Genomic DNA, 57671 nt, shown 5'->3' on the forward strand with positions numbered 1-57671 from the left:
ACTCCGCCACCGCCGGCGTCGGCGGCCCGATCGTCCTCCAGGACCAGCACCTGCTGGAGAAGCTCGCGCGCTTCAACCGCGAGCGCATCCCGGAGCGCATCGTGCACGCCCGCGGCTCCGGCGCCTACGGCCACTTCGAGGTGACCGACGACGTCACCGCCTTCACCCGGGCCGACTTCCTCAGCACCGTGGGCAAGCGCACCGAGTTGTTCATCCGCTTCTCGACCGTGGCCGACAGCCTCGGTGGCGCGGACGCCGTGCGGGACCCGCGCGGTTTCGCGGTGAAGTTCTACACCGAGGAGGGCAACTACGACCTCGTCGGGAACAACACCCCGGTCTTCTTCATCAAGGACCCGATCAAGTTCCCCGACTTCATCCACACCCAGAAGCGCGACCCGTTCACCGGCAAGCAGGAGCCGGACAACGTCTGGGACTTCTGGGCCCACTCCCCCGAGGCCACCCACCAGGTCACCTGGCTCATGGGCGACCGCGGCATCCCGGCCTCCTACCGGCACATGAACGGCTACGGCTCGCACACCTACCAGTGGACCAACGAGGCGGGCGAGGCCTTCTTCGTCAAGTACCACTTCAAGACCAACCAGGGCATCCGCTGCCTGTCCGCCGAACAGGCCCAGGGCGTGGTGGGCAAGGACGGCAACAGCCACCAGACCGATCTGCTCCAGTCCATCGAGCGGGGCGTGTACCCCTCGTGGACCCTGTACGTGCAGATCATGCCGGCGGCGGAGGCGGCCGACTACCGCTTCAACCCCTTCGACCTGACCAAGGTGTGGCCGCACCGCGACTACCCGCTCCAGCGGGTCGGCCGGTTGGTCCTGGACCGCAACCCCGACAACATCTTCGCCGAGGTCGAGCAGGCCGCCTTCTCGCCGAACAACTTCGTGCCCGGCATCGGCCCGTCCCCGGACAGGATGCTCCAGGGCCGGCTCTTCGCCTACGCCGACGCGCACCGCTACCGCCTGGGCGTCAACCACACCCAGCTCCCGGTCAACGCGCCCAGGGCGACGTCCGCCGACAACTACGGCCGGGACGGCTTCATGGCGCGCAACGCCTACGACCGGCGCGCCAAGAACTACGAGCCCAACTCCTACGACGGCCCCGTCCAGACCGACCGGCCGCTCTCCGCGCCGCTGGCCGTCACCGGCCACGTCGGCACCCACGCGGCCCCGGCGCACCCCAAGGACGACGACTTCTTCCAGGCCGGCGAGCTCTACCGCCTGATGTCGAAGGACGAGAAGAAGCGCCTGGTGGAGAACATCGCCGGCGGACTCTCCCAGGTCAGCCGGGACGACGTGATCGAGAAGAACCTGGCGCACTTCCACGCCGCCGACCCGGACTACGGCACGCGCGTCGAGGCGCGGGTCCGCGAACTGCGCGAGGACTGACGGGAGGTCAGCAGCCTTGCGCATCCGTACCGGTCGTCCCGCTGAGGGGTGGCCGACCGGTACGGAAGGCAGCGCGGCGCTCCGCGGCACACCGGGGAGCGGCCAGTGCGGTGGCAGGTCCGTCCGCCAAGGAGACGGGCCCGCTCCCCCGCCGCGGAGCCCGTCTGCCGCCCGCTGAAGCACCACCCGCCGCCCCTGCCCACCGACTCCGTCCGGCGGTGCGATGTCCCGTCGCGCCCAGCTCTCGCACGGTCGGACGGAAACCACCGCCGGGGCCCGGAACGTCGTGAGGTCACCGACTCCGGGCCCTGCGGCGTGCCCGTGCGCCCCCTGTCCCTCGCCGCCTCTCGGCGCATTCCCGCCACGGGCAGGGGAATTTGGGGAGACCATGGACGGCAAGCAGAGCCGACCGACCGCCTCTGCCCGACCTGCCTGGAGCCGACATGGCCGACAGCGTGCCGGTGCGGTGCCCCACGTGCCGCCGCGAGAACGCCTTCACCCCGCCGACCTTCCCCTGCGCCTGCGGTGCCCCGCTGACCCTGCCGGTGCTGCGCGACGGCTCGCCGGTCGAGATACTGCACCGCACCTGGGACGCGTCCTGGGTGGACGTCCGCTGCGAGGTCTGCGGACGGCAGGACGCCTGGCCCGCGCCGGAGACCGGCTGCGCCTGCGGCACGGTGGTGCGAGTGCCGATCGTCCCGGTGCCCGCCCCGCCGTCGGCCGCTCCCGACCCGGCCCCGGCCCCCGCGGACGTCCCCGTCTCCGCCGCACCGCCCCGTCCGTCGCCCTCGCCCCTCCCGGCCGACGGGCCGCCGCCGCAGCGGCCCGCGTTCCGCCCGGTGACCATCCGGACCGCCCGGGACTGCGTCACCGCGGCCGCCCAGTACCTGAAGTGGCTGGGCTTCGCCGATGTGGCCCGGGCCCAGGAGCGGACCGCCTCCGGGGTGGACCTGCGCGGCACCGGCGTGGTCGCCCAGGTCGACCCGACGACCCGGGCCACCGGCCTCCGCGAGGTCGAGTGCGTCTGGCTCAACGGCCTGGCCGACTCCGCGGTCGCGGTCTTCTTCTCGCTGGCCGGCTACGCCCGCGACGCCCGGTCGCGCGCCGACGATCTGCACGTCCCGCTGTTCGTCATGGACCTCACCGGCACCCCGCAGCCGGTCAACGACGCGGCCGACGAGCTGATCACCCAGGGCGCCCGGCCGCCCGGTTGAGCCCGCCGCCCGGTCGGACGGCCCGGCGGCGGGGAAACCCGTTCGCCCGGCGCGCCCCGAGAGGCGACACTGTCCGCATGATCATCCGTGTCCCGGACCCCGCCGACCTGCCCGCCCTGCGCGCCCTGGAGCGCGCCGCCGGAGAGCCGTTCCGCGCGCTCGGCATGGCGCAGATCGCCGACGACGAGCCGCCACCTGCGGCGCTGCTGGAGGAGTACCAGCGCGCCGGCCGGGCGCTGGCCGCCTACGACACCGAGCAGGCGGGCGAGCCGCCCCGCGGCTACCTCCTGTGGGACCCGGTCGACGGCTGCGCCCATGTCGAGCAGGTCTCGGTGCACCCGGAGCGGGCCCGGCGCGGGGTCGGCCGGGCGCTGATCGACCGGGCCGAGTCGGACAGCGGCCTGCCCGCACTGACCCTGACCACCTTCGCCGAGGTGCCGTGGAACGCCCCGTACTACGCCCGGCTCGGCTTCCGCCGACTGGCCGCCGAGGAGATGACGCCGGGGCTGCGGGCGATCCGCGCCCACGAGGCGGAGCTGGGCCTGGACCGCTGGCCCCGGGTCTGCATGCGCCGCGAGGCGGGGGCCCGGTCCTGAGATGACATGCCGTCAACTTCACATGCCTGTACGGGCGATGAGGTGCCGATGAGGGATGCGAACGCGCTCCGCGCCTTCTGCCTGGGGTTCAACGGCGCGACCGAGGAGAACCCCTTCCCGCGGCATCCGGAGGTCTCGACGTTCAAGGTCGGCGGCAAGATCTTCGCGCTCTCGACGCTGGACGCGGTGCCGCTGACCGTCAGCCTCAAGTGCGACCCCGAGCTGGCCCAGCGGCTGCGCGCGGCACACCCCGAGGTGGTGCCCGGCTACCACCTCAACAAGCGGCACTGGAACACCGTTTCGCTGGCCGGCGACCTCCCCGACCGGCTGGTGCGGGAGATGATCGAGGACTCCTACGACCTGATCGTGGCCTCGCTCCCGCGTGCCCAGCGGCTCCTCCTGGACTGGCCCGGTCGTTGAACTCCCGTCTGCCGGGCGGACGATGGGAGTGCGACGAGAGGGCCTGGCCCGGCGAGCGGCGCTGAGGGCTCGGGGCCACAACGGGCGGATGCCCCGCGCTCGCGCACCCGGAGGGCGCGACCGCGGGGCATCACACCGGCCGGACGGTCAGGCCCGGGGCGGCAGGACGGCGCGGATGCCGCCCTGTGCGGTGGTCGGGGCGACGGTGTCGTAGCCGCCGTTGACCGCGCCGTTGCCGGCGTACTCGACGGTGTAGCCGCCGCGCAGCACGTCGGCGCCGGAGCGCGGGTGCTCGGCGTCACAGGAGGCCTGGCCGGCGGTGTCCGTCTTCGCCACGCACAGCACCTTGCCGGTGGTGTCCTTGAAGGTGAGGGTGGCGTTCCAGATGGCGTCCTGCGCACCGGCGAAGCGGGCCCGCACCAGGGTGGCGTGCAGCCCGATGACCTTCAGCGGCTTGGTGGAGAGCGTGGCCTTGCCGGCGGTCAGCCGGGTCGCCATCTCGGGTACCGTGGCGGCCGGTTCGCACAGGCCGCGGGACCAGTCGAAGAGGCCGCCGGGGGCGCAGGTCGCGTGCCCCTCCTGGGTCGCCACCCGGTGGGTGACCGGGTCGCAGCGGTAGAAGCGGGCGGCGCTGTCGGCGTCGATCACGGTCGGCGCCACGGTCGCCGCGTCCTCGCCGCTCGCGCAGCCGGCGGTGAGCACCTCGCGGACGGGGCCGCCCGGGCTGCCGGGCTGGATGACGTCGGCGTAGGCGGGGGCGGCGAAGCTCCCCAGGGCGGCGGCCACCGTGGCAGCGGTGGCAGCCCAACGTGCGAAACGGGTCATGAATGTCCCCTCTTGACGGGAATCCCGCGGGATTTCCGTCCTGCTAACGGCCTTGAAATGTGGCCGGGTTGACGGCCTTTCACCCGTCCCGTAAACCGGGAACGGGCCAGGTCAGGACCCTATCGGCCGGGTCGGCCCGACCGGACGGCGGCCCTCTGGCCGGACCGGCCCCGACGGGCCGCACGGCCCCTGCGCCAACTGCCCTGCCCCGCACGGCCGATCACCCCTCAGACCGTGCCGAGGCTCCCCTCCCGGTCCGCGTCGGCGGCCTCCCGCTGCCGGTACGGCGACGGCCGGCCGCGGCCCGGCGCCGTCCCCAGCTTCGACGCGAGCCGCTCGCGGAGTTCGACCTTGCGGACCTTGCCGCTGACGGTCATCGGGAAGGTGTCGGTGATCTCCAGGTAGCGCGGGACCTTGTAGTGCGCCAGCCGGGAGCGGCAGTAGCGGGCCAGTTCGTCGCGGGTGAGGGTGTCCGCGGGGTCCCGGAGGACGACGCAGGCGGCGATCTCCTCGCCGTACTTCTCGTCCGGGACGCCGACGACCTGGACGTCGGCGATCTTGGGGTGGGAGTAGAGGAACTCCTCGATCTCCCGCGGGTAGACGTTCTCCCCGCCCCTGATGATCATGTCCTTGATGCGGCCGACGATCCGGACGTAGCCGTCCTCGTTCATCACCGCCAGGTCCCCGGTGTGCATCCAGCGGGCCGCGTCGATGACCTCGGAGGTGCGCTCCGGGTCCTCCCAGTAGCCGAGCATCACGCTGTAGCCACGGGTGCACAGTTCGCCCGGGGTGCCGCGGCGCACGGTCACCCCGCTCTGCGGATCGACGACCTTGACCTCGATGTGCGGCAGCACCCGGCCGACGGTCCCGGTGCGGTGCGCCAGGTCGTCGTCCCGCCGGGTCTGGGTGGAGACCGGCGAGGTCTCGGTCATGCCGTAGCAGATGGACACCTCGGCCATGTGCATCTCGGCGACCACCCGCTTCATCACCTCCTCCGGGCAGGGCGAGCCGGCCATGATGCCGGTACGCAGCGAGGCGAGGTCGTAGTCGGCGAAGTCCGGGAGGCTCAACTCGGCGATGAACATGGTGGGGACGCCGTACAGCGCGGTGCAGCGCTCGTCCTGGACGGCCCGGAGGGTGGTGGCCGGGTCGAAGGCGGGCGCCGGGATGACGATGCAGGCGCCGTGCGAGGTGATGCCGAGGTTGCCCATGACCATGCCGAAGCAGTGGTAGAAGGGCACCGGCAGGCAGACCCGGTCGTGCTCGGTGTAGCCGACGGTCTCGCCCACCGCGTATCCGTTGTTGAGGATGTTGTGGTGGGAGAGGGTGGCGCCCTTGGGGAAGCCGGTGGTGCCGGAGGTGTACTGGATGTTGACCGGGTCGTCGGCGGTCAGCGTCTTCTCGCAGGCGGCCAGGCGGGTGTGCGGCACGGCCGCGCCGGCGGCCAGCAGCCCGCCCCAGGTCGGGTCGCCGACGTAGACGACGTCGCGCAGCGCCGGGCACTCGGACCGCACCTGCTCGATCATCCGCCGGTAGTCGCTGGTCTTGTGGGCGACGGCGGAGACCAGCACGGCCACCCCGGCCTGCTTCAGTACGTACGCCAACTCGTGGACGCGGTAGGCGGGGTTGACGTTGACCAGGATCGCGCCGATCCGGGCGGTGGCGTACTGGATGAGGACCCACTCGGCGCAGTTGGGCGCCCAGATGCCGACCCGGTCGCCCTTGCGGACGCCCTTGGCGAGCAGCCCCAGCGCCACCTCGTCGACCGCGCGGCCCAGTTCGGTGTAGGTCCAGCGGCGGCCGGTGGCCACGTCGACCAGTGCCTCGCGGTCGCCGAACAGGGCGATGGTGCGGGCCAGATCGGCGCCGATGGTGCGGCCGAGCAGCGGCCGGTCCGCGGCCCCGCTCGCGTACGACAGCTCCATGTGCGGCTCAGTGGTCAACGGTGGTTCTCCTCCCAGTACTCGGCAGCACCGCCGCCCCGCTGGCCGGGGCGGCGGTCGGTGCCGGAGACGGTCTTCGGCAGGTCGACGCGCCCCGGCCGCCGGATGCGTGGGTGGGGCCGGGGCGGCACGGAGTGCGTGGTGATCAGCTTGGCGGGCGCCGGGGCCGGCGACCAGCCGTCGGTCGGCACCGCGTGCGCGCCACCCCCAGCATGACGCCCCGCGTGCGACCACGCCCCGCCGCTCGCCCGCGCTTGCGTGCCGCGAAGGGGGATTCGATCTCCGCCCGGTGTCGGTGGTCCGAGGGGCCGGGCGGGCTCTTGCGTCCAGGCGGTGGCGCCACTGTCAGCGGTGGCGGTCGGTCCGCCCCCGGTGTACTCGGCATCGACCGCCGCCCCGACGGGGCCCGGCCACCGGCCTCCCCCGACTGCCCACCCAGGTACGCGGTCAGTGCCCGCGACACCTGGTGTGCCTCCGTGCGCCGCCGGGTTGGAGCGCCGCACCCTCGGATGCGTGCGCCCCCAAGCGCGCGGCGCGCCCTGTGCGCCTGCGGTCAGTTGACCTCGCGGTCCAGGCCGGACCAGTACGGCTGCCGGAGCTTGAACTTCTGGATCTTCCCGGTGGCGGTGCGCGGGATGGCGTCGCGGAACTCGACGGACGTCGGGGCCTTGTAGCCGGCCAGGTGCCGCTTGCAGTGGGCGATGATGTCGGCCTCCTGCGCCGTGGCCCCCTCGGCGAGCACCACCAGGGCCTTGATCGTCTCGCCCCACTTCTCGTGCGGTACGCCGATGACCGCGACCTCGGCGACCGCCGGGTGGCCGAAGATCGCGTCCTCCACCTCGATCGACGAGACATTCTCGCCGCCGGTGATGATCACGTCCTTCTTCCGGTCCGAGATCGTCAGATGGCCGTCGGCGGGGTCCAGCGTGCCGCCGTCACCGGTGTGGAACCAGCCGTCCTCCAGCGCCGCGGCCGTCTCCTCCGGCTTCTCCCAGTAGCCGTCGAGGACGGTGTTGGAGCGGGCCAGGACCTCGCCGGAGGCCGCGACCTTCAGCTTGACGCCGAGCGCGGGCACTCCCGCACGGGAGAGTTTGCGGGCCCGCTCCTCGGCGGGCCGGTCCACGTCCTCGGGCCGGGTGCGGTTGAACGTCAGCAGCGGGGAGGTCTCGGTGAGGCCGTAGAGCTGGGTGAACTCCCAGCCCAGTTCCTCCTCCACGCGCCAGATGGTGCGGGTCGGGGGCGGGGCGCCCGCGCAGACGATCCGCACCCGGTCGCGGCCCGGCACCTCGCCCTGCCAGGCAGCCGCCGCGTCCAGCACCATGTTCCACACCGCGGGCGCACCGCACATCAGCGTCACACCGTGCTCCTCGACGCGCCGGAGGATCTCGGCGCCGTCGACCTTGCGCAGGGCGACCTGCTTCACTCCCAGCCCGGCCATCACATACGGCATGCCCCAGCCGTTGCAGTGGAACATCGGCAGCGTGTGCAGGTACACATCGCGTTCCCAGGCCCGGGTGTGCAGGCCGAAGGTCATGCCGTTGACCCAAATGTTGCGGTGGGTCAGCTGCACGCCCTTGGGGCGGGCGGTGGTGCCCGAGGTGTAGTTGATCGTCGCGGTGGCGTCCTCGTCCGGCCGGGACCAGGGCCGCGGCTCGACGCCGAACCGCATCAGCGCGGTCTCGGTCTCCTCGCCGAGGACGAAGCGGTGGCGCACCTTGATGTCGCCCAGCGCCTCGTCCAGTTCCGGGTCGACGAGCAGGACCGAGGCGCCGCTCTGCGCCACCACGTACGCGACCTCCTCGGGCCTGAGGCGGAAGTTCACCGGGACGCAGATCCGGCCGCTCATCGGCACCGCGAACAGCAGCTCCAGCAGCCGCGCGGAGTTGTGACCGGCCACCGCCACCCGCTCCCCCTCCCCCACGCCCAGCGCGTCCAGTCCGGCCTGCCAGGCCCGGACCCGTTCGGCGAAGCGCCCGTAGGTCGCATCGGGCACCGGCGGGGCGGGCTGCCGCGGTTCGTCGACCACCCCCGGGCTGTCGCGGAACGCCAGCTCGGCCCGGTCGAGGAAGTCCGCGATCGTCATCGGTGTCCGCATGCTCTCTCCTGTGCTCGGGGAATCGGGAACTGCTCGGGAATCGGGTAGGGCCGCAGCCGACGCGGCGCGGGCGCCGGCCGGCTGACCGGGAGTGTGGCAGCCGGGGCCGGCGGCACGCCCCCGCCCCGCGGCCTGCGGGGACAACGGTCAAGCGATCAGCCGCACTTGACGGGAAGTGCACCCCGTCGCGGGCACGGGCCGGCCCGGTCGCCTCCGCCGGATCCGTCCTCCCGCAACCGTCGATCCTCCTTCCCGACGCATTGCCGCGGCGCCGCAGCCATCGTGTAATCAGTGGCGCAGGTCTCACCACCCCCTAATGGGGGGAAGCGGAGGTAACGGCGTGCGGCGCGAGTCGGGGACGGGGGAATCCGTTGACGTGGCGACGGCACTGGCGCGACTGCGGCGGGCCAGCGGGGTACCGGTGGCGTTCGGCGGGCTGCTGGCCGGCTCCGGCCGCTACCGCATCGACGAACTGTCCGGCACGGCCACCCCGGCGCTGCGCGGGCTGGACGTCCTCCGCGGCAACGGACTGGGCGGGAAGGCGGCCGCGCTGACCCGGCCGTGCGCGGTGAGCGACTACCCCCTCTCGCCGGCGATCAGCCACGAGTACGACGGGGCGGTGGCCGCGGAGGGACTGCGGTCGGTGCTCGCGGTGCCGGTGGTGGTGCGGCGCCGGGTGCGCGGGGTGCTCTACGGGGCGCTGCGGCGGCCGGTGCGGCTCGGCGACCGGGCGCTGTCCGCCGCGCTGGCGGCGGCGCGGGAGCTGGAGCAGGCGCTGCTGCTCCAGGACGAGGCGGCCCGGCTGCTGACGGTGGCCCGGCGGCCGGCCGCCGGCCCGGCCGCGTGGGAGGAGGTCCGGGAGGCCCACGGCGAACTCCGGGCGCTGGCGCAGCGGGTGGCCGATCCGCTGCTGCGGCGGGAGCTGCTGGTGGCCTGCGGGCGGCTGGCGGCGGCGGGGCGGGCGGACGCGGTGCCGCCGGCCGCGGCCGGTGGGCGCCGGGCGGCCGGACCGGTCCTGGCGCCCCGGGAGCTGGACGTACTGGCGCAGATCGCGACCGGCGCGACGAATGCGCAGGCGGCGGAACACCTGGGGCTGCGCCCGGAGACCGTGAAGGGCTATCTCCGGTCGGTCATGCGGAAGTTGGGGGTGCACAGCCGGATGCAGGCGGTGATCGAGGCGCGGCGGACGGGGATGCTGCCGTAGGCACGGGCGCGGGCGGCGCGCCGTCGCCGACCGCGGCGGGCCGGGATGCCGCCGCAGCCAAGAGCGGCCGGCGAGTCTCCCTCGACCCCGGCCGCCTGCGCGGAAATTCCCTTGCCGCCCAGACGGCGGCGCGGACATCATCTGCGCATGATCGACACCCATGCCCTCGCCGAGAAGCCGGTCCTCGAAGGCGAACGCATCCGACTGGTGCCGCTGGCCGACCGGCACGCGGCCGCCTTCCACGCCACCTTCCAGGACCCGGAGACCCGACGGCTGACGGGGACCCACCGCGACTGGACCCTGCCGGAGCTCCAGGAGTGGGTCACCGCCTGCGGCACCCGCACCGACCGGCTGGACCTGGCCGTCGAGGACCGGGCGACCGGCGACTACCTGGGCGATCTGACCCTCAGCCAGATCGACCCGGACAACGCCCACGGCAGCTTCCGGATCGCCCTGGTCCCCGCCGCCACCGGCCGCGGCCTGGGCCCGGAGGCGATCCGGCTGCTGCTCGGCCACGCCTTCGACAAGGTGGGCCTGCACCGCGTCGAGTTGGAGGTGTTCGCCTTCAACGAGCGGGCCCGGCGCAGCTACGAGAAGTGCGGTTTCGTCATGGAGGGCCGGATGCGCGAGGCCCTGCGCTGGGACGGGGCCTGGCACGACGTCCTGATGATGGCCGCCCTACGGCCGGCGGCCGCGACGGCTCAGTAGTCCTCCCCCGTGAACGGCAGCCGCTCGGTGACCAGCGCGGCGTCCAGGGTGCGGACCGCGCCCGGGGTGTGCTCGGTGACCAGCCCGGCCTGGACGAACCGGCGTACCGGCACCCCGCCGAGGTAGCAGGACGCCAACTCCCGTACGTCCAGGGAGACATCGGGTTCGTCGCCGGTCGGCGTCCAGGAGGCGGTGGCGCCCGGCCCGTCGACGGTCAGCCGGAAACGGCCGTCGTTGGCGGGGAGGGCGGTGTCCCGGACGGCGAGGACGAGATCCAGCGGGGCGGCCCAGGAACGGGCCGTGAGGGCGTCCCCGACGTCCACCAGCCGCAGCCACAGACAGGGTTCCTGACGGGTGACCCGGACCTGGTCGCGGTCGGCGGCGAAAAGCAGCAGGGGGTCGTCGGCGGGCCGGGCCCAGGCGCGGACACCAGCCGTCAGGTCGATCCCGGCGAGATAGGACCACAGCGCGGCGGCGGCCGGGGCGGACTCGGCCGCCATTTCCTCCACGGCGACCGCGCCGGGCCCGTCGTCGCCGGAGCCGCGGGTGCGGTAGAGGGCGTAGCCGCCGGGCGGGGTGCCGGCGGCGCCCAGCACCACCACCCGCAGCGGGCCGTAGTCGTCATCGTCGTCGTCGGGGCTTTCCAGGTCGAGCACATGCCGGCGCCACCAGGCCGCGTCCCGGCTGAACCGGCCGGCGCTGAGGGCCAGTTGCGCCTCGTAGAGGGGGCCGAGCACGGCCGGCGCCTCGGCCCGGTCGAGCAGCCGCAGCGGGCGGGGGTCGGGGTCGATGCGCAGCGCCAGCGGCCGGGTGGCGTCGATGTCGACGCGGTACGCCTCGGTGGCGGCGCCGAAGCCGTACCGGCCGTAGATCGCGCTCTCCGAGGCCCAGAGGCAGGCCAGCGGCAGCCCTTCGGCGGCGCACCGCCGCCAGGTCTCCTCGATCATCGCGGTGAGCGCGCCGCGCCGCCGGTGGGTGGGCGCCACCACGACGAAGTCCAGTGCCGCGCAGGGGAGCTGGGCGCCGGGGACGGCGAGCCGCAGGTGGTGGACGGCGGCCATCCCGGCCAGTGTGCCGCCGTCGTAGGTGCCGATCCTGGTCGTGTCGCGGAGCACCGCGCGCTGGAAGGCGTGCTCCTTGTCGTCCAGCTTGCGGTGGAAGGCGAGCGCGGCGAGCTCGACCGCCCGGTCGAGGTCCGCCTCGTCGATGTCGCGGAGGGTCAGTTCCGTACCGTGGTCCATGGTCACGCGGGGACGCTAACCGGGCGGGCCCGTCGCCTTCATCCCGTTTTCCCTAGGGACGGCGGGTTTCAGCCCCGTGGCGTACGGCGTTGCGCCGTCCCGTCGCCGTCTCCCACCAGCTGCTCGCCGCGTTCGGTACGCCGGTAGACCACCCGCCGTCCCACCCGCACCCCGACGACCAGCCCGGCGTCCCGCAGGACGGCCAGGTGGCCGCCGACGGTACCGAGGGACTGCCGGAGCCGGGCGGCGAGTTCGGTGCTGGTGGCGGGCTGCCGGAGGGCGCGCAGGAGGGTGGCGCGGCCGGTGCCCAGGAGGCGTTCCAGGGCGCGGTCCGGGTCGTCGGCGGTGGCCGTGGCGGCGGCGCCGCGGGCCGGGTAGACCTGGGCATAGCGGCCGGCGGGCCCCTCGCAGAGCCAGGTGCCGGTGGCCAGGCTCACCGGGACAAGCAGCAGTCCGGTGTCGCCGATGACGCGGTCGGGGCCGGGGTGGCGGCCGAAGCGGATGGCGTCCGGGCCCTCCCAGGTGCTGTGCCGGCTCATCTGCTCCAGGGCGCCGGGCCAGCCCCGTACGGCGAGCAGTCCGGCCCGGTGCGCGATATCGCGTTCGAGGAGGGCGCGGCGGCGGGGCCACTCGGCGGCGATGTGCGCGCTCCACAGGGCGTGCAGCAGGTCGGCGGTGCGGGCGGCCCAGTCGTGTCCGGTGAGCCAGGCCAGGTCGTGGTGGTGCCGGTGGCCGGTGGCGTAGCGGGGGTGCGGGTGGGCGCGGGAGGTTTCCAGTTCGGCGCGGAAGACGGCGTCGGGGACGGCGCGGACGGCGGCCAACTCGGCGGCCAGGGTGGTGCGCAGGCCGTCCGGCGGCGGGATCGCCACGGAGCAGGGCAGCCAGGTCGTCGAGCCGAGCAGGCCGAGCAGACCGCGGGCGAACGGGTCGGCGGCCAGGGCGGCGGTGAAGGCCGGGAGGTGGCGGGCGCGCCAGGCGGCGTACCAGGGGGCGGGGTGCGGCCGGGCCAACGCCAGTGCGGTGCCGAGGGTTTCGGCGAGCGGCGACAGCGCGAAACGGGAGCGGGACAGGGCCAGCGGGCTCAGCCGCAGGGTGACCATCGGCCACCGCCTCCCTCCGGGCGTTCGGCCATGGGCCCGCCCCTCGCGTCCCGGGGCGTTCGCCCCGCCGCGTTCCGACCCTTCGTCCCGACCTTTCGCCCCCGGCCGAAAGCATAGGATTCGGCGGCCGCCCGCGCAGACTCCGGCCATGGACTCCCCCTCCGCGTCCCCCTCCGCCTCCCCGCCCGCGTCCGAACCCGTCGCCACCCCCGCATCGCCCCTGTCCCGCCCCGCCTTCCGCTGGTTCCTGACCGGGCATGCGGTGTCGTTGCTGGGCAGCGCGATGGCCCCGGTGGCGCTGGCGTTCGCGGTGCTGGACGGTTCGGGCGGCCGACCCGGCGACCTCGGTGCCGTGCTCGCCGCCCGGATGCTGCCGCTGCTGGCGTTCCTGCTGGTGGGCGGGGCCACCGCAGACCGGTTCCGGCGGCGGACGGTGCTGGCGGCCGCGCACCTGGGCTCGGCGGCCGCCCAAGCAGCCGTCGCCTCACTGCTGTTGACCGGGCACTACGCGCTGCCGTCGGTCGTCGGGCTGGAGGTGCTGGGCGGGATCTGCGCGGCGTTCACCGCCCCGGCGCTGCGCGGACTGCTCCCGGAACTGGTCGACACCGCGGCGCTGCGGCCGGCCAACGCCCTGCTGAGCACGGTGCGGAACGTCGCCAAGGTGGCGGGGCCGAGCGCGTCGGGGCTGCTGGTGGCGGTCGCCGGCAGCGGACCTGCGCTCGCCCTCGACGCGGTGAGTTACGCGGTCGCCGCCGGGTGCCTGCTGCGCCTGCCGTCCACCGGGCGCGGTCCGGCGCGGCGTCCGGGGTCCGTCCGCACCCAACTCCGCGCCGGTTGGCGGGAGTTCCGGCGGATCCGCTGGCTGGGGCCGCCCACCCTGGCGTTCTTCGTGATCAATCTGGTGCAGACCGGGACCTGGCAGATCCTGGGTCCGACACTGACCGAACGGACCGCCGGCCGGGCGGTCTGGGGGCTGGTGCTCAGCGCCCGGGGCATCGGACTGCTGCTGAGCGGCGCGGTGCTGTACCGGCTGGCGGTCGGCCGGCTGCTGGCACTGGGGCAGGCGGCCGCCGCGCTGGGGTCGGTGCCGCTGCTGGTGCTCGGATGGCGACTGGACGCGCCCTGGCTGGTGGCCGCCGGCTTCGCCGCCGGGCTCGGCGTCTGCGTCACCGGCATCGCCTGGGACACCGCGCTCCAGGAGCACGTCCCGGCGCACGCGTTGTCCCGGGTCGCGGCCTACGGCGATCTGCTGTCGTACGCCGCGATCCCGGTGGGGCAGCTGTGCGTGGGGCCGCTGGCCCGGGCGTACGGCGGCTTCCGGGTGGCCGCGGTGGCCGGTGCGGTGGCCGCGCTCGCCGCGCTGCTGCCGCTGACGTCCCCGGCGGTGCGGCGCCTCCGGCACACCCGCCCGGCCGGGGACGCCTGACGGCGACGCAGCGCAGCAAGGAGGACGGCCGATCCCGCCCCCTCGACGACAGGCCCGCGGTGCCCGGCCCTCGACGGACCGGGCACCGCGGGCGCGGGCCCCCTCACACCCGCTCGGCCCGGCTCACCTCACAGCCACTCGCCGAACCGGCGGATGTACCACCGCTTCACTCCCTGGGTCAGCAGGCAGTACGCGGCGAGCGTCGCGACCAGCCACGGGAAGTAGGCCAGCGGCAGCGGCTGCATGCCCACCGCCCCGGCCAGCGGCGAGAACGGCAGCCACAGGCCGACGCCCATCACCAGCACCGTCATCAGCAGCACCGGCCAGGTGGCGCGGGACTGCACGAACGGGATGCGGCGGGTGCGGAGCATGTGGACGACCAGGGTCTGGGTCAGCAGCCCCTCGACGAACCAGCCGGACTGGAACAGCGCCTGATGGACCTCGCTGTTGGCGCCGAAGGTGTACCACATCAGCGCGAAGGTGGTGATGTCGAAGATCGAGCTGGTCGGACCGAGGACGAGCATGAAGCGGCCGATGCCCTTGGCGTCCCACTTGCGCGGGGTGCGCAGGTAGTCGGCGTCCATCCGGTCCCAGGGCGTGGCCAGTTGGGAGATGTCGTACAGGAGGTTCTGCACCAGCAGCTGGAGCGCCAGCATCGGCTGGAACGGGATGAACGCGGACGCGACGAGGACCGAGAAGACGTTCCCGAAGTTCGAGGAGGCGGTCAGCTTCAGGTACTTGATGGTGTTGCCGAAGGTCAGCCGGCCGCGCAGCACGCCCTGGCCGAGGACGGTGAGGTCCTTCTCCAGCAGGATGATGTCGGCGGACTCCTTGGCGATGTCGACGGCGGTGTCGACGGAGATGCCGACGTCGGCGTCGCGCAGCGCGGCGGCGTCGTTGATGCCGTCGCCGAGGAAGCCGACGGTGTGCCCGTCGGCCTGGAGGACGCGCACGATGCGGGCCTTCTGGACCGGGTTGACCTTGGCGAACAGGGTTGCCGTACGGGCCCGGTGGAGCAGTTCGAGGTCGTCGAGGGTGTCGATCTCGGCGCCGGTGACGGGGGTGCCGGGGTCGATGCCGACCTGCTCGCAGACCCGGGCGGCGACCAGTTCGCTGTCGCCGGTGACGACCTTGACCACGACGCCGTTGTCGGCGAGGCCCGCCAGCGCCTGGGCCGCGTCCCCCTTCGGCGGGTCGAGGAAGGCGAGGAAGCCGATCAGGGTCAGCTCGGCCTCGTCGGCGACGGTGTAGCTCTCCCGGTCGGCGGGCAGGGTGGCCGTCGCCACCGCGAGCACCCGCAGGCCCTGCCGGCTGTGGTCCTCGGCGGTGCGCAGCACCGACTGCCGCAGCGTGCCGGTGAGTTCGGCGTGCTCGCCGGCGTGGACGACCCGGACGCAGCGGTCCAGGACCTCCTCCACCGCGCCCTTGGTGATCAGCAGGTGCTCGTCGGCGGGGCCGTCGAGGTCGTTGCGGCGCAGCACGACCGACATCCGGCGGCGCGCGAAGTCGAAGGGGATCTCGTCGATCAGCGTGAAGCGGGCGTCGACGACAACCTCCTCGGCCTCGTGCATCCGGTCGATGACGGCCTGGTCCATCAGGTTGCGCAGTCCGGTCTGGAAGTGGCTGTTGAGGTAGGCGTGTTCGAGGACCTCGGTGTCGGGCCGGCCGCGTACGTCGAGGTAGCGGTCCAGGACGATCCGGTCCTCGGTGAGGGTGCCGGTCTTGTCGGTGCACAGCACGTCCATGGCGCCGAGGTTCTGGATGGCGTTGAGCTGCTTGACGACGACCTTGCGGCGGGAGAGGGCGACCGCCCCGCGCGCCAGGTTGGTGGTGACGACCATCGGCAGCATCTCGGGGGTGAGGCCGACCGCGACGGCCACCGCGAAGGTGAAGGCCTCCGCCCAGTCGCCCTTGGTGAGCCCGTTGATGAGGAACACCACCGGGACCATCACCATCATGAAGCGGATCAGCAGGAAGCTGACCTTCTTGACGCCGGTGTCGAAGCTGGTCTCGGGGCGCTCGCCGACCAGCGAGCCGGCCATCGAGCCGAGGTAGGTGTCCTCGCCGGTGGCGACGACCACGCCGGTGGCGCTGCCGGAGGTGACGGAGGTGCCGGTCAGGACGAGGTTGCCGGCCTCGACCGGGTCGCCGGCGGCGTCCTGGCCGCGGTCGGTGGCCAGCCGGGTGTCGGCCTTGGCGACCGGCAGCGACTCGCCGGACAGCGCGGCCTGGCTGACCATCAGGTCCTTGGCGGCGAGCAGTCGCAGATCGGCCGGGACGAGGTCGCCGGCGGCCAGCTTGACCACGTCGCCGGCGACCACGTCGGCCATCGGGATCTCGACGGTGGCGGGCGCCCGGCCGCGGCCCGCCCGGCGCTGCACCGCGGTGGTCGTGGTGACCAGGGCGCGCAGCGCGGCGGCCGCGGTGCCGGAGCGGAACTCCTGCCAGAACCGCAGCCCGGCGCTGATCAGCACCATCGCGCCGAGGATGACGATCTTCGGGTCGAACGGCTCGGTGGCGGAGACCTGGAGCCACTGGCCGTACATCACAGCCACCAGCACCGCCAGGACCAGGATGAACGGGTTCCAGAACGCCTTGGCGAGCTGGACGTACCAGCGCGGCGGGCGCTCCTGGGCGATGGCGTTGGCGCCGTCGCGCTCCCGTCGGGCCACCGCCTCGCGCTGGGTGAGGCCGGCGGAGGTGCTGCCGAGGTCGTTCAGGACCTCCTCGGCGGGGCGGGCGCTGTACTCGGCCAGCCGGGCGGCGGCCTGGCGGGTGCGCGCCTCCAGCTCGGCGGCGCGGCGCTCCCGGCGGGGGCGGCGGCCCGGCGGCGCAAGGCTCTCCGGAGTGGGCGGGGTGGTCATCGTGCTCATGACTGGACCTCCTGACGCGCACGCAGGCAGGGCCCCGGCCGGCCGCCGCCGGAAGCCCCGGAAAACCTCGGAAGACGTCCGAGGAGAATCCGGGAGGCAGCCGGAACGAAACGCACGGAAAACCGGGAGAGAACTCCGGACGGCGGGCCAAAACGCAGAACTGTGCCCGGGAGGCGATAAGTCCCACGTCCGGCACGACATCCGGTGGATTCGTCCGCGGAATGTTTTCCGGCAGGCCGAAAGAGCCAGTGCGCACGAGCGCTGAGAATTACGGGAAATTACCGGTGCGAGATATTCACCAGTGGATTCATCGGTGGACCGGACCGCAGGAGACGACCGTGGGGGATCGTCGCGGGTATGCGGACGGGCCGGGCCCGACGGGCAGCGGAAAGCGCCCGGGATTCACCGGTGAGTGCACACAGCGGAGTGGGGAGAAGAGCCCCGGATTCACGCGGAGAACGGCGTGATCAGTTCAGGGCAGCGCTGCGGCAAGGACTTCCTTCGGGACTCATCCCGATCACCTCCTTGCTTGCGCGGACATCGCCGGGCGCCCTGCGGAAGGGCGCCTTCGCGGCCCTATCCTGCCATACATCCACCGGCACCCCTCGCCGCGACGGTAATTTATTGCCGTGAAGCGGTGTGAGGTGCGTCGCATTGTTCTTTCATGATCCGCTCCGCGCGCCGCATTGTGCGCCGGTGATCCGCTCGCCATAAGCGGCCCGGCCCGGCGATTACCGACGGGTATTCCACCGTCCGATTCGGCGGGGCGCGACGGGTGTGGGGCGGCGGCGGTGCGCCCGGTGGGCCCACCCACGGGGCCGGCGGCGTCGGGTCCGCCGGCCCCGTGGGTCTCGCGGCCGCCCGCCGAGGCGTCCAACAGGAGCCCCGCAGCACCGCGTTGGGACGCAGCGCCCGTCAGGCGACCTCGCCGATCCGGCCCACCGGCCGCGGCGGGTCGTGGTGGATCGGGGTGTGCGCGCCGGTCAGCGGGGCGCCGGTGCCGCCGCGGCGGTTGGCGACGATCTCGGCGGCGATGGACAGCGCAGTCTCCTCCGGGGTGCGGGCGCCCAGGTCCAGCCCTATGGGCGAGCGCAGCCGGTTGAGCTCGATCTCGGTGAGGCCGACATCGCGCAGCCGCTGCTGGCGGTCGAGGTGGGTGCGGCGGGAGCCCATCGCGCCGACGTAGGCGACGGGGAGCCGGAGCGCCCGTTCCAGCAGCGGGATGTCGAACTTGGCGTCGTGGGTGAGGACGCAGAGCACCGCGCGGGCGTCGAGTTCCTGGGAGTCGAGGTAGCGATGGGGCCAGTCGACGACGATCTCGTCCGCGTCCGGGAAGCGGGCCCGGGTGGCGAAGACCGGCCGGGCGTCGCAGACCGTGACGTGGTAGCCGAGGAACTTGCCGACCCGCACCAGCGCCGCCGCGAAGTCGATCGCCCCGAAGACCAGCATCCGGGGCGCCGGGACGGAGGACTCGACGAGCAGCACGACCGGCTGCCCGCACCGCGCGCCCTCGGCGCCGATCTCCAGCGTGCCGGTCCGCCCGGCGTCCAGCAGGGCCCGGGCCTCCTCGGCCGCGGTGCGGTCCAGGCCGGGGTGCCCGCCGAGGCCGCCGGTGCGGCTGCCGTCGGGACGGACCAGGAGGGCGCGGCCCAGCAGTTCGTCCGGGCCCTCGATGATCCGCGCGAGGGCCGCCGCCTCGCCGGAGGCGGCGGCGGTCAGCGCGGCGGCCAGCGGTGCGGCGGTCTCGTCCGACAGGCCGTCCGCACGGGCCTCGTCGGCGGCAGCGGGGGTGCTCGCCCGTACCGGGGTGACGAAGATGTCGATGACACCACCGCAGGTCAGGCCCACGGCGAAGGCGTCCTCGTCGCTGTAGCCGAAGCGCTCCAGGATCGGCCGGCCGGTCCGCAGGGCCTCCTGGCACAGCTCGTAGACCGCCCCCTCCACGCATCCGCCGGAGACCGACCCGATCGCCGCGCCGTCGCTGTCGACGGCGAGCGCGGCGCCGGGCTGGCGGGGGGCGCTGCCGGTGGTGGCCACGACGGTGGCCACGGCGAAGGTACGTCCCTGCTCCATCCACCGGTTCAGCTCTTCGGCGAGGTCCAGCATGTCGGTCTCCTTACGGACGGGAGTGCGTCGGGCGCTACTTGACGCCCAGCCACTGTTCGATGGGATGGAGCGAAAAATAGACAAGGAAGATTCCACTGAGCACCCACATAAAGGCACCGACCTCGCGCCACTTGCCCTGGGCCGCCTTGATGGCGGTGTGGGCGAGGACGCCGGCGCCGACGCCGGTGGTGATCTGGTAGGTGAACGGCATCAGGGCCACAGTAAGGAAAACCGGGACCGAACTCGCCCGGTCGCTCCAGTCCACGTGTCCCGCGACACTCATCATCATCGACCCGATGACCACCAGCGCGGCAGCGGCCACTTGGGCGGGCACGAGGTGGGTGAGCGGGGTGAAGAAGAGGCAGGCCGCGAAGAGCAGTCCGGTCACGACGGACGACAGGCCGGTCCGGGCGCCCTCGCCGACACCGCTGGCCGACTCGATGAAGACGGTCTGGCCGGAGCCGCCGGTCAGTCCGCCGAGGGCACCGCCCGCGCCGTCCACGAACAGCGCCTTGGACAGGCCCGGCATCCGGCCGTCGGCGTCGGCGAGTTTCGCCTCCGTGCCGACGCCGATGATGGTGGCCATCGCGTCGAAGAACCCGGCCAGCACCAGGGTGAAGACGATCATGGTGACGCTCAGGACGCCGATGGAGCCCCAGCCGCCGAACTCGACGTGCCCGAAGAGCCCGAAGTCGGGCAGGGCGAGGGCGCTGCCGCTCAGGGTCGGGGGCGTGCCGCCCCAGTCCGCGGCGGTCAGCCCGCCGAGCTTGGTGGCGCCGATGGCGAGCGCGGAGCCGACGACGATGCCGATGAGGATCGCGCCGGGCACCCGGCGGGCCTGGAGCATGAAGATCAGCAGCAGGGTGAGGCAGAAGAACAGCACCGGCCAGCCGACCAGATGGCCCGACAGATCGCTGCCGAGGGTGACCGGGCCGCCGGCGCCCTTGCCCACGAAGCCGGCCTTCACCAGCCCCAGCAGGGCGACGAACAGGCCGATGCCCATGGTGATCGCGTGCTTGAGGGCGAGCGGGATGGCGTTCATGACGCGCTCGCGCAGGCCGGTGACGACCAGCAGGCAGATGACGGCGCCGTAGACCACGCACATGCCCATCGCCTGCGGCCAGGTCATGTGCGGCACCACCTGGGTGGTCAGCACCGCGGAGACGTTGAGGCCGGCGGCGAGGGCGAGGGGGACCCTGCCGACGAAGCCCATCAGCAGGGTGCCGAGCGCCGCGCCCAGCGCGGTGGCGGTGACCAGGGCGCCGTGGTCGAGGGCGGCGTGGTGGACGTCCCGTACCGACCCCAGGATCACCGGGTTGAGCAGCAGGATGTAACACATCGCCATGAAGGTGGTCAGGCCGCCGCGGGTCTCGCGCGCGAGGGTCGATCCCCGTTCGGATATGTGGAAGTACCGGTCGAGCCAGGACCGGCCGGCGGGCTGGCGCGAGCCGTCGCCCGCGTCGTCCGCCGTGGTTCCGGGCGTGCTGGACTGCTGGGTCATGAGGCCTTGACTCCCAAGGTTCACAGGGGCACTCGCCGGGGCGGCGAGCGGTGGGTTGGAACGTCGGCTGCACGACCCGGGGGACGGCCCGAGGCGAACGCGGCGCTGTCCGCGCGGAGTTGGCGCGGATCAGTGCTGAGGAGGGTGCGGGTATGGCGCCGGGCGGTGCGCACCGGAGGACGGAGGGGACTCCCTCGCCGTGCGCACCGCCCGGAAGACCGTCGTCCGGGGAGACCTCCTGGAGACCTCCCCGGGCGCTTCACCGTTACATGCCCGTCAGGTGCTCGGGCCGTACCGGGGTCTTGTTGAGCTCCAGCCCGGTCGCGTCCCGGATCGCCGCGAGGACGGCCGGGGTGGACGACAGGGTGGGGGCCTCGCCGATGCCGCGCAGCCCGTAGGGGGCGTGCTCGTCGGCGAGTTCGAGGACGTCGACCGGGATGGTCGGGGTGTCGAGGATGGTGGGGATCAGGTAGTCGGTGAAGGAGGGGTTGCGGACCTTGGCGGTCCCGGGGTCGACGACGATCTCCTCCATCACCGCCATGCCCAGCCCCTGGGTGGTGCCGCCCTGGATCTGGCCGACGACCGAGAGCGGGTTGAGCGCCTTGCCGACGTCCTGGGCGCAGGCCAGCTCGATGACCTTGACCAGGCCCAGTTCGGTGTCCACCTCGACGACCGCGCGGTGCGCGGCGAAGGAGTACTGGACGTGGCCGAAGCCCTGGCCGGTGCGCAGGTCGAAGGGCTCGGTGGGCCGGTGCCGGAACTCCAGCTCCAGGTCGATCGCCGCGTCCTGAAGGACGTCGACGAGATCGGCCAGCACCTCGCCGCCGTCGGTGGTGACCTTGCCGCCCTCCAGGAGCAGTTCGGCGGTGGCCCACGCCGGGTGGTGGGTGCCGAGCCTGGCGCGGCCGAGCGCGAGGACCTTTTCGCGCACCGCCTCGCAGGTGTTCTTCACCGCGCCGCCGGTCATGTACGTCTGCCGGGAGGCGGAGGTGGAGCCGGCCGAGCCGACCTGGGTGTCGGCGGGATGGATGGTGACCCGGTCCACGCCGAGTTCGGTGCGGGCGATCTGGGCGTGGACGGTGACGCCGCCCTGCCCGACCTCCGCCATCGCGGTGTGCACGGTGGCCACCGCCTCGCCGGCGACGACCTCCAGGCGCACTCGGGCGGTGGAGTAGTCGTCGAAGCCCTCGGAGAAGCCGACGTTCTTGATGCCGACGGCGTAGCCGACGCCGCGGACCACGCCCTCGCCGTGGGTGGTGTTGGACAGTCCGCCGGGCAGCGCCCGCACGTCGGCGCCCTCGCCGGCCGCCAGCCACTGCTGCTCGGGCGGCATCGGCAACGCCTTGACCCGGCGCAGCAGTTCGGCGACCGGGGCGGGCGAGTCGACCTCCTGCCCGGTGGGCAGGAGGCTGCCCTGTTCCATGGCGTTGAGTTGGCGGAACGCGACCGGGTCCATACCGAGCCGCTGGGCGAGCTTGTCCATCTGCGCCTCGTAGGCGAAGCACGCCTGGACCGCGCCGAAGCCGCGCATCGCGCCGCAGGGCGGGTTGTTGGAGTAGAGCGCGAGCGCCTCGATGTCCACGTCGTCGACGACGTACGGGCCGACCGAGAGGGACGCGGCATTGCCGACGACGGCCGGGGAGGAGGACGCGTAGGCGCCGCCGTCCAGCACGATCCGGCACTTGAGGTGGGTGAGCTTGCCGTCCTTGGTGGCGCCGTGCTCGTACCAGAGCTTGGCCGGGTGCCGGTGGACGTGCCCGAAGAACGACTCGAAGCGGTTGTAGACGATCTTGACGGGTCTGCCGGTGCGCAGTGCCAGCAGGCAGCCGTGGATCTGCATCGACAGGTCCTCGCGGCCGCCGAAGGCGCCGCCGACGCCGGAGAGCGTCATCCGGATCTTCTCCGGCGGCAGTCCGAGGACCGGGGCGATCTGCCACAGGTCGGAGTGGAGCCACTGGGTGGCGACGTAGAGGTCGACGCCGCCGTCCTCGGCGGGCACCGCGAGTCCCGACTCCGGGCCGAGGAACGCCTGGTCCTGCATGCCGAAGACGTACTCGCCGGTGACGATGACGTCGGCCTTCTTCGCGGCCGCCGCGGCGTCGCCGCGGACGATCGGCTGGCGGTGGACGACGTTGGGGTGCGGGGCGTGCGCCATGTGGTGGTCGGTGCGGTCCTCGTGGACCAGCGGGGCGTCCGCGGCGAGCGCGCTGGCCTCGTCGGTGACCAGCGGCAGCGGCCGGTACTCGATCTTGATCTTGGCGGCGGCGCGGCGCGCGGTCTCCGGGTGGTCGGCGGCGACCAGCGCCACCGGTTCGCCGTGGTGGCGCACCTTGCCGTGCGCGAGGACCGGGGTGTCCCGGATCTCCAGGCCGTAGGTCTTCACGTCGGCGGGCAGGTCGTCGTGGGTGAGGACGGCGTGCACGCCGGGGGTGGCCAGCGCCTCGGCGGTGTCGATCGAGACGATCTCGGCGTGCGCCTCGGTGGAGCGGAGCGTGTGGCCCCACAGCATGTCCTCGTGCCACATGTCGGAGGCGTAGGCGAACTCGCCGGTCACCTTCAGGGTGCCGTCGGGGCGGAGCGTGGAGGCGCCGATGCCGGCGTCGGTGGTGCCGCCCTGGGTGAGGTGGGTGGGTGTGCGGGTCGCACCGGACATGGTCAGGCCCCCTGTCCGGCGGTCCGGTCGGCGCCGCGGGCGGCCGCCAGCCGGACCGCGTCGAGGATCTTCTCGTAGCCCGTGCAGCGGCACAGGTTGCCCGACAGCGCCTCGCGGATGTCGGCGTCCGTCGGGGAGGCGTTGCGTTCGAGCAGTTCGTCGGCGGCGACCAGCAGGCCCGGGGTGCAGAAGCCGCACTGGACGGCGCCGGCGTCGATGAACGCCCGCTGGATCGGGGCGAGTTCGGAGTGTTCGCCGGCCCCGGGGCCGGCGGGGCGGGCCTGCCACTGCCGGGCCGCTTCGACGCTCGTCCCGCAGGCGCCGGAGGTGCAGCCGCCGGCGCGCTGCCTGGCGTGCTCGGCCAGGCCCTCGACGGTCACCACCTCGCGGCCCTCGGCCTGGCCGGCCGCGACCAGGCAGGAGCAGACCGGCACCCCGTCCAGGCGGACCGTGCAGGAGCCGCACTCGCCCTGTTCGCAGGCGTTCTTGGAGCCGGGCAGGCCGAGCCGTTCGCGGAGCACGTACAGCAGGCTCTCGCCCTCCCAGACGTCGTCGGCCTGCTGCGGGCGGCCGTTGACGGTGAAGTTCACGCGCACTGTGCGCCTCCCTTGGTGCCGTGGGGGTTGCCGCGGTAGGACTCCCAGGTCCAGCCGAGGGTGCGGCGCGCCATCACGCCCACGGCGTGCCGGCGGTACTTGGCGCTGCCGCGTACGTCGTCGATCGGGTTGCAGGCGCCGGAGGCGAGCTGCGCGAACTGCCGGGCGACGGACGGCGGGAGGGAGTTGCCGGACTCCCAGAAGCCGCCCTCCTCCAGCGCCGCGGCGAGGAACTCCTCGGCCTCCTTGGCCCGTACGGGGGTGGGTGCGGCCGAGCCGATGCCGGTGCGGACCGTGCGGGTCTCGGGGTGCAGCGCGATGCCGAAGGCGCACACCGCGATGACCATGGCGTTGCGGGTGCCGACCTTGGAGAACTGCTGCGGGCCATCGGCCTTGGGCAGGTGGACCGCGCGGATCAACTCGTCCGGTTCCAGGGCGTTCCGCTTGACGCCGACGTAGAACGCGTCGATCGGAATCATGCGCACCCCGCGCGCGGCCGACTCGACCTCGACCTCGCAGCCGGCGGCGAGCAGCGCGGGGTGTGCGTCACCGGCCGGGGAGGCGGTGCCGAGGTTGCCGCCGACGCCGCCGCGGTTGCGGATCTGCGGGGAGGCCACGGTGTGCGAGGCCAGGGCCAGGCCCGGCAGTTCGGCCCGGAGCCGCTCCATGATCGTGGTGTAGGGGACGGAGGCGCCCAGGCGTACGGTCCTCTCTCCGACCTCCCACTCGCCCAGGTCGCCGATGCGGTTCAGGTCGAGCAGGTACTCCGGGCGGCGGTGGTCGAAGTTGATCTCGACCATCACGTCCGTGCCGCCCGCGATGGGCACAGCGGCAGGGTGCGCGGCCTTGGCGGCGAGCGCTTCCTCCCAGCTGGCGGGGCGAAGGAAGTCCATGGTTGGCCTCTTCTACGAAATCGGTCGTCCGCTGCTCATGGTCAAGACCTTCGGGCCGCCTCGCCAGTGAGCCGTTGCTGTCCTGTTTCCAGTGGTCCGGGCTTAGTGAACGCGCCCGGCACCCACCTGGTGCAGTCACCGAAACCATGAAGCGGTTGGCTGGCCAGGCCGCCCGTCTTGTAGATTCGAACGAAAGACGAGGGTTCCCCACCTCGCGGCATTCCACCGGCAACACGAGACAGCACAGAACGGCGGGCGAGGTCATGCGGCTCCGCGCACTCCTGGACACACACTCTCTGGGCCTGAAGCTCCTCGGAGGCGAGGAGGAGCTGGACCGTACCGTCCGCGGCGTGATGACCACCGACCTGCGGGACCCCAGCCGGTATCTCTCCGGCGGCGAGCTGGTGCTCACCGGCGTGGCCTGGCGCCGGGAGCCGGCGGACTGCGAGCGGTTCGTGCGCATCCTGATCGCCTCGGGGGTCACCGGACTCGCGGCCGGCACTGCGGAGTGGGGCGCCGTCCCGGAGGACCTCGTCGAGGCGTGCGCCCGGCACCGGCTGCCGCTGTTCTCGGTCGACGAGACGGTGTCGTTCGCCACGATCACCGAGCATGTCGTCCGGCAGGTGTCCAGCGAGCGGGCCGGCGATCTGGCCGCCGTGGTGGACCGGCACCGGCGCCTGATGACGTCCGGGCCCGCCGGCGGCGGCCCCGAGGTGGTGCTGGACCTGCTCGGCTCCGATCTGGACCTGCGGGCCTGGGTGCTCTCCCCCACCGGCCGCCAGATCGCCGGCTCCACGCTGGCCGACGCCGGTCCCGAGCTGCCCGCGGAGCTGGGCGCCCGGCTGGCCGGCGAGCATCTGGCGGCCGCCCGCAGCGGACGCCCCGGCCCGCACCGGATCACCGTCCAGGGCGGTGTACAGCGCCTGGACGAGGGGCACGGCGCGGGCGAGGGCCCGGGCGCCACGTACTCGCTCTTCCCGATCCGCCAGGAGGGCCGCGACCTGCGGCAGACGGTGCTGAGCGACTGGCTGCTGGCCGTCGAGGCGGACGCCGGCGACTGGTCCGACGAGCGCCTGGACCTGCTGCACGGCGTCACCCAGCTGATCGCCGTCGAGCGGGACCGCCGGGACGCGGACCGCACGGTCCGCCGGCGTCTGGCCCAGGAGGTCCTGGAGCTGGTCCAGGCCGGTGCGGCGCCGTCCGAGATCGCCGCCCGGCTGCGGGTGGCCGCCCCGGTCCTGCTGCCCGGCATGGGCACCGCCCCGCACTGGCAGATCGTGGTGGCCCGGGTCGAGTGGGCCGGCGGCGACGTGCCCGGCGGTCCGGTGGCGCAGAGCCTGCTGGAGGAGGTGCTGGTCGACCCCGGCACCTTCGGCCCCGAGCCGGCGGACCGGATCGCGGTGGCGCACCTCGGCGACGAGGCGGTGGCGCTGGTGCCGCTGCCGGCCGTCCCGGACGACGCCGCCGACACCTCCACGGACGGCCTGCGCGCCGAGCAGCTGCTGCGCGCCATCGAGGAGCCGCTCACCTGCGGGCTGGCCGACGACGGCCGGCTGACCGTCGGCGTCAGCGCCGCGGTGCACTCGGCCGAGGGGCTGCGCGGCGCCCTGGAGGAGGCCCGGCACGCCCGCCGGGTCGCCGCCGCCCGCCCGGGCCGGGTCTGCGCCGCCGGCCACGAGGAGCTGGCCTCGCACGTCCTGCTGCTGCCGTTCGTCCCCGACGACGTCCGCCGGGCCTTCACCGCCCGGCTCCTGGACCCGCTGCGCGACTACGACCGCCGCCACCGCGCCGAGCTGATCCCCACCCTGGAGGCGTTCCTCGACTGCGACGGCTCCTGGACGCGCTGCGCCACCCGCCTGCACCTGCACGTCAACACCCTGCGCTACCGCGTGGGCCGGATCGAGCAGCTGACCGGGCGCGACCTCTCGCGCCTGGAGGACAAGCTGGACTTCTTCCTGGCGCTGCGGATGAGCTGACGGGTCGCCAGGCGGCCGCCCGGGGCGGCCCGGCGCGGACGCCCGGCGGGCCCGGCGCGCCGCCCGGCCCGGACGGTGCGCGACCGCCGCCGCCCCTGCTCCATCCGTGGTACCACGCAGGGGCGAGATCGCATCAAGCCCGTTGACACAACGGGCAGTTGGCCCACCGCACAGGCCGTTCGGCCCACCGTTTCCCGGCCATCGCGACCGCCCATTCGATTGTGAAAACTTTCACCCGTCCCCTTGGCCCGGCCGCGGAATTCGTGCTGAGATGCGCGCACAGCATCCTGCATTCCCGTTCAATGGCGCTCGGGGAGGGCACTGTGGCGGACACCGCCATGTCCGGATCGGCAGATCCGGCGGATTCCAAGAGGCCCACGGATCAGATGGCGGTCCCGGCACCACGCCCGGGCTCCGCACCGGCGGCGGTCGGCACCGGGGCGGACGACCCCCTCGCCCGCGCCGTGTGGCGACTGCGCTCCCGCGGCTGCTGGCTCGACGCCGCCGCCCTCCTGGAGCCGCACGCGGCCCGGCAGCCGTCCGCCGCCCTGCACCGCGCCGCGCTCCTGGTGGAGCGCTGCATGTTCACCGCCGCCGGCTGGGCCGAGGCCGAGGACGCGCTGCGCACCGCGGAGGCGCTGGCCGGCGACGACGGCGAACGCGGCGCGGCGGCCTGCGAACGCGGCCAACTCGCCTACACCGCAACGGTCCTGGGCGTCCGCGACCGCGCCGACGAGGCACGGTCCGCACTGGGCCGGGCCGCCGCGCTGCTCGCCCCGGGCACGCCCGGCCGCCCGCTGCTGGACTTCCGGCGCGGTCTGCTGGCCGAGCGCCTCGCCGACAGCCCGGACGCCGCCCGCGCCGCCTACCGCCGCGCGCACGCCGGCGCCACCACCCACGACGACCCCTTACTGCTCTCCTTCACCTGGCGCCACCTGGCCGGACTGGCGCTGCGCGACGGGGAGTTGGCGGAGGCCCGGCACGGTTTCACGGAGTCCCTGCGGATCCGCGAGGAGCTGGGTTTCCTCGTCGGCACCGCACCGGCGCTGGCGGCGCTGGCCGAGGCCGCCCCCGAGGACGAGGCGGCCCGGCTGCGCACGGAGGCCGCCCGGCTCTTCCGCCTCATGGGCGGCGTGCCCACCTGGCTCGCCGCCCAGCTCCCGCTGGAGGAGCCGGCGGGGAACGGGGAGCCGGCGGGGTGATCCCGGCCGGCCGCGCCCGCGCAGGGGGCGCCGTCCGGCCGTCAACCACTCGACATCAGCCATGCCACCCCCCGCGCCGAATGGCCGGAACCATGCCCCACCGGTCACGGTTCGGCCGGGCCGTGGTGGCTGCCGCCGCCGCAGAACCCGCCGAACGGTCGGTAGCGCAGGACCCCACGCGCCCCGAGAATGGCCGCAAGTGGCACTGCGACACCGCGTCGCGGCCTGGATGCTGGTCCGGGACCAGCTTCCTTCGGCAGAGCCTTTCAGGAGGCCCACTGTGGCAGGAGTCATCCCCACCAGCACTGGAAGCGACTGGGGCAAGGCGCATTTCGAGTCGATCTACAACTGCCCTGATCCACACCGGTACTTCGCAACACTGCACCCTTTGGAGTACCAGATCCCGCACCACGGCCAGATGGTGTTCCGCGCGCTGGCCGACGCCCTCCGGCAGCGCCGCGGCACCCCCGCACCGCTCCGCGTCGTCGACCTCTGCTGCTCGTACGGCGTCAACGCGGCCCTGCTCAACCACCAGGTGAGCCTCGACGACCTCTACCACCACTACAGCGCGTCCGGCACCCAGGCCCTGGAGGGCGAGGAGCTGGCCCGCGCGGACCTGGCGTACTACGCCGCCCGCCGGCGGCCCGACGCGGCCCATGTGACCGGCCTGGACGCGGCGGACCGCGCGGTCGCCTACGGCGTGGCCGCCGGCCTGCTCGACCAGGGCTTCGCGGAGAACCTCGAAATCGACGCCCCCAGCGCCCAGCTGCGCCAGGCGCTGTCCGGCACCGACCTGATCACCGTCACCGGCGGCGTGGGCTACATCACCGCCCGCACCTTCTCCCGGCTCTTCGACTCCTTCAACGAACCCCCATGGGTCGCCGCCATGGTGCTCCGCACGGTGTCGTACCGCCCGATCTCCGCGCTGCTCGCCCGGGCCGGGCTGGTGACCGAGCGGCTCACCACGCGGACGTTCCGGCAGCGGCGGTTCGCCGACGACGCCGAGCGCCAGGGTGCGTTCGAGGCGCTGGCGGCCCGCGGACTGTCCGTCGGCGGCAAGGAGGCCCACGGCTTCTACCACGCCGAGCTGTACGTCTCCCGGCCCGCGGCCGACGTCGCGGCGCTGCCGCTGGCGGAGCTGCTGCCCGCCTTCTGACGCGGGACCGCCTCCGGACGGCCGCCCCGTCCCTCGCCTCAGTGCGGGCGCCGGGCCACCGACAGGTGCGCCCGGGCGATCCGCTCCGCGACCGCATGCTCCTGCGCGATCAACGCGTCGAGCAGGGCGGTGTGCTCGGAGGCGTCGGCCAGCAGCTCGGCCGTGCGGAGGCGGGCGCCGCCGCCCGCCGACCACTGCGCGCGGCGCAGCAGCTCACCGGCGACCTCGGTGAGCCGGCGATTCCCGGTCAGCGAGATCAGCGCCTCATGGAAGGCGTGGTCGGCGTCGGCGTACCCGACCCGGTCGCCCCGGGCGGCGGCGGCCACGCTGTCGTCGGCCAGCGGACGCAGCTCCTCCCAGCGCTCCGGCGGCACGGCCCGGGCCAGCCGCAGGAGCGCGGGCACCTCCAGCATGGTGCGGACCTCGGCGAGTTCGGCGAGGTCGCGGGGGCTGCGCTCGCGGACCCGGAAGCCGCGGTTGGGCGCCACCTCGACGGCGCCCTCCCCGGCGAGCTGCTGCATGGCCTCACGGACCGGCGTCGCGGAGACGCCGTACCGCTCGGCGAGGGCCGGTGCGGAGTAGACCTCGCCGGGACGCAGCTCGCCGACGGTGAGCGCCCGGCGCAGGGCGTCCAGGACCTGGCCGCGGACCGAGTGCCGGCGCGGCCGCTGCCGGGGCAGGCGCGGGCCGCCGTCGCCGCCCCGGGCGCCGTGCGCCGCGGCGGGGGCGGCCTGCGCGGGCAGCCACACCCGGGCGTCCGGCTGCGGTTCCGCTGCGCCCTGCTCCATGACGTTCCTCCTGCTGACGACTGTTGCGGCCTGGCCGACCCCGTCCGACCGGGCCGGGCGGCGGGTCTGACGACAGGTCCAGGGCTTGTCGCCACCCTCCCGTCGTCTACCCGAAGGGCGGCCGGGCAACAGACGGAAAGGTGCTCACGGCCCTAAGGGCTGACCCGTCGGGGATTACGGGACAGCCCTCAGCACCTTAAGCGGCCCTGGCACCTGTTCACACGTCCGCGGGCACGGGTAGAGATCTCCGATAAGGTAAGCCTTACCTGCTAACGCTCGCGATTCGGTGGTCCCCCGCATGCCTTCTGCCGTTGCCGCCGCGCCCGCCGCCGCCTTCGCCGGCCATCCCGCCCAGGACGCCTACGCCCGGCTCGCCGAGGTGTTCCCGGACCTCCGGGTGACGCTCTGGGAGGCCGCCCCGCCCGACGGCGACGACTGGCTGGCGGCGTCCGCGCTGGCCGCCGGCGGGCCGGCGCTGGACGCCTTCCTCGCCGACGAGGCCGCCCGCATCGCCGCCGAACACGGGCGCCCCGCCCGCCCCGACGTCGTCGCGAGCTTCGCCCTGCACCGCTACGCCTGGCCGGTCTGCCTGCTGATCACCGTCCCGTGGTTCCTGCACCGACGGGTGCCGCAGCTGCCGGTGCAGGACGTCCGCTTCCATCGCGGACTGGGCCGACTGGCCGTGCGCACCCCCTCGTTCGGGTGCCTTCCGGACGACCCGGCGGCGGCCCTGCCCGGCGCCCGGGTGGTGCCGGACGAGGAGGCCCTGCGCGCCGAGGTCCGCGCGGCGGTCGCCGACCATCTGCGGCCCGTCCTGGACGGCTTCCGCACCCGGATGCGGCGCGGGCCGCGGGCGCTGTGGGGCATGGTGTCCGACGAGATCGTCGAGGGGCTGTGGTACGTCGGGCATCTGCTGGGCGAGGAGCCGCGCGCGGTGGCCGAGTTGGCGCGGCTGCTGCCGGGCGCCACCGCGCCGTACGCGAGCGGCGCCGGGTTCCGCGAGCTGACCGGTCCGGACGGGGGCGCCCTGCCCACCCGGGACCGGGCCAGCTGCTGCATGTACTACACCCTGCGTCCCGAGGACACCTGCGTCACCTGCCCGCGCACCTGCGACGCGGAGCGCATCAGCCGCCTCACCGCAACCTCCTGACCCGCCCACCCCCACAAGGGGCGACCCACTTCGCACACAACTCCCACTACGAACAAGGGAGTTCGATTTCCCCTTCGCTCAACTCCCCACTTCCGGCACCCCTTGGCGTTCACTTGCTCCGAATTCCCTTACGGACAGGGACAGTTCCGCCAGGATGACGCGCGCTCGCGAATCCGCGAAAGCGCCGCAACCTGAGCAAGGGGTCCCGGAATGACAATGACCGACATAGCGCTGAATTGGCTGGTTCCGGCGCTTCTGCTGCTCGCCGGGATCACGGCCACCGCGGTTCTCCTGCTGCGCGGCAAACGCGCGGGCCGGCGGACCGGCGCCGCGGACTCCTGGGAACGCAGCCAGGAGCGCCGGCGCCGCAAGGAGACCGTCTTCGCCTCCGCCTCCTACGTGTTGCTGTTCTGCTGTGCCGCGGTCGCCGCGGCGCTCTCCTTCCACGGCCTGGTCGGCTTCGGCGTCCAGAACCTGGGGCTGTCCGGCGGCTGGGAGTACCTGGTGCCGTTCGGGCTCGACGGCGCGGCGATGTTCTGCTCCGTCCTGGCGGTGCGGGAGGCCAGCCACGGCGACGCGGCGCTCGGCTCCCGGATGCTGGTGTGGACGTTCGCCGGCGCCGCCGCGTGGTTCAACTGGGTCCACGCACCGCGCGGCCTGGACCACGCCGGCGCCCCGCAGTTCTTCGCCGGGATGTCGCTGTCGGCGGCGGTCCTCTTCGACCGGGCGCTGAAGCAGACCCGCCGGGCGGCGCTGCGCGAGCAGGGCCTGGTGCCCCGTCCGCTGCCGCAGATCCGGATCGTGCGCTGGCTGCGGGCGCCCCGCGAGACCTTCGCGGCCTGGTCGTTGATGCTGCTGGAGGGCGTGCGGACGCTGGACGAGGCGGTCGAGGAGGTCCGCGAGGACAAGCGGGAGCGGGCCCACAACCGGCTCCGCCGGCGCGAGCAGGGCAAGTTGGACCGGGCCCGCATCAAGGCCCTCAACCGGCAGCACCGCCCCTGGGGCCGGCTCCGCGGCGAGCGTCAGGTCACCGTCGCGATGGCCGCGCCGACGGCCGCCGCGGCACCCTCGGCGGAGCCCCTCCCGCCCGCCGGCCCGGACGCCTCCGGGCCGGCCGATCCGGCGCCGCTGCCCCCGGGCGAGACGGCCCAGCGGCCCCGGCGGGCCCTCAAGGCCGTGACCGGTACCGAGTCCGACGCCACGGCCCCCGGACGCCGTGGCGCTGTCGACCTCACCGCCGAGGACGACGCCCAGACGATCCCCCGGCTGGACTCCCTGGAGGAGAAACTCGCCGAGATCGAGCGGAAGTTCGGCTGACCGGCGGCGGACCGCGCCGAGCCGTATCCCGGCCAGGCCATAGGCCAGACCCTAGGCCGGTCCGCCCCCCAGCTCGAACCACACGCACTTGCCGACGCCCTCGGGTCGGACGCCCCAGGCGTCCGCCAGGGCGCGGACCAGCGTCAGTCCCCGCCCGGAGGTCCCACCGGCCGACGGGGCGCGCGGCTCGGGCCGCCGGGCGGCGAAGTCCCGTACCTCCACACGCAGTCGGTCGGTGACCCGCGCCGTCACCACCGCGCCGCCCTCGGTGTGCAGCAGGGCATTGGTGATCAGTTCACTGACGAGCAGCACCGCGACCTCCGGGTCCGCTGGCGCGCTGCCGTCCGGCGGCGCCCAGCGGCCGAGTAACTCCCGCAGCTCTCTGCGGACTTCACCGACGGCCTTCAGATCGGCCTGCCGTACCTTCCGTTCCAGCACCCCCGGCGCCCGCATCGCGACCGCCCCATGACCGCTCCCCCCATTCGCTCGCTGTCTGTTCCGTTCCTCGCACCGAACAGGCTGACGCATGCTCCCCCCGCCCCCAACGAACCCAGCGTTCTGCCTCGAACAGCCTCACGGTCAGCATTCCCACCGGGCCCGCCCCCATGCTTCCGCTTGCCGCCGGCCCGCCGGCGCGCCCGGCCCCGCTGAACGGTCTCCGCGGCCCATAGCGGATCTACGTTCCGCGCCCGCCCGGCGCACGCCGGGCTCGCGGGCCCGACGCCCGAGGGCGTGCGCCCCCGGTGCGCCCGGCGGGCCTCACACCCGCGGGATGTTCCGCAGGTTGGACCGGGCCATCTGGAGCATCCGCCCCACCCCGCCGTCCAGCACGATCTTCCCGGCCGAGAGCGCGAAGCCGGACACCATCTCGGCGCTGATCTTCGGCGGGATGGACAGCGCATGGGGGTCGGTGACCACGTCGACCAGCGCCGGCCCCTTGTGCCGGAACGCGTCCCGCAGCGCCCCGCGCAGGTCCTTGGGCTTCTCCACCCGCACGCCGTGCACCCCGGCCGCCCGGGCGAGCGCCGCGAAGTCGGGGTTCTTGTTGGTGGTGCCGTACGAGGGCAGCCCCGACACCAGCATCTCCAACTCCACCATCCCCAAGGAGGAGTTGTTGAAGAGCACCACCTTCACCGGCAGGTCGTACTGGACCAGCGTCAGGAAGTCGCCCATCAGCATCGCGAAGCCGCCGTCCCCCGACATCGAGACGACCTGCCGGCCGCGGTCGAGGAACTGGGCACCGATCGCCTGCGGCAGCGCGTTGGCCATCGAGCCGTGGCTGAACGAACCGATCACCCGCCGGCGCCCGTTGGGCGTGAGGTAGCGGGCCGCCCAGACATTGCACATCCCGGTGTCGACGGAGAAGACCGCGTCGTCCGCGGCCTCCTCGTCAAGCACCGAGGCGACGTACTCCGGGTGGATCGGGATGTGCTTGTCCACCTTGCGGGTGTACGCCTTGACCACCCCCTCCAGCGCGTCCGCGTGCTTCTTCAGCATCCGGTCCAGGAACCGGCGGTCGCTCTTGGCCCGCACCTGGGGGATCAGACAGCGCAGCGTCTCCCGGACGTCGCCCCAGACGGCGAGGTCCAACTTGCAGCGTCGGCCCAGGTGTTCGGGCCGCACGTCCACCTGGACGATGCGGACGTCGTCGGGGAGGAAGGCGTTGTACGGGAAGTCCGTGCCGAGCAGGATCAGCAGATCGCACTCGTGGGTGGCCTCGTAGGCCGCGCCGTACCCCAGCAGCCCGCTCATGCCGACGTCGTAGGGGTTGTCGTACTGGATCCACTCCTTGCCGCGCAGCGCGTGGCCCACCGGCGCCTTCACCCGCTCCGCGAACTCCATCACCTCGGCGTGCGCCCCGGCGGTGCCGCTGCCGCAGAACAGCGTGACCCGGTCCGCCTCGTCGACCATCCGGGCCAGCTTCTCGATCTCCTCGTCCCCGGGGCGGACCGAGGGCCGGGAGGTGACCAGGGCGTGCTGGTAGGCGCGCTCGGGCGCCGGTTCCGCGGCGATGTCACCGGGCAGCGAGACCACCGCGACGCCGCTCTGCCCCACCGCGTGCTGGATCGCGGTCTGCAGCACCCGCGGCATCTGCTTGGTGCTGGAGATCAGCTCGCTGTAGTGGCTGCACTCGGCGAACAGCCGGTCCGGGTGCGTCTCTTGGAAGTAGGTGGTACCGATCTCGCTGGAGGGGATGTGCGAGGCCAGCGCCAGCACCGGGGCCATGGAGCGGTGCGCGTCGAACAGCCCGTTGATCAGGTGCAGGTTCCCGGGCCCGCAGGACCCGGCGCAGGCCGCCAGCTTCCCGGTGAGCTGCGCCTCCGCCCCCGCGGCGAAGGCGGCGCTCTCCTCGTGCCGGACCTGGATCCAGTCGATGGCGGAATTGCGCCGGATGGCGTCCACCACCGGGTTGAGGCTGTCCCCGACGACCCCGTAGAGCCGCCGCACGCCCGCCCGCACCAGGATGTCGATGAACTGCTCCGCTACGGTCTGCTTGGCCACGGGAAGAGCCTCCTTCGGACGGTGCACGGGCCAACGGACACGGCTGACTGCCGGCTGCTCCTTCCCATCAACCCACGGGTGGACCCGCTCCGCCTCCGGCGGGACGCGAACGAGCGGGCGGCGCCCGGCAGACGGGAGTACGACGACGGGCTCTATGCCTCCCAGACCCCCACCGCCGTGCGGTCCCCGGTATCTCCCCCGTCCTCGGCGCTCCCGCGCTGCTCTTCGGGCTGGACAGCGGTGAGGAATTCGATCAGTCCGGGCGGCCCGGGGGCGGACCACGCGGCGGCCAGGCGGGCGGCGGCCTCCGGATCGGCGTCCAGGTGCTCCGCCAGGGCGGTGCCGCACAGCAGCAGGACGTCCCCCGGGCGCCCCGGCTCGGTACGGAAGCGGAACGGCTCCGCGTCGGCGGACTCCAGGTCCTCCCAACCACCGTCGCGCAACCGGAAGAACCCGCCCGCACCGACGCCGAAGCACACCCGGGTGCGGCAGTCCGGATCCGCGGACAGCAACAGGCAGCGCAGCGCGGGCGGGTGGGTCCCGTCCGCCGCGTCCGCCTCCGCTCCCCGGCCGCGGAGGGTGCCGTAGCCGCGGTCGGTGAGGCGCTGCAAACCCGTCCTGAGCGCGTCGCTCCGGCCGCCGCGGAGATCCCGCGCCAGCTGGGCGGCGCTGCGGCCGACGGCCCTGCCGAGCCAGGCACAGGCGTCCTGGGCCGCGTGCGGTGCGGTCCGCGCCGCGGCGGACGATCCGGTGGCCACGGCGATCAGCAGCAGCGCGTCCCGGCCCGCCCCGAAGCGGGCGGTCAGGAACGCGTCGCGACGCGCCTCTCCCCGCCGGCGGGCACCGGCCCCGCGCTGCGAGACCCCGCGGACCGCCACGGAGCCGAATGCGGCACCGTCCAGGACGGTGTCGGGCACCAACTCGTCGAGGGCCTCCGGATCGGCCTCGGGGAATCCGCAGGCGTCGTCGGGATCGGCGGACGCGCCGGCGGTGGTGGGGCCGTCCGCGGCCGGGCCTGCGCTCGGGTCGATGGTCGGGCCGGCAGTCCGCCCGGTGTTCGGGAACAGGAGCGGTTCCGATGCTTCGAGCGGGGACGGCCCCGACGGGGCGGGCAGCTCCCAGGGCCGCGGCTCCCATCCGCTCGGCTCCCACGGCCGGGGCTCGAACGCCTCCGCCAACTCCAACTCCCCGGAGCCGGACGCCTCCGGGGCGGCCGCCGCCTCGGACTCAGCCCCGGATTCTGGGGCCGTGGTCGACGATCTAGCCGAGGCCGCCGCCGACGACGACGCCGGTGGCCGCCCGGCCGGCGTGCGCCCGTTCGGACCCGGCGCCGCCCCGGCCGGTGGCGCAACCCGCGGATCCGGCGCGGCCGCCGGCGCCCCCGACGCGCCCGCGCTCGCGCCTGCGCCCGCGCTCGCACCCGCGTCCGCGCCCGGGCACCGCACCGTCCGCAGCGCCGACTCGATCCGGTCGTCGAAAGTGTCCGAGGCGCCGTCCGGACGGGCTCCACCGGAACGCTCGGCGCCCGCCCTCTCCTCCCCGGGGCCGTCCCCGTACAGCTCGCGCCACCACCAGTCGTCCTCCCCGCCGCGCCCCGCCCCCTGCTGTTTCATGCGTCGCATTGTTCCGTGGCGCACGCCGCCGAAACAGGGCGCGAAAAGGGCATTCCAGGAAGCGCGCCCGGTTCGCCTCCGGCAGGCTTGGGCCATGCGGGCCCAGAAAGAGCGCAGCGTGCCAGCCGTCGCCGGGCGTGCGTCGCGCCGGGCGCGGCCGGGCACCGGCGCCTCCGGGGCCGCCCCGTGAACATCGGGCAGCTGATCGTCGTCGGGATCGTGATGCTGCTCGGGGTCCTCGGAGTGCTGGTCCCGGGCATTCCGGGGCCCCTGGTGGTGTGGGCGGGGCTGCTGTGGTGGGCGACGACGGAGCGGTCCTCGCTCGCCTGGACGGTGCTGATGGCCGGCACCGGCGTGCTGCTCCTCAACCAGGTGCTCACGTGGCTGCTCCCGCCCCGCAATCCGCGCGAGGCGGGCGCGCCCTACCGCACGCTGGTCCTCGCGGGCCTGGCCGCGATCGCGGGGTTCTTCCTGCTCCCCGTGATCGGCTGCCCGTTGGGGGCGGTCGGCGGCCTCTACGCCCTCGAACGGGTCCGCCTCGGCAGCCACGGCGACGCCTGGGCGTCCACCCGCACGGTGCTGCGCGCCGTCGGCCTGAGCGTGCTGGTGGAGCTGTTCGCCTGCCTGCTGGTGCTGGGCGCCTGGGTGGGGGCGGTGATCGCGGGCTGACGCCCGGACGACCACCGCCCCACAAGTCCCTTCCTGCCGCACCGGACTGCTGTCGGCACGGTGCGGGAGGCGTGTCCGGAAGACGCCGGACGCCCTACCGGCCCGGCCTCCGCACGGCCCCCGCCCCCCTCTTCCGCTCCATCATGTGCCGCCCCAACGCCTGCTTCTGCTTCCAGTCACGCCGGATCTCCGCGCGCATCCGGGCGTCGGTCTTGGCCACGATCCGCTGGTTCTCGCGCAGCAGCTTGCGGTAGCTGGTGAGTCGACGGACGGTCAACTCACCGTTCTCCACGGCTTCTTGGACAGCACAGCCAGGTTCGGCATCGTGGGCGCAGTCGTGGAAACGGCACCGTTCGGCCAGTTCCTCGACGTCGGCGAAGGTCCGGGCCAGCCCGGCCTCCGCGTCCCACATGCCGACGCCGCGCAGCCCCGGAGTGTCGATCAGCACGCCGCCACCGGGCAGCCTCAGCAGATCGCGGGTCGTGGTGGTGTGCCGCCCCTTGCCGTCCTGGTCGCGGACCGCCTGGACGTGCTGGACGTCAGCCCCGTAGAGGGCGTTGGCGAGGGTGGACTTGCCGGCGCCGGAGCGTCCCAGGAGGACGGAGGTGGCACCGGTCAGCAGCGCGGACAGCGTGTCGAGGCCGTCCCCGGTCGCCGCGCTGACGGCGAGTACCTGGACGCCGGGGGCGGCGGCCGAGGTGTCCTCGACGAGGTGGCCGAGGGCGGCCGGGTCGGCCACCAGGTCCGCCTTGGTGAGGGCGACCACCGGCTGTGCGCCGCTCTCCCACACCAGGGAGACGAACCGTTCGACGCGGTCCAGGTCCAGCGCCTCCGCCAGGGAGACCGCGACCACCGCGTAGTCGACGTTCGCCGCGAGGATCTGTCCCTCGGAGCGTTTCGACGAGGTGGACCGCATGATCGCGGTGCGGCGCGGCAGCAACGCCCGCACCACGCCGTCGAGATGGTCCCCGACGCGGCCGTTTTCCAGGTCGATCACGGCCCAGTCGCCGGTGCACGGCACCCGCATCGGGTCGCCGGTCGCCACCAGCGCGGCGTCCGCCAGCACGGTCCGAACGCTGTCCCCGTCAGGCACGACGGCGTCCACCCGACCGCGGTCCACACGCACGATCCGACCGGGCACGAACCCCTGCCCGGCAAAGGGGGTGAAACTCTCCGCGAACCCGTCGTCCCAGCCGTAGCCAGTCAGCGGATGCGCAGCGGAGAAAGCGAAGTTGAACAACGGGATGGCCCTTTCGGGAAAAACGGGCCCCGGCGCGGCGCACGGCACACAGGCACGTACGCGAAAGAAAGGCGAGTCAGCCGGAGACCACGGAGGGAAGAGTGATGGTCTGCTGCATGCGGGCAATGCCCGACACCACGACGACGGTCATCAGGTCTCACCTCCCTTTCCTCAACGGCTGCCGACGACCATAGCCCGGCCCCCTCCGGCGCCGCCACGTATTTTTCCGGCGCCGCTCGGCCGCCTCCGCCGGGGCAGTGGACGCCCGCCCTCCCCGCCGACCACCCCTCGGCCGACGGCTCCACGGTCCGCGCGACCGTCCCGCCCCGGGCACACTCGCTGCCGGATGTGGCGGGGCGGGACGGTGCGGGCTGCCGTCAGCGCACGTGGGGGACGGTGCGCTGACGGCAGCCGTGCCGGTGGGTCAGTGCACCCTCACGGTCACGGGCGCCGAGTGCGTGTGGCCGTGGGCGACCCGCAGCATCTCCTTGCCCTTCGTGTTGAGCTTGACCTTGACGCTGTAGTAACCGCCGTGCTTGGTCTTGGTGTTGGCGTGCAACGTGGTCCACCTGCCCTTGTGCAGGTGCTGCACGGTGAGCCTGCTGCCCATCTTGATGCCGTGGGTCCGGCCGCTGAGGGTGACCGACTGACCGGCCCTGACGGACTTGGCGCTCGCCTTGACGCCGATCGACTCGTGCGTCCTGGCCACGGCCGTGGCGACGGTGGCGGAGTGCAGGTCGGGTACCGCGCTCGGAGCGGCGATCGCGGTGCCGGCGCCGCCGGCCAGCAGGGCCGCGCACGCGGCGCCGATGACGGTGGTGCGCAGACGGTACGCCTTGGTGGTGGTCCCCATGGAATTCCCCTCTCCTGGGTTGCACGTGGTCCGGTTCGCCGGGGCGCGGGGGCGTCGCGGTACCGATGCGTCGCGGTGCCGAGGCGTCGGTGCTCCGGCTCCGGTCCGGCGTCCGGTGCGGTCCCGGCAAGTATGCGGAGCACTTGATGAGGGGACCGTGTACGGCGGATGTGAGTCCTCACATGGGGGGCGCGCGGGTCAACCGCTGGTCACGGGGGCGGGGTTGAGCAGCCGGTAGCCGGCGCCGCGGACGGTCTCCAGATGGGACGCCCGGCCGCCCTGGTCGAGCTTGCGGCGCAGATAGCCCACGTACTGGTCGACGACGTTGGAGACCCCGTCGCAGGGGTACTCCCAGACCTGTTCCAGGATCAGGGTCCGGGTCAGCACCTCTCCGGGGTGCCGCAGGAAGAGTTCCAGCAGGGCGAACTCCTTGGGCGAGAGCCGGAGTTCGACCCCGGCGCGCCAGGCCCGCCGGGTGGCCGGGTCCAGCCGCAGGTCGCCCACCGCGATCAGGGCCGGGCGGGCATGGCCGCCGCGGCGGGTCAGTGCCCGCAGCCGGGCGTAGAGCTCGGCGAAGCTGAACGGCTTCGCCAGGTAGTCGTCGGCGCCCGCGTCCAGGCCCCGGACCCGGTCGCTGACCTCGTTGCGGGCACTGAGCACCAGGACGGGCGGCCAGCAACCGCCGGCCCGCAGGCGGCGGCACACCTCGAAGCCGTCGAAGCCGCGTAGCAGCACGTCCAGGACGATCAGGTCGTAGGGCACCTCGTGGGCCTGCCAGACGGCCTCCGGGCCGGTGGAGGCCAGGTCGACGACATAGCCCTCCTCGGTGAGGCCGCGGCGCAGCAGTGCCGCCGTGCGGGGCTCGCCGTCGATCACCAGGACGCGCATTCCTCCACGGTAGGAGTTCTCCGGGCGGAGGACATGTGGAGTGGCGGCGGGCGGCGCCTGTGCGGGCGCGGCGCCGGGGGCGGGTCAGTCGTGCGGCGGCAGGTGCCGGACCTGGTGGTCGGCGGCGCTGAGGGCCTCGTCGACCAGGCGCCGCAGGTGCCCGTGGCGCAGCGCGTAGACGGCGCGGCGGCCGTCCTTGCGGACGGTGACCAGCCCGGCGAGGCGGAGGCGGGCGAGGTGCTGGCTGACGGAGGTGCGGGAGGCGTCGCAGGTCTCGGTCAGGGTGCTGACGTCGGCCTCGCCGGCGCCCAGGCGTCGCAGCAGGGTGAGCCGGGTGCGGTCGGCGAGCAGCCCGAGGATCTCCACGGCGGCGGTCAGCCGGGCGCCGTCGGAGGGCTCCTGCGCAGCGTGCGCAGTTGATAGGTGCATGCGTGCGCTCATACGCACATAATGAGCATCGAGGGCGCCCGGCACAAGCCGCGCCCCCGAGGCGGAGAGGTGCGATGCCCGTGAACGCGCAGACGCCGGTTCCCGAACCCCACTCCCACCACGACGGCCCCGTCCACCACCACCCGCATCCCGCCGGCCGCTCCCGCGCGGCCCGGCTGCGGCACCGGCTCGCGCACGCCCTCACCCCGCACAGCCACGAGGCCCGGGACAAGGTCGACCACGCGCTGGAGAGTTCCCGCGAGGGCCTGCGGGCGCTGTGGCTCTCGCTGGCCGTGCTGGGGCTGACCACGGTGATGCAGGCCGCCGTCTTCGCCCTGTCCGGCTCGGTGGCGCTGCTCGGCGACGCCCTGCACAACGCCGCGGACGCCCTGACCGCCGTCCCCCTCGGCGTCGCCTTCCTCCTCGGCCGGCGGGCCGCCACCCGCCGCTACACCTACGGCTACGGCCGGGCCGAGGACCTGGCCGGCGTGGCCATCGTGCTCACCATCGCGGCGTCCGCGGTGCCCGCGCTCTACGCGGCCGTCGACCGGTTGCTGCATCCGCGGGACGTGGCCCATCTGTGGGCGGTCGCGGCGGCCGCGCTGGTCGGGTTCCTGGGCAACGAGTGCGTGGCCCGGTACCGCATCCGGATCGGCCGCCGGATCGGCTCCGCGGCCCTGGTCGCGGACGGGCTGCACGCCCGTACCGACGGTTTCACCTCGCTGGCCGTGCTGCTGGGCGCGGGCGGTGCGGCGCTGGGCTGGCGGGCCGCCGACCCGGTCGTCGGCCTGCTGATCACCGCCGCGATCCTGCTGGTCCTCAAGGACGCCGCCCGGGAGGTGTTCCGGCGGCTGATGGACTCGGTGGACCCGGATCTGGTGGCGGCCGCGGAGGCCGCGTTGCGGGAGGTGCCCGGGGTGCGCGGGGTGGGGCAGTTGCGGATGCGCTGGATCGGCCATGCGCTGCGGGCCGAGGCGGACATCGTCCTCGACCCGCGGCTGACGGTGGCCGAGGGCCACCGCATCGCGGTGGCCGCCGAACACGCGCTGATCCACGGCGTACCGCGGCTCACGGCGGCCACCGTCCACCTCGACCACACCCCGGAGGCCGGGGCCGCGGACCCGCACGCGGCCCTGGCCCACCATGCCTGAGCACCATGCCTGAGCCGGCCGCCGCCCCGGGTCCGCCCGGCGGTCCTCACCCCAGGATCGGGATCAGTCCCAGGCCGAAGACGACGTAGAAGCCGGCCGCCAGGGCCAGCCGGCCGGCGGTGAGGGCGTGCGCCCGCATCAGCATCAGCAGGTAGCCGATCGCGATCATGGTGACCAGGCCGGCCCACACCAGGGCGGTGTCGAAGTGCCAGCTGGTGAAGAGCAGTCCGAGGCCGCTGGGGACGGTGGCCTGGATCATCATGGCGCCGGAGATGTTGGCCAGTGCCAGCTTCGTCTTGCCCTGGCGGACCCAGATCACCGCATTCATGATCTCCGGGAGCTCGGTGGCGATCGGGGAGAGCAGCAGCGCGGTGACCGAGGCGGAGAGTCCGAGCATCGGGCCGATGGCGTCCAACTGGTGGACGAAGAGCTGCGAGGCGAAGAAGATCACGACCAGGGTGAGCAGGGTCTGGGCGACGACCGCCCAGGTCGCCGGGGACGCCGCCTTCGGCTGGAACTTCAGCGGCTCCAGCTCGACGCCCTCCTCGTCCTCCTCGTGGTCCCCGCGGATCTCGCGCCAGAAGTAGAGCGCGTACACCGCGAAGAACGCCAGGCCCAGCACCGGCTTGAAGGCGAAGGCGACCAAGCCGAGCGCGACCTTGACGACGAAGACCGGCAGGAACCACGACTGGTCCTTGGCCAGCCGCCGCATGTCCTGGGGCGTACCGAGCTCGCCGGTGGCCGCCTCCGGCGCGTCCCCGCCGGCGGGGACGCCCGCCAGGGCCGCCGCGCGCCGCTTGCGCCGCTGGAGCAGCAGCATCGTGCCGGTCACGCCGTACGCCACGGTGGCCAGCGCCAGCGGGCCGCCCATCGCGGCGCCGACGCCGATGTTCTTGGCCTCCGGGGTGGCGCCGGTGGTCACCGCCACCAGGGTCACCACGGACTCCGGCAGTGCGGTGCCGAAGGCGGCGAGGATGGTGCCCACCGCCATCCGGCCGACGTTGAGCCGCTCACCCAGCCATTCCACGGCGTTGACGAACCACTCGCAGGAGAGGTAGATCGCCACCGCGCAGGCGATGAGCAGAACGAAATGCAACACGCTGATCGTCAGCCTTTCCGCTCCGGCGGGCATCGACGACGACCGGCGTGGGAGCGGCGGCACGGCTTCGACCCCGCCGACGCGTTGGAAGAATTCGTCGACAAAGGGCCGAAGGTCTCGCCCGCCCGCGCAGAGACTGCGTGGGCCCGGCCACCGGGAGCCGCGTGGGCTCCAGTGTGTCGACGACCGGTTTGCGGGGCTACTCCCCTTCGCAGCCCCTCACCCTACACACCGCGGGTGCGCGTTGACGTCAGCGGGACATCGGGCCCCGGCGGCTCAGCCGGACTTCTGGAGCCGCTGGAGCGAGGCGGCCAGCTGATCCACCTCCTCCGGGGTGTTGTAGAGGGCCAGCGAGGCGCGGGCCGCGCTCGCCAGGCCGTAGTGGGCCAGGGCCGGCTGGGCGCAGTGGTGGCCGGCCCGGACGGCGATCCCGTCGCGGTCCAGCCAGTCCGCGATCTCCACCGGGTCGTGGCCGGCCAGGGTGAAGGTCAGCACCGCGATCCGGTCGGGGGCCGAGCCGATCAGGTCCAGGCCGGGAACGGTGGCCAGGGCCTGCTGGGCGTAGCCGAGCAGTTCGGTCTCGTACGCGGCGACGGCGGGCCGGTCGAAGCCGGTCAGCCAGTTCACCGCGGCGAGCAGGCCGACCACTCCGGCGATGTGCCCGGTGCCGGCCTCCAGGCGGTGCGGGACGGGCGCGTAGTCGGTCTGCTCGAAGGAGACGGACTCGATCATGTTGCCGCCGCCCTGCCACGGCGCCATCGCTTCGAGGATCTCCGGCTTGGCGTACAGGGCGCCGATGCCCGTGGGGGCGAACAGCTTGTGGCCGGAGAAGACGTAGAAGTCGGCGTCGAGGTCCGCCACGTCGACCGGGAAGTGGGCCACCGCCTGGGCGCCGTCGACCAGGACCTTGGCCCGGTAGCGGTGCGCCAGTGCGGTCATCTCCTTCACCGGCGGGACGGTGCCCAGCACGTTCGACGCCTGGCTGAGCGCCACCAGCCGGGTCCGCATGGAGAGCCGGTCGGCGTAGGCGTCGAGGTCGATCTGCCCGTCCGGCCGCAGCGGGACGGGCACCACCCGGGCCCGGGTCTCCTTGGCCACCATCTGCCAGGGGACGATGTTGGAGTGGTGCTCCAGTACCGGGACGAGGATGTCGTCGCCGGGGCCGAGGTTGGCCCGGCCCCAGCTCTGCGCGACGAGGTTGATCGCCTCGGTGGTGCCGCGGGTGAAGACGATCTCGTCCGGGGAGCCCGCGCCCAGGAACTGGGCGACCGCCGCCCGGCCCCCCTCGTACGCCTCGGTGGCCTCGCGGGCCATGGTGTGCGCACCGCGGTGGATGTTGGAGTTGCCCGCCCCGTAGAAGCCGGACACCGCCTCGATGACCTGGCGGGGCTTCTGGGTGGTGGCCCCGTTGTCGAGCCAGACCAGCGGTTTGCCGTTGACGGTCCGGTGCAGGATCGGCATGTCCCGGCGCGCCAACTCCGGGGAGAAGGAGGGCTGTTGGGAGTTCTGACGACCCGTCGCGCCGATGCCGGGCCAGGTGGCGCCGGCGGCTTCGGGGGGTGGTGTCGCCGCGGGCGGGGGCACCCGGGAGGCGGTGCCCGCCGCGGGCGACGCGGCGGTGGGGACGCCCGTCGCGCCGGGTGCGGTCGCCGGGAGTCCCAGCAGGTCAGGAGTAGTCATGGTAGCGGGACACCTCGACGTTCTGGAGGACCGCGAGGGCGTCCTCGACGAGGACCGCGGCGTTGAAGTACGCGGTCATCAGGAACGAGGTGATGCCCTTCTTGTCGACGCCCATGTTCCGCATGGACAGGCCGGGTTCCATCTCGTCGGCGACGCTCGCCGGGCGCAGCCCGACCACGCCCTGCTCGGCCTCGCCGACCCGCATCAGCAGGATCTCGGTGGTGCCGGTCTCCGCACCGCCGGAGAAGCGCACCTTGTCGGAGGGGAGCAGCGGCACTCCGCGCCAGGTCAGCAGCGGGCTGCCGAAGCTGGTGTCGATCACCGGGGGCACGCCCCGCCGGGTACATTCCCGGCCGAACGCGGCGATCGTGCGGGGGTGCGCGAGGAAGTAGCTCGGCTGCTTCCAGACCCGGGTGAGCAGTTCGTCGAGGTCGTCCGGGGTGGGCGCGCCGTTGCGGGCCTGCACGCGCTGGCCGGGGGCGACGCTGTTGAACAGGCCGTACTCGGGGTGGTTGAGGAGGGTGGCCTCCTGCCGCTCGCGCAGCGCGTGCGCGGTGAGGTTGGCCTGGGCGCGGACCTGGTCGATGGGGCCGTTGTAGAGGTCGGAGACCCGGGTGTGGACGCGCAGCACGGTCTGGGCGAGGTTCATGTGGTACTCGCGGGGCTCGTCCTCGTAGTCGACGTAGGTCGCCGGCAGGTCGGGTTCGCCGCTGTGCCCGGAGCTGAGGTCCACCGGCACCTCGCCGCCCGGCAGCACGCCGTCCGAGGCGAGGTAGGCGTCCATCGCGGCGCGCAGGGCCGGTTCGCCCTCGCCCAGCCGGGCGAGGGCGGCGCGGTCCAGGCAGAGCGCGGTGCCGGGGGTGAGCGCGGTGACCCGGTACGGCATCGGGGCGGACCGCGTCCAGGCGTCGAGGTCGAAGAACTGGCCGTCGCCGACCACTTCGAGGAGCGCGTCCTCGCCGTAGCGGCCGCGTGCCCGCTTCTCCGCCCGGCCCTGCACGATGACGAGCAGACGGTCCGTCACGTCGCCGCCGTCGACGAGTACTTGACCGGTGTCGAAGGTCATCGTGGTGAACTCCGCGGCGAGTTCGGTCAGCAGCGCGTCGTCCGCCTCGCGCAGGTACGGGAGTTCGCGCAGGTCGCCGGGGATGACGCGATGGGTGTCGCCGTCCTGGTAGGTGCTGAGCCGGTCGTCGCCGAGGACGTAGGTGCGGCGGCGGTTGACGCGGAAGACGCCGGATTCGACGTCCACCCACGGCAGGGCGCGCAGCAGGTAGCGCGGGGTGATGCCGCGCATCTGGGGGGTGGTCTTGGTGGTGGTGGCGAGTTGCCGTGCCGCGTCCGGGGCGAGCGTCATCCGGTCGTTCACAGGGACCTCCTGGCGAGATGGCAGGCATGCCGGCCGACCGGCGCACGGCCGGTGGCATGGGGGACGTCGGGATCCTCGGACCCGGAAACGGCGGTCCGCAACGGCCCGTTGGCGATCCCCCGGCCGGAAACGCTCGCTGCCCCGAATCCCTGATTCCGCATACCTGTGCGACTACCTTGTGTCGCACCACCGCTACGCAGTGTGGAACCGGCGTTCCGCGCCCCTCGGAGGCTCATGATCCGGCGCCGACCACGCCTCACATCCGACCAAATTTGCCCTCACAAAGGCACTTTGTTAGTCCAAAAGGAACGCTTATGGCGTCGGCGCAGCTGATCGCCCAGCGGGCGCCCGCAATGTTACATATGGCGAGTGATGGAAAATTCGGGGCGAAAAGCTGCTATCGGGCGCCGTCTTCGCTCGGTGCTGAGCCCGCACAGCGTCGCGGGCCAGGTGCTCGTGCTGCAACTCGCCCTCGTCGTCCTGCTGGTCGTGGCGGCCGGGACGGTGCTCGCCCTGCAGAACCAGCAGGCGAGCCTGGCGGAAGCCAAACAGCGTTCGGCGGCCGCCGCCCTCGCCTTCGCCCGCACCCCCGGCGTCGTCTCCGCGATGCGGTCCGCCGACCCCTCCGCCCTCCTCCAGCCGCGTGCGGAGGAGGCCCGCAAGGTGGCCGGCCTCGACTACCTCGTCGCGTTCAGCCCCGCCGGCATCCGCTGGACCCACCCCGACCCCCGGCTGATCGGCACCCGGGTGACCAGCAACTACCGCCCGGCGCTCGCCGGCCGGACGCTCACCACCACCACCTCCTCCCATCTCGGACGCGCCGTGGACACCACCGTGCCCGCGAAGGACGCCGGCGGCCGGGTCGTCGGACTGGTCGCGGCCGGCATCAAGGCGCAGCGCACCGACGAGTGGGCGCTGCAACGGCTGCCGCTGCTGATCGGCAGCGCGGCCGGCGCACTGGCCGTCGGGATCGCCGGGGCCGCCCTGGTCAACCGCCGGCTGCGCCGCCAGACCCACGGCCTGGACCCGGGCGAGATGGCCCGGATGTACGACCACCACGACGCGGTGCTGCACGCGGTCCGCGAGGGCGTGCTCATCGTCGGCAGCAACGGACGGCTGCTGCTCGCCAACGACGAGGCCCGCCGGCTGCTCGCCCTGCCCGAGAAGCCCGAACACCGCCGGGTCACCGAGCTCGGCCTGGAACCGGACATGGCCGACCTGCTGGCCTCCGGACGGGCGGCGACCGACGAGGTGCATCCGGCCGGCGACCGGCTGCTCGCCGTGAACATCCGGCCCACCGCCCCGTACGGCGGCCCCCAGGGCACCGCCGTCACCCTGCGGGACACCACCGAACTCCAGGCGCTCACCGGCCGGGCCGAGGTCGCCCAGCGGCGCCTGAAGCTGCTCTACGACGCGGGGATGCGGATCGGCGGCACCCTGGACGTGACGCGCACGGCGGAGGAACTCGCCGCGGTCGCGGTCCCCCGGTTCGCCGACGTGGCCACCGTCGAACTGCTGGAGCCGGTGCTGCGCGGCGACGAACCGGCCGGCGGACGGGCCCCGATGCGGCGGCTGGCGGTCAGCGGCGTCCCGGAGGGCTCGGCGGCCTACCGCGTCGGCGAGCGGATCCGCTTTGTACCCGGCAGCCCCATCACGGCGGGCATCGCCGGCGGCCGCCCGGTCCTCGTCCGCGACCTGCGCGCCGAGCACGAGTGGCGGGCCCGGGACCCGGTCGACACCCAGCGCTTCCTGGACAACGGCATCCACTCGCTGATCGCGGTCCCGCTCCAGGCCCGCGGGGTGGTGCTGGGCCTGGCCAACTTCTGGCGCGCCGACACCTCCGAGGAGTTCGGCGCGGAGGACATGTCCTTCGCCGAGGAGCTGGCCGCGCGGGCCGCCGTCTCGATCGACAACGCCCGCCGCTACACCCGCGAGCACGCCACCACCATCACGCTCCAGCGCAGCCTCCTGCCGCACGCCCTGCCCGACCAGTCGGCCCTGGAGGTCGCGCACCGCTATCTGCCCGCCCAGGCGGGCGTCGGCGGCGACTGGTTCGACCTGATCCCGCTGCCCGGCGCCCGGGTCGCGCTGGTCGTCGGCGACGTCGTCGGCCACGGTCTGCACGCCGCCGCCACCATGGGCCGGCTGCGCACCGCGGTCCTCAACTTCTCCGCGCTGGACCTGCCGCCCGACGAACTCCTCGGCCACCTCGACGAACTCGTCAGCCACATCGACACCGACGAGGCCCGCACGAGCGAGCGGGAGACGGGCGGGGACGGGAGCGGGGGCCGGGGGGCGGGCCGGGAGCAGGAGGGAGCCGGCGGGGCGCCCGGGGCGACCGCGCCGACCGACGAGGCGGCGGCCGAGGCGGAGTTCGCCCTCGTCGGCGACGGCGGCACGGGCATCACCGGCGCCACCTGCCTCTACGCCATCTACGACCCGGTGGACGGGCGCGTCACCCTGGCCCGGGCCGGCCACCCCGGGCCGGCCGTGGTCCGCCCCGACGGGACGGTCGCCTTCCCCCAGGTGCCGGTCTCGCCACCGCTCGGCGTCGGCAGCGGCCTGCCCGTGGAGACCGCCGAACTGACCCTGGAGGAAGGCTCCCAGCTCGTCCTCTACACCGACGGGCTCATCGAGAACCGCGACCACGACATCGGCGCCGGTCTGGAACTGCTGCGCAGCGCCCTCGCCGGCGCCCCGGACCGCACACCGGAGCAGACCTGCACCGACGTCCTGGACGCCATGCTGTCCCCGCACCCCAGCGACGACGTCGCCCTGCTGGTGGCCCGCACCAGGCTCCTCGCCCCGGACCGGGTCGCCGAATGGGAGGTCCCCTCCGACCCCGCGGCCGTCGGCCCCGTCCGCGCCGCCTGCATGCGCACCCTGGAGTCCTGGGGACTGGAGGAGATCGGCTTCACCACCGAGCTGATCCTCAGCGAACTGATCACCAACGCGATCCGCTACGGCGCCCAGCCGATCCGCGTCCGCCTCCTCTACGACCGCGCCCTGATCTGCGAGGTCTCCGACGGCACCAGCGCCTCCCCGCACCTGCGGCGGGCCGCCACCACCGACGAGGGCGGGCGCGGGCTGTTCCTGGTCGCCCAGTTCGCCCAGCGCTGGGGCACCCGCTACACCCCCGGCGGCAAGGTCATCTGGACCGAGCAGTCCCTGGACGAGAGGCACACCCCGGGCGGCCTGGGCGACGACGGTATCGACACCCTCCTCGACCAGTGGGACGAGCCGACGCCCTGACCCCGTACGCGGCCGTCAGGCGCAAAGCCCGCCCCGCCCGCCGGTCGCCGCCGCGTCGGGGCGCCCGCGCAGCGGATGCAGCCCCGCCCACCCCTCGCTAACCTCGGTCGAAGGGCCGCACAGGGGCCGCACCGCACTCCCCCGGGCCCGGTCCCGGGCCGGCCGGCGGCGGCGCAGGACCCGCTTCCCGTCCCGCTCACGCACCGACCTGTAGCCCCTGGAGGCTCCCATGATGCAGGTGCCCGAACCGCGCGACATCGCCCCCCGTCTGATCACCGGCGCGTTCCTCCTGAACTCCGGACTGACCAAGTGGCAGGCCGACCAGGCGACCGCCGAAACCGTGCACGGCATGGCGTGCACGGCGTACCCGTTCCTGACGAAGCTGCCCCCGGAGCGGTTCACCCGGCTGCTGGCCGCCTCGGAGATCGCCATCGGCAGCGCGCTGCTCGCCCCGTTCGTGCCGACCCGCCTGGCGGGTCTGGGCCTGACCGGCTTCGCCGGCGGCCTGGTCGGCCTCTATCTGCGCCTGCCCGGCATGCACGAACCGGGCAGCCTCCGCCCCACCCAGGACGGCATCGCGCTCGCCAAGGACACCTGGATGCTGGGCATCGGCCTGGGCTTCCTCGCCCCGCGCGCCGGCCGGGCCTGCTGCCCGTTCCGCTCCGGCGGACGCCGCGGACGCCGCCGGGGCCTCTGCCACCGCTGACCACCGGGCGCACCGCCCACCCCGGCCCCGCGACGGAACGCCCGCGATCTCAGTCCGAGCCCTCGCGCGCGGCCTTCACCGCCCGCGCGGCCCGTGTCACCGCCGCGCACCCGGCCCCCACCAACCCCGCGCCCGCGAGGACCCACAGGCTCGTCCGGTCGGTCTGCTGCCAGGCCAGCTCCGCGCGCTGGTGCACCACGAAGCCGTCGAAGAACGCCCAGGAGACGAGGACGACGGCGGGGACCACGCGGGTCCGGGCCGCCGCGGCGACGGCGACGGTCAGCAGCGCGAACGCCGTCAGCGAGAACGCGAGGTGGGCGGCCTGACCGGTCACCAGCAGGGCCGTCACCACGACCGCGGTGGCGGCGGCGCCGACCGGCAGCGCGAGATCGCGTCCCAGTGCGTCGGCGGGCGGCGCCCCGCCGAGGGCCCGCCCCGCAAGGAGACGCGGGCGTCGGGGCGCAGGCCGGGGAGAGCGTGGGGCGGCGGGATGGCGAGCGGGCGGCGGATGGGCGGGGACGGGGTGGTGAAGGGCGGCCATCGGAACACCTCCTGGGGCCTGCCCCGACGACGGGGCACCGGGCGGACGGACTGACCTCCGAGCCGGAGCCGCCGGTGGGGCAGGGACGGGTTTCGACGTGGGTGGGCCTGGAGTCAGGGTGCGCGGGTCGGCGGACCGGAAGCCGGTTCGGCGCGGAACTTAACGCCGTGTGTATGGGCCACGGGGAGTTTCTGACGCGGCCCTGATGCCGGAGGTCTGGACACCGGATGGTCCCGGACGCGCCCCTGGGGCGCGCGTGCGCGGGGGCGTGTTGCATACTCGCTCCTCGTTGCCCGCGGGTTCCCAGGACGACCGTGGGCTGTGGCGACGGGCAGCAAGAGGTGGCGAGTTGGACCGAATCGACCCTTAGCGGGAAGAACGGGACGACCAGGAAGAGCGGGAAGTTCCGGATGGCGAAGGGAGTTGCCGGGGTGCGCTGCGCCGAGGGGTTAGGCCGACACGGCCTGGAGCGCTTCTCCCGGCGGGCGGCCGCGCCGGCCCTTGGCTGAGACATCGGCTCGTCCGTCCATCGCGCCGGCCGTGCCCAGGACGCCTCCGCGTCCGGATACGTGAGGCACCGGTCCGCTCAGCGCTTCGCGATCCTCGCGGGCCCTGCGCACCCTGTGGCACGCCGGCTCACGCACACGCGGCGGCCGCGGCCGCACGCGGCACGCACGCCGGCGCCTCGCACCACCCGCGAACGCGTACCCCCCACGCCCGCCCTCCCTCACCCCAACCCACCGACACCCAACCATCAACCAACCACCCGGCGGCCGTTCCCCGCAGCGGCCGGTGGGACGACTGACGATCGGCAGGACGTGGCCGCATGACCAGTACCGAGGTGGACCCCGCTCCGCCGCCCGCCGCCGCCTCACCGAGGTGGCGGTCCTGGCTGCTGGACGGGCTGAGCGAGCAGCGGGCCCGGCACCCCGGGCCGCACGGCACGCCGCCCGCCGAGCACAAGGGGCACCCCTGGTGGCGGGTGATGTGCCTGACGGGCGTCGACTACTTCTCGACGCTGGGATACCAGCCGGGCATCGCGGCGCTGGCGGCCGGGCTGCTGTCGCCGTTCGCCACGCTGGTGCTGATCGCGCTGACGTTGCTCGGCGCGCTGCCCGTCTACCGGCGGGTCGCCAAGGAGAGCCCGCACGGCGAGGGTTCGATCGCGATGCTGGAGCGGCTGCTGCCCTGGTGGGCGGGGAAGCTGCTGGTGCTGGTGCTGTTGGGGTTCGCCGCCACCGACTTCGTCATCACCATGACGCTGTCGGCGGCGGACGCCTCGGCGCACGTCGTGGAGAACCCCTTCGCCCCGGCCGCGCTGCACGGCGCCAACCTCTGGATCACGCTGCTGCTGCTCGCCGCGCTGGGTGCGGTGTTCCTCAAGGGGTTCCGGGAGGCGATCGGGATCGCCGTGGCGCTGGTCGGCGTCTATCTGGTGCTCAACGTCGTCGTGCTGGCCACGTCGGTCTGGCAGGTGCTCTCGCACCCGATCGCGATCGGCGACTGGTGGCAGGCGATGTCCGCGCAGCACTCCTCGCCGCTGGCGATGGTCGGCGTGGCGCTGATGGTCTTCCCGAAGCTGGCGCTGGGCATGTCGGGGTTCGAGACCGGGGTGGCCGTGATGCCGCAGGTGCGCGGGGACGCCGGGGACGACGCGGCCAAGCCGGCCGGCCGGATCCGGGACACCCGCCGGCTGCTGACCACCGCGGCCCTGATCATGAGCGCCTTCCTGCTGCTGTCGAGCCTGGCCACCACCATCCTGATCCCGCAGCAGGAGTTCGCGCCCGGCGGCGCGGCCAACGGGCGGGCGCTGGCGTATCTGGCGCACCAGCACCTCGGTGAGGCGTTCGGGACGGTCTACGACCTGTCGACCATCGCGATCCTGTGGTTCGCCGGGGCGTCGGCGATGGCGGGCCTGCTCAACCTCGTACCGCGCTATCTGCCGCGCTACGGCATGGCGCCGGAGTGGACCCGTGCGGTCCGTCCGCTGGTGCTGATCTTCCTGGCCATCGCGTTCGCCATCACGCTGGTCTTCGACGCCAGCGTCGACGAGCAGAGCGGTGCGTACGCGACGGGTGTGCTGGTGCTGATGCTGTCGGCGTCGTTCGCCTCGACGGTCGCGGCGCGGCACCGGGGGCACCGGGGGGCGGCCGTCGGGTTCGGTGCGATCACCGTGGTCTTCGGGTACACGCTGGTCACCAACGTCATCGAGCGGCCCGACGGTTTGAAGATCGCGCTGCTGTTCATCCTCGGCATGCTGCTCACGTCGTTCGCCTCCCGGGTGCACCGGGCCTTCGAACTGCGCGCCGCGGACGTGGTGTTCGACGCGACGGCGGAGCGGCTGATCGAGGCGGCGATGGCGGCCGGCCCGCTGCGGGTGATCGCCAACGAGCCGGACGAGCGGAACGAGGAGGACTACCGGGCCAAGGAGTACAGCCAGCGCGAGGAGACCCATATCCCCGACGGCGGGCCGGTGTTGTTCCTGGAGGTGCTGGTCGAGGACTCGTCGGACTTCACCGCCGAGCTGCATGTGCAGGGCGTGGAGCGCTACGGGACCCGCATCCTGCGGGTGGCCGGCGCCGGGGTGCCCAACACCATCGCCGCGGTGCTGATGCAACTGCGGGAGCGGACCGGCCAGGTGCCGCACATCTACTTCAACTGGACCGAGGGCCATCCGTTCAGCCATCTGCTGCGGTTCCTGGTGTTCGGTGACGGGGAGGTCGCGCCGGTCACCCGTGAGGTGCTGCGGCGGGCGGAGCCGGATCTGCGGCGGCGGCCGCGGGTCCACGTGGGCTGACGCCGCCCGCTCCCCCTCGTCACGCACTCGGCCGCCGGATCGCTTCCGGCGGCCGAGTGCCTTTTTGGGGCCGGGGCAACGGTGGCCTACGGGCCGCGAACGCCCCTTATGGGAGCGCCGGTTCGGGATAGAAGTCCCGGGAGCGGCCGTGGCCGTCCTTGAGGCGGCCGAGCAGACCGGCGGGGTATTCGATGAGCCAGTAGCTGGCGGTGGCCGCCAGGAGGGCGGCGACGAAGACGATCAGCAACGCCCAGGGGAAGCCGGCCGGGCCCTGGGGCAGCAGCCCGGCGTTGTGGAGCAGGAGCATGACCGGTTCGTGCCAGATGAAGAGGCTGTAGCTGACCAGGCCGACCGCGGTGAGCCAACGCGCCGTCAGGAAGCGGTTCCAGACGGTGCGCCGGCGGAGGTGCAGGGTGCCGAAGACCAGCAGGGTCCACAGCGCGGTGGCCATCGGGTGGTAGTAGGTAAAGGTGAAGCTCTCCGCCTCGGACCGGTGGGAGAGGACGAACAGGCCGGCCAGCGTGAGGGCGGTGAGGGTGAGGGCGGTGCGCGGGGTGAGCCGGGCCCGGTCGCCGAGGGCGGTCAGGGCCACCGCCAGTCCCATACCGGCCGCGAAGCCGCCGAAGCGGGCCTGGGGTCCGAAGTAGACGACCCAGTCGGTGTGCGGGATGCGCAGGACGTAGTGCGCGACGGTGATCCAGCCCAGCGGGGCCGCGTAGAGGAAGAGGCAGCCGGCCGCGCAGAGGGCGATCCGGCTGCCGCGGCGGTGCAGGCGCCGGCAGGCGCGGACGGCGAGCGGACCGAGGCCCACGAGGACGAAGTAGAAGAGCACCTCCAGGGAGAGAGACCAGGTGGGGCCGAGGGTGTAGAAGATCCGCTCCTGGTCGAAGACGTGGGTGAACGTGAGGTGTTCGAGGAGGTCTGGCCAGTTGCCGGGGAGGGTGGGGTTGCGGGTGGCCCAGACGACGAGGACCGCGATGACGTAGAGCGGCAGGATGCGGATGGCCCGGCGGAAGAGGAAGGCGCGGGCCGGGCGGGTGGAGCCGCCGTCGATCGCGGCGCGGGCGTAGGAGCGGGCGAGCAGGAACGCCGAGAGCACGAAGAAGAGGTCGATGACCTCAAGGGAGAGGGCCGCGTCGAGGTAGGGGTTGGCCACCGGCGGGTGGGCGCCCTGTGCGTCGTAGGCGGTGTACTGCTGCCAGACGTGGAAGGCGACGGTGCTGAGTGCGGCGAGTCCGCGGAAGCCGTCGAGGTCGCCGGCGCGGCGGCGCGGGGCGGCCGCGGGGGCGCCGGCCGGGGCGGGCGCGGCGGTGGCGGTGGCGGTGGTCATCGGCGGGCCACCGCCTTGACGGCCTGGGCCCGGGGGGTGACGCGCCACTGCCGGTCGCCGAGGGCCTCCTTGAGGTGGGCCTGGCGGGCGACCATGTTCTTGAAGTGGCTGTAGAAGACGGTCGAGACCAGCAGATAGGACCAGAACCAGCCGCGGCGGGCGCGGAGTTCGGGAACGGCGAGGCGCCAGGCGAAGAGCGCCTGGACGGGTCCGGCGGCGAGGGTGAGGAGCAGGGCCAGGACGCAGACCGGGACCGCCCAGTTGATGTGCTCCGGACCGCCGGCCTTCCAGACGGCGTACAGCAGGATCGGCAGGATCTGGAGGGTGAGCCAGGGCTGGACCTCGCGCCAGCCCAGGAGGACCAGCAGTCCGACCTTTTGACGCAGTGTCAGAATCGGTGAACGCAGGCCGCTCCAGAGGTGCTTGAGGGAGACCTGGAGCCAGCCCTGGGCCCAGCGGGAGCGCTGGTTCCACAGGGCGGTGAGGGTGGTGGGGGCGAGTTCGCGGGAGAGCAGGGTGCGGTCGACGGCGATGCGGGCGCCGGTGGTCAGCGCGCGGAGGGTGGAGTCGATGTCCTCGGTGAGCATCGAGCCGTGCATCCGGGTGCGGGCGAGCAGGTCGGTGCGCCAGAAGCCGTTGGAGCCGCCGAAGACGCCGAAGCCGTGGAGCCGGGTGCGGCCGGGGTGGCTGACGGCGTAGATCGCCTCGAACTCGACGGCGACGAGCCGGGCGACGCGGGAGCTGTCGCCGTTGCGGACCACGCAGTGGCCCTGGACGACGTCGTAGCCGTGGGAGAGCCAGTGCCAGGCGTCGCGGAAGGCGTGCGGGGCCGGGTGGTGGTCGGCGTCGAAGATGCCGACGAACTCGCCGCGGACGCGGGTGACGGCGGCGTTGACGTTCTGCGCCTTGGAGGTGGAGCCGGCGACCGGCAGGAGGACCAGGCGCGGGTCGCGGGCGGCGATCTCGCGGAGGGTGTCCTCGACGGGCAGCGGGTGCGGGGTGTTGTAGGCGAGGACGATCTCCAGGTCGCCCGGGTACTCCTGGCGCAGGAACGACTCGACGGTGTCGACGATGGTGGCGGCCTCGTTGGGGAGGTACGCGGCGATCACGGCGCTGGCCGCCGGGTAGGGGGCGCCGGGGCTTTCCGGTCGGGCCGGGGCGTCCAGCGCGTAGAGGCATTCCAGGATGATCAGCAGCGCGGAGAGCACCAGCCCGGCGACCACCGCCCAGTACATGCCGGAGCCGAGGTCCCAACCGGCCAGGTACGCCTGCCGGTAGAGGGCGAACGGCACGCCGATGCCCAGGAGCAGGGCCAGGACCGGGGAGAGCCCGGAGAGCACGGGGCGGACCAGGGCGCGCAGCGGGGGCCGGCGGTGCCGGTGCGGGGTCCCGCGCATCCAGGGGGCGTAGCGGACGGGGCGGAGGTCGCGGTGGCGGAGCGCTTCGCGGGCCGCGTCGACGGCCTGGTCGACGGTCGCGGCGGCGTCGGTGGCGCCGGTGAGCGGGAGCCAGCCGATGGCGGGGGTCAGGCGCACGTTCTCGTCGGCGACGACGAAGCGGGTGCCGGCGGCGGCGGTGGCCAGGGCCTGAAGGCCGCGCAGGGCGGCTTCCTCGTCGACGCCGGGGAGCAGCATCAGCAGATGGCCCTCGTCGTCGCGGCCGAGCCGGTCGCAGGCGCCACCGAGCCTTTCGGCGACGCCCGCGAGCCGTTCGGCGACCTCGCGGCGGATCCGGGGCCCCAACCGCTCCTCCAGCGCGGCGAGTTCGGCGACCGCGATGACGGCGAGGACGCCGCCGTGCCGGGCGGCTTCGGGGCGCCGCAGTTCGCGGTCGAGTTCGTCCAGGAAGTGGGGGCGGGAGTAGAGACCGGTGCGCGGGTCGCGGAGCAGGTGCTCGACGGGGACGGGGACGCGGCGGAGCTTGGCCTCGATGCGGGCGGAGAGTTCGTCCGGATCCGAGGACTCGGGTATGCAGTCGTCGGCGCCCTGGCGGAGCAGGTCGGCGGCGCCGGGGGCGCCGGTGACCATGAGGAGCGGCAGGGCGCGTCCGGCGGGGACGGTGCGCACCTCGCGGATGACGTCGGCCGCGGCGTGCCGGGCGTCGGGTTCGTCGAGGGCGACGACGGCGTCCGGGGGTGCCTGGTGGACGCGGGGGCCGGCCTCGCCGGGCGGGGCGTGGCTGACCTCGTGGCCGGTGGTGCGGAGGGTGTGGGCCAGGCGTTCCAGACGTGGGCCCGGGGAGCCGACGACCAGGACGTGGCCTGCGGGTTGGGCGTGCGGTGGGGTGGGGTGGTGGTCCGTTCCGCCGAGCAGGGCCGTGGCTGAGCCCTGGGGGTGCGCATGGTGCGAAGTGAGCACCTGGAAAGATCCTTTCGTGACGGCGGGGCACACGGAGGCCGGCGCGGGACGCCCCTCGGACCGATGGGGGCCTCTCGTCTGACGCAGGTCAGACCAGGGTTGTCGACGGTCCAGGAGGCATGGCCCGATGACCGCAACGCAGGCAGGGCGAAGCAACCGCCCTGCTGCGGCGGCGGGTTGGGGTTCCGCCGGGGCCGGCTGGTGGGGGTGCCGGCGGCTCCGGGTGCGCGCGAGATGGGGGCGGTGACAGTCAGGCGGACATCAGGCGGCGGTCACAGGGAGCGCCGTCCGCGCATGATTGTCAGATGCATGACAGTCCATGAGGCAGGCATGCCGGGGTGCGTCTTCTCTCGGCGGAACGGACGGCGGCGCGACGGGGCGCGGCCTCGGCGTACGCGGCCGGCACGGCGGACTGTGGGCACCGGACCGCACGGGGGCGGTCGAGCGTGTATCGCATAGGTGGGGGTCCCATCCTGATCGGATTGTGGGGGGAGGACCGAACGTCAGGTCTACACTGACCGGCCCCGCTCGGCAAGGCCCATCAGCACCCGCCAGCCTCGGTGCTCACTGTGACACCGCACCTTCCTCCACGTAACACCTTGATGACGTCCCGCCGCCAGAGCGCCTCACACGGCACCATCGAGCAGTAACCGCAGGCCCATCGGCCGCACATGATGCGGGAGTTGTCGCTGGAGATTCGTACCTCTCTCCCATCTGTTAATCTGCCCGCCCCTGGATGTTCCTCCATGTCCGCCCCTTCTCCTCCCCCACAGCACCCCGCTCCGCACCGGGTGCAGCGAGGTGTCGCG

43 protein-coding genes (1 of these 43 cut by a window edge) are annotated in these 57671 nt (G+C 73.6%); 17 read left to right on the top strand and 26 right to left on the bottom strand.

Annotated elements, in window-relative coordinates; all coding sequences use genetic code 11:
• From ACIQE0_RS25310 to ACIQE0_RS25325, 4 genes are all read left to right on the top strand, one after another.
• Positions 1-1403: the 3' portion of a catalase gene (locus ACIQE0_RS25310; RefSeq protein ID WP_402336516.1), read on the top strand. The gene continues 55 nt to the left of window position 1, outside the view; the window shows 1403 of its 1458 coding nt (coding positions 56-1458); the start codon falls outside the window, past its left edge; its stop codon occupies positions 1401-1403.
• Positions 1404-1846: 443 nt separating this feature from the next.
• Positions 1847-2617 carry a hypothetical protein gene (locus ACIQE0_RS25315; protein WP_402336230.1) on the top strand — a complete coding sequence of 257 codons (771 nt, stop codon included), beginning with the start codon at positions 1847-1849 and terminating at the stop codon, positions 2615-2617.
• Between the two features lie 77 nt (positions 2618-2694).
• Positions 2695-3213: a GNAT family N-acetyltransferase gene (locus ACIQE0_RS25320; RefSeq protein WP_366331528.1), complete on the top strand. Its 519-nt coding sequence runs from the start codon at positions 2695-2697 to the stop codon at positions 3211-3213.
• Positions 3214-3261: 48 nt separating this feature from the next.
• Complete coding sequence (locus ACIQE0_RS25325) at positions 3262-3633, top strand: MmcQ/YjbR family DNA-binding protein (protein WP_402336233.1); 372 nt, start codon at positions 3262-3264, stop codon at positions 3631-3633.
• 147 nt (positions 3634-3780) lie between these two features.
• Here ACIQE0_RS25325 and ACIQE0_RS25330 read toward each other — a convergent pair whose 3' ends face one another.
• From ACIQE0_RS25330 to ACIQE0_RS25345, 4 genes are all read right to left on the bottom strand, one after another.
• Complete coding sequence (locus ACIQE0_RS25330; RefSeq protein ID WP_402336235.1) at positions 3781-4458, bottom strand: hypothetical protein; 678 nt, start codon at positions 4456-4458, stop codon at positions 3781-3783.
• Positions 4459-4685: 227 nt separating this feature from the next.
• Positions 4686-6383 (bottom strand): AMP-binding protein, encoded by a 1698-nt coding sequence (locus ACIQE0_RS25335; protein ID WP_402336518.1) that lies wholly within the window; start codon positions 6381-6383, stop codon positions 4686-4688.
• A gap of 14 nt (positions 6384-6397) precedes the next feature.
• Positions 6398-6592: a hypothetical protein gene (locus ACIQE0_RS25340; RefSeq protein WP_402336238.1), complete on the bottom strand. Its 195-nt coding sequence runs from the start codon at positions 6590-6592 to the stop codon at positions 6398-6400.
• Between the two features lie 362 nt (positions 6593-6954).
• A complete protein-coding gene (locus ACIQE0_RS25345) occupies positions 6955-8496 on the bottom strand; it encodes an AMP-binding protein (protein WP_402336241.1) in 1542 nt (513 codons plus the stop codon).
• 376 nt (positions 8497-8872) lie between these two features.
• Between ACIQE0_RS25345 and ACIQE0_RS25350 the strand changes: the two genes are divergently transcribed.
• Positions 8873-9700, top strand: a complete 828-nt coding sequence (locus tag ACIQE0_RS25350; RefSeq protein WP_402336244.1) for a response regulator transcription factor — start codon at positions 8873-8875, stop codon at positions 9698-9700.
• Positions 9701-9847: 147 nt separating this feature from the next.
• A complete protein-coding gene (locus ACIQE0_RS25355; RefSeq protein ID WP_402336247.1) occupies positions 9848-10408 on the top strand; it encodes a GNAT family N-acetyltransferase in 561 nt (186 codons plus the stop codon).
• Here the strand turns inward: ACIQE0_RS25355 and ACIQE0_RS25360 are convergent.
• Together ACIQE0_RS25360 and ACIQE0_RS25365 are read right to left on the bottom strand one after the other, a co-directional pair.
• Positions 10402-11649, bottom strand: a complete 1248-nt coding sequence (locus tag ACIQE0_RS25360) for a GNAT family N-acetyltransferase (protein ID WP_402336522.1) — start codon at positions 11647-11649, stop codon at positions 10402-10404. The genes ACIQE0_RS25355 and ACIQE0_RS25360 overlap by 7 nt on opposite strands.
• Positions 11650-11717: 68 nt before the next feature.
• Positions 11718-12749: a helix-turn-helix domain-containing protein gene (locus ACIQE0_RS25365; RefSeq protein WP_402336250.1), complete on the bottom strand. Its 1032-nt coding sequence runs from the start codon at positions 12747-12749 to the stop codon at positions 11718-11720.
• 148 nt (positions 12750-12897) lie between these two features.
• Here ACIQE0_RS25365 and ACIQE0_RS25370 point away from each other — a divergent pair, with 148 nt between their 5' ends.
• Entirely contained in the window at positions 12898-14175 is a 1278-nt protein-coding gene (locus ACIQE0_RS25370; RefSeq protein ID WP_402336252.1) for an MFS transporter, read from the top strand.
• 128 nt (positions 14176-14303) lie between these two features.
• On the opposite strand, the gene mgtA is transcribed toward ACIQE0_RS25370, so the two are convergent.
• The 6 genes from mgtA to ACIQE0_RS25400 form a co-directional block, all read right to left on the bottom strand.
• Positions 14304-17048, bottom strand: coding sequence for a magnesium-translocating P-type ATPase (mgtA, locus tag ACIQE0_RS25375; RefSeq protein ID WP_366331520.1), 2745 nt, complete (start codon positions 17046-17048; stop codon positions 14304-14306).
• Between the two features lie 915 nt (positions 17049-17963).
• Positions 17964-19154, bottom strand: coding sequence for an XdhC family protein (locus tag ACIQE0_RS25380; protein WP_402336256.1), 1191 nt, complete (start codon positions 19152-19154; stop codon positions 17964-17966).
• A 34-nt stretch (positions 19155-19188) separates the two neighbouring features.
• Positions 19189-20655 carry an NCS2 family permease gene (locus tag ACIQE0_RS25385; protein ID WP_402336259.1) on the bottom strand — a complete coding sequence of 489 codons (1467 nt, stop codon included), beginning with the start codon at positions 20653-20655 and terminating at the stop codon, positions 19189-19191.
• Positions 20656-20920: 265 nt separating this feature from the next.
• Positions 20921-23308 carry a xanthine dehydrogenase family protein molybdopterin-binding subunit gene (locus ACIQE0_RS25390; protein WP_402336262.1) on the bottom strand — a complete coding sequence of 796 codons (2388 nt, stop codon included), beginning with the start codon at positions 23306-23308 and terminating at the stop codon, positions 20921-20923.
• Between the two features lie 2 nt (positions 23309-23310).
• Entirely contained in the window at positions 23311-23904 is a 594-nt protein-coding gene (locus ACIQE0_RS25395; protein ID WP_402336264.1) for a (2Fe-2S)-binding protein, read from the bottom strand.
• On the bottom strand, positions 23895-24797 hold the full coding sequence (locus ACIQE0_RS25400) for an FAD binding domain-containing protein (protein ID WP_402336267.1): 903 nt from the start codon (positions 24795-24797) through the stop codon (positions 23895-23897). Before ACIQE0_RS25400 ends, ACIQE0_RS25395 begins: the two co-directional genes overlap by 10 nt.
• 263 nt (positions 24798-25060) lie before the next feature.
• Here ACIQE0_RS25400 and ACIQE0_RS25405 point away from each other — a divergent pair, with 263 nt between their 5' ends.
• From ACIQE0_RS25405 to ACIQE0_RS25415, 3 genes are all read left to right on the top strand, one after another.
• Positions 25061-26773 carry a PucR family transcriptional regulator gene (locus ACIQE0_RS25405; RefSeq protein ID WP_402336270.1) on the top strand — a complete coding sequence of 571 codons (1713 nt, stop codon included), beginning with the start codon at positions 25061-25063 and terminating at the stop codon, positions 26771-26773.
• A 386-nt stretch (positions 26774-27159) separates the two neighbouring features.
• Positions 27160-27975 carry a hypothetical protein gene (locus ACIQE0_RS25410; protein WP_402336525.1) on the top strand — a complete coding sequence of 272 codons (816 nt, stop codon included), beginning with the start codon at positions 27160-27162 and terminating at the stop codon, positions 27973-27975.
• Positions 27976-28255: 280 nt separating this feature from the next.
• Positions 28256-29131: a hypothetical protein gene (locus ACIQE0_RS25415; RefSeq protein WP_402336273.1), complete on the top strand. Its 876-nt coding sequence runs from the start codon at positions 28256-28258 to the stop codon at positions 29129-29131.
• Between the two features lie 38 nt (positions 29132-29169).
• On the opposite strand, the gene ACIQE0_RS25420 is transcribed toward ACIQE0_RS25415, so the two are convergent.
• Positions 29170-29919 carry a GntR family transcriptional regulator gene (locus tag ACIQE0_RS25420; RefSeq protein ID WP_402336276.1) on the bottom strand — a complete coding sequence of 250 codons (750 nt, stop codon included), beginning with the start codon at positions 29917-29919 and terminating at the stop codon, positions 29170-29172.
• A gap of 298 nt (positions 29920-30217) precedes the next feature.
• Between ACIQE0_RS25420 and ACIQE0_RS25425 the strand changes: the two genes are divergently transcribed.
• Both ACIQE0_RS25425 and ACIQE0_RS25430 read left to right on the top strand, forming a co-directional pair.
• A complete protein-coding gene (locus tag ACIQE0_RS25425) occupies positions 30218-31069 on the top strand; it encodes a (2Fe-2S)-binding protein (protein WP_402336279.1) in 852 nt (283 codons plus the stop codon).
• Positions 31070-31279: 210 nt separating this feature from the next.
• Positions 31280-32386, top strand: coding sequence for a DUF2637 domain-containing protein (locus tag ACIQE0_RS25430; RefSeq protein ID WP_402336282.1), 1107 nt, complete (start codon positions 31280-31282; stop codon positions 32384-32386).
• A gap of 51 nt (positions 32387-32437) precedes the next feature.
• On the opposite strand, the gene ACIQE0_RS25435 is transcribed toward ACIQE0_RS25430, so the two are convergent.
• The 3 genes from ACIQE0_RS25435 to ACIQE0_RS25445 all read right to left on the bottom strand — a co-directional run bounded on the left by ACIQE0_RS25435 (position 32438) and on the right by ACIQE0_RS25445 (position 36501).
• Positions 32438-32839 (bottom strand): ATP-binding protein, encoded by a 402-nt coding sequence (locus tag ACIQE0_RS25435; protein ID WP_366331508.1) that lies wholly within the window; start codon positions 32837-32839, stop codon positions 32438-32440.
• Between the two features lie 306 nt (positions 32840-33145).
• The gene (locus tag ACIQE0_RS25440; RefSeq protein WP_402336286.1) at positions 33146-34888 is read right to left on the bottom strand and encodes a pyruvate dehydrogenase; all 1743 of its coding nucleotides are present in this window, start codon (positions 34886-34888) and stop codon (positions 33146-33148) included.
• Positions 34889-35040: 152 nt separating this feature from the next.
• Positions 35041-36501 carry a protein phosphatase 2C domain-containing protein gene (locus ACIQE0_RS25445; protein WP_402336288.1) on the bottom strand — a complete coding sequence of 487 codons (1461 nt, stop codon included), beginning with the start codon at positions 36499-36501 and terminating at the stop codon, positions 35041-35043.
• 186 nt (positions 36502-36687) lie between these two features.
• On the opposite strand from ACIQE0_RS25445, the gene ACIQE0_RS25450 reads away from it, so the two are divergent.
• The gene (locus ACIQE0_RS25450) at positions 36688-37170 is read left to right on the top strand and encodes a DUF456 domain-containing protein (RefSeq protein WP_366331505.1); all 483 of its coding nucleotides are present in this window, start codon (positions 36688-36690) and stop codon (positions 37168-37170) included.
• A 94-nt stretch (positions 37171-37264) separates the two neighbouring features.
• Here the strand turns inward: ACIQE0_RS25450 and rsgA are convergent, their stop codons facing one another.
• From rsgA to ACIQE0_RS25470, 4 genes are all read right to left on the bottom strand, one after another.
• Positions 37265-38410: a ribosome small subunit-dependent GTPase A gene (gene rsgA / locus ACIQE0_RS25455; protein ID WP_402336291.1), complete on the bottom strand. Its 1146-nt coding sequence runs from the start codon at positions 38408-38410 to the stop codon at positions 37265-37267.
• A 424-nt stretch (positions 38411-38834) separates the two neighbouring features.
• Positions 38835-39263 carry a hypothetical protein gene (locus tag ACIQE0_RS25460; RefSeq protein WP_402336294.1) on the bottom strand — a complete coding sequence of 143 codons (429 nt, stop codon included), beginning with the start codon at positions 39261-39263 and terminating at the stop codon, positions 38835-38837.
• A 198-nt stretch (positions 39264-39461) separates the two neighbouring features.
• Entirely contained in the window at positions 39462-40151 is a 690-nt protein-coding gene (locus ACIQE0_RS25465) for a response regulator transcription factor (protein WP_366331502.1), read from the bottom strand.
• Between the two features lie 84 nt (positions 40152-40235).
• Positions 40236-40580: an ArsR/SmtB family transcription factor gene (locus tag ACIQE0_RS25470; RefSeq protein ID WP_402336527.1), complete on the bottom strand. Its 345-nt coding sequence runs from the start codon at positions 40578-40580 to the stop codon at positions 40236-40238.
• Positions 40581-40654: 74 nt separating this feature from the next.
• Here ACIQE0_RS25470 and ACIQE0_RS25475 point away from each other — a divergent pair, with 74 nt between their 5' ends.
• Positions 40655-41731, top strand: a complete 1077-nt coding sequence (locus ACIQE0_RS25475) for a cation diffusion facilitator family transporter (RefSeq protein WP_402336297.1) — start codon at positions 40655-40657, stop codon at positions 41729-41731.
• Positions 41732-41777: 46 nt separating this feature from the next.
• On the opposite strand, the gene ACIQE0_RS25480 is transcribed toward ACIQE0_RS25475, so the two are convergent.
• The 3 genes from ACIQE0_RS25480 to ACIQE0_RS25490 form a co-directional block, all read right to left on the bottom strand.
• Positions 41778-42830 carry a sodium:calcium antiporter gene (locus ACIQE0_RS25480; protein WP_402336300.1) on the bottom strand — a complete coding sequence of 351 codons (1053 nt, stop codon included), beginning with the start codon at positions 42828-42830 and terminating at the stop codon, positions 41778-41780.
• A 276-nt stretch (positions 42831-43106) separates the two neighbouring features.
• Complete coding sequence (locus ACIQE0_RS25485) at positions 43107-44510, bottom strand: SufS family cysteine desulfurase (RefSeq protein WP_402336303.1); 1404 nt, start codon at positions 44508-44510, stop codon at positions 43107-43109.
• On the bottom strand, positions 44497-45879 hold the full coding sequence (locus ACIQE0_RS25490; RefSeq protein WP_402336306.1) for a family 2B encapsulin nanocompartment shell protein: 1383 nt from the start codon (positions 45877-45879) through the stop codon (positions 44497-44499). Before ACIQE0_RS25490 ends, ACIQE0_RS25485 begins: the two co-directional genes overlap by 14 nt.
• Positions 45880-46299: 420 nt before the next feature.
• On the opposite strand from ACIQE0_RS25490, the gene ACIQE0_RS25495 reads away from it, so the two are divergent.
• Together ACIQE0_RS25495 and ACIQE0_RS25500 are read left to right on the top strand one after the other, a co-directional pair.
• On the top strand, positions 46300-49131 hold the full coding sequence (locus ACIQE0_RS25495; protein WP_402336309.1) for a SpoIIE family protein phosphatase: 2832 nt from the start codon (positions 46300-46302) through the stop codon (positions 49129-49131).
• A 229-nt stretch (positions 49132-49360) separates the two neighbouring features.
• Positions 49361-49837, top strand: a complete 477-nt coding sequence (locus ACIQE0_RS25500; protein WP_402336312.1) for a hypothetical protein — start codon at positions 49361-49363, stop codon at positions 49835-49837.
• A 49-nt stretch (positions 49838-49886) separates the two neighbouring features.
• Here the strand turns inward: ACIQE0_RS25500 and ACIQE0_RS25505 are convergent, their stop codons facing one another.
• Positions 49887-50378, bottom strand: coding sequence for a hypothetical protein (locus ACIQE0_RS25505; RefSeq protein ID WP_402336314.1), 492 nt, complete (start codon positions 50376-50378; stop codon positions 49887-49889).
• An 826-nt stretch (positions 50379-51204) separates the two neighbouring features.
• On the opposite strand from ACIQE0_RS25505, the gene ACIQE0_RS25510 reads away from it, so the two are divergent.
• Positions 51205-53175, top strand: a complete 1971-nt coding sequence (locus tag ACIQE0_RS25510) for an amino acid transporter (protein WP_366331493.1) — start codon at positions 51205-51207, stop codon at positions 53173-53175.
• Between the two features lie 106 nt (positions 53176-53281).
• Here the strand turns inward: ACIQE0_RS25510 and ACIQE0_RS25515 are convergent, their stop codons facing one another.
• Together ACIQE0_RS25515 and ACIQE0_RS25520 are read right to left on the bottom strand one after the other, a co-directional pair.
• Complete coding sequence (locus ACIQE0_RS25515; protein WP_402336318.1) at positions 53282-54505, bottom strand: acyltransferase family protein; 1224 nt, start codon at positions 54503-54505, stop codon at positions 53282-53284.
• Positions 54502-56862 (bottom strand): glycosyltransferase, encoded by a 2361-nt coding sequence (locus tag ACIQE0_RS25520; RefSeq protein WP_402336321.1) that lies wholly within the window; start codon positions 56860-56862, stop codon positions 54502-54504. The genes ACIQE0_RS25515 and ACIQE0_RS25520 overlap by 4 nt, the downstream gene beginning before the upstream one ends.
• Positions 56863-57671 lie beyond the last annotated feature (809 nt).

It is taken from the genome of Streptomyces sp. NPDC093097, assembly GCF_044754325.1.
Lineage (GTDB): Bacteria > Actinomycetota > Actinomycetes > Streptomycetales > Streptomycetaceae > Streptomyces.

What these genes read in the sequence shown, in the direction of transcription:
- ACIQE0_RS25315 (WP_402336230.1), top strand. Translation starts at nt 1,847, where the DNA reads ATGGCCGACAGCGTGCCGGTGCGGTGCCCCACGTGCCGCCGCGAGAAC.
- ACIQE0_RS25320 (WP_366331528.1), top strand. Translation starts at nt 2,695, where the DNA reads ATGATCATCCGTGTCCCGGACCCCGCCGACCTGCCCGCCCTGCGCGCC.
- ACIQE0_RS25325 (WP_402336233.1), top strand. Translation starts at nt 3,262, where the DNA reads ATGAGGGATGCGAACGCGCTCCGCGCCTTCTGCCTGGGGTTCAACGGC.
- ACIQE0_RS25330 (WP_402336235.1), bottom strand. Translation starts at nt 4,458, where the DNA reads ATGACCCGTTTCGCACGTTGGGCTGCCACCGCTGCCACGGTGGCCGCC.
- ACIQE0_RS25335 (WP_402336518.1), bottom strand. Translation starts at nt 6,383, where the DNA reads ATGGAGCTGTCGTACGCGAGCGGGGCCGCGGACCGGCCGCTGCTCGGC.
- ACIQE0_RS25345 (WP_402336241.1), bottom strand. Translation starts at nt 8,496, where the DNA reads ATGCGGACACCGATGACGATCGCGGACTTCCTCGACCGGGCCGAGCTG.
- ACIQE0_RS25355 (WP_402336247.1), top strand. Translation starts at nt 9,848, where the DNA reads ATGATCGACACCCATGCCCTCGCCGAGAAGCCGGTCCTCGAAGGCGAA.
- ACIQE0_RS25360 (WP_402336522.1), bottom strand. Translation starts at nt 11,649, where the DNA reads ATGGACCACGGTACGGAACTGACCCTCCGCGACATCGACGAGGCGGAC.
- ACIQE0_RS25365 (WP_402336250.1), bottom strand. Translation starts at nt 12,749, where the DNA reads ATGGTCACCCTGCGGCTGAGCCCGCTGGCCCTGTCCCGCTCCCGTTTC.
- ACIQE0_RS25370 (WP_402336252.1), top strand. Translation starts at nt 12,898, where the DNA reads ATGGACTCCCCCTCCGCGTCCCCCTCCGCCTCCCCGCCCGCGTCCGAA.
- mgtA (WP_366331520.1), bottom strand. Translation starts at nt 17,048, where the DNA reads ATGAGCACGATGACCACCCCGCCCACTCCGGAGAGCCTTGCGCCGCCG.
- ACIQE0_RS25380 (WP_402336256.1), bottom strand. Translation starts at nt 19,154, where the DNA reads ATGCTGGACCTCGCCGAAGAGCTGAACCGGTGGATGGAGCAGGGACGT.
- ACIQE0_RS25385 (WP_402336259.1), bottom strand. Translation starts at nt 20,655, where the DNA reads ATGACCCAGCAGTCCAGCACGCCCGGAACCACGGCGGACGACGCGGGC.
- ACIQE0_RS25390 (WP_402336262.1), bottom strand. Translation starts at nt 23,308, where the DNA reads ATGTCCGGTGCGACCCGCACACCCACCCACCTCACCCAGGGCGGCACC.
- ACIQE0_RS25400 (WP_402336267.1), bottom strand. Translation starts at nt 24,797, where the DNA reads ATGGACTTCCTTCGCCCCGCCAGCTGGGAGGAAGCGCTCGCCGCCAAG.
- ACIQE0_RS25405 (WP_402336270.1), top strand. Translation starts at nt 25,061, where the DNA reads ATGCGGCTCCGCGCACTCCTGGACACACACTCTCTGGGCCTGAAGCTC.
- ACIQE0_RS25410 (WP_402336525.1), top strand. Translation starts at nt 27,160, where the DNA reads ATGGCGGTCCCGGCACCACGCCCGGGCTCCGCACCGGCGGCGGTCGGC.
- ACIQE0_RS25420 (WP_402336276.1), bottom strand. Translation starts at nt 29,919, where the DNA reads ATGGAGCAGGGCGCAGCGGAACCGCAGCCGGACGCCCGGGTGTGGCTG.
- ACIQE0_RS25425 (WP_402336279.1), top strand. Translation starts at nt 30,218, where the DNA reads ATGCCTTCTGCCGTTGCCGCCGCGCCCGCCGCCGCCTTCGCCGGCCAT.
- ACIQE0_RS25430 (WP_402336282.1), top strand. Translation starts at nt 31,280, where the DNA reads ATGACAATGACCGACATAGCGCTGAATTGGCTGGTTCCGGCGCTTCTG.
- ACIQE0_RS25435 (WP_366331508.1), bottom strand. Translation starts at nt 32,839, where the DNA reads ATGCGGGCGCCGGGGGTGCTGGAACGGAAGGTACGGCAGGCCGATCTG.
- ACIQE0_RS25445 (WP_402336288.1), bottom strand. Translation starts at nt 36,501, where the DNA reads ATGAAACAGCAGGGGGCGGGGCGCGGCGGGGAGGACGACTGGTGGTGG.
- ACIQE0_RS25460 (WP_402336294.1), bottom strand. Translation starts at nt 39,263, where the DNA reads ATGGGGACCACCACCAAGGCGTACCGTCTGCGCACCACCGTCATCGGC.
- ACIQE0_RS25465 (WP_366331502.1), bottom strand. Translation starts at nt 40,151, where the DNA reads ATGCGCGTCCTGGTGATCGACGGCGAGCCCCGCACGGCGGCACTGCTG.
- ACIQE0_RS25470 (WP_402336527.1), bottom strand. Translation starts at nt 40,580, where the DNA reads ATGCACCTATCAACTGCGCACGCTGCGCAGGAGCCCTCCGACGGCGCC.
- ACIQE0_RS25475 (WP_402336297.1), top strand. Translation starts at nt 40,655, where the DNA reads ATGCCCGTGAACGCGCAGACGCCGGTTCCCGAACCCCACTCCCACCAC.
- ACIQE0_RS25485 (WP_402336303.1), bottom strand. Translation starts at nt 44,510, where the DNA reads ATGACTACTCCTGACCTGCTGGGACTCCCGGCGACCGCACCCGGCGCG.
- ACIQE0_RS25500 (WP_402336312.1), top strand. Translation starts at nt 49,361, where the DNA reads ATGATGCAGGTGCCCGAACCGCGCGACATCGCCCCCCGTCTGATCACC.
- ACIQE0_RS25505 (WP_402336314.1), bottom strand. Translation starts at nt 50,378, where the DNA reads ATGGCCGCCCTTCACCACCCCGTCCCCGCCCATCCGCCGCCCGCTCGC.
- ACIQE0_RS25510 (WP_366331493.1), top strand. Translation starts at nt 51,205, where the DNA reads ATGACCAGTACCGAGGTGGACCCCGCTCCGCCGCCCGCCGCCGCCTCA.
- ACIQE0_RS25515 (WP_402336318.1), bottom strand. Translation starts at nt 54,505, where the DNA reads ATGACCACCGCCACCGCCACCGCCGCGCCCGCCCCGGCCGGCGCCCCC.